Source organism: Thermostichus sp. OS-CIW-31 (assembly GCF_054060305.1).
Genome location: NZ_JBSSDA010000008.1, coordinates 57672 through 114710, shown reverse-complemented (window position 1 = coordinate 114710; position 57039 = coordinate 57672). Strand labels below are relative to the sequence as shown.

General features: G+C 58.3%; 50 protein-coding genes and 1 pseudogene (1 of these 51 cut by a window edge). 17 read left to right on the top strand and 34 right to left on the bottom strand.

Going from position 1 to position 57039, the window contains the following annotated elements:
• The 5 genes from grpE to rsgA form a co-directional block, all read left to right on the top strand.
• Positions 1–721, top strand: partial view of a nucleotide exchange factor GrpE gene (gene grpE, locus ACVWY9_RS06760; protein ID WP_457387869.1) — the 3' portion only. 32 nt of this gene lie to the left of the window's left edge; only the last 721 of its 753 coding nucleotides appear in the window; the start codon falls outside the window, past its left edge; it ends in the stop codon at positions 719–721.
• Positions 722–900: 179 nt separating this feature from the next.
• Positions 901–2709: a molecular chaperone DnaK gene (gene dnaK, locus ACVWY9_RS06755; protein WP_457387868.1), complete on the top strand. Its 1809-nt coding sequence runs from the start codon at positions 901–903 to the stop codon at positions 2707–2709.
• A 130-nt stretch (positions 2710–2839) separates the two neighbouring features.
• Positions 2840–4024: a molecular chaperone DnaJ gene (gene dnaJ / locus ACVWY9_RS06750; protein WP_414329167.1), complete on the top strand. Its 1185-nt coding sequence runs from the start codon at positions 2840–2842 to the stop codon at positions 4022–4024.
• Complete coding sequence (locus tag ACVWY9_RS06745) at positions 4021–4290, top strand: sulfurtransferase TusA family protein (protein ID WP_457387867.1); 270 nt, start codon at positions 4021–4023, stop codon at positions 4288–4290. Before dnaJ ends, ACVWY9_RS06745 begins: the two co-directional genes overlap by 4 nt.
• A complete protein-coding gene (gene rsgA, locus ACVWY9_RS06740) occupies positions 4287–5330 on the top strand; it encodes a ribosome small subunit-dependent GTPase A (protein WP_457387866.1) in 1044 nt (347 codons plus the stop codon). The genes ACVWY9_RS06745 and rsgA overlap by 4 nt, the downstream gene beginning before the upstream one ends.
• 170 nt (positions 5331–5500) lie before the next feature.
• Here the strand turns inward: rsgA and ACVWY9_RS06735 are convergent, their stop codons facing one another.
• From ACVWY9_RS06735 to rpmH, 5 genes are all read right to left on the bottom strand, one after another.
• Entirely contained in the window at positions 5501–6082 is a 582-nt protein-coding gene (locus tag ACVWY9_RS06735) for a Uma2 family endonuclease (protein ID WP_414382545.1), read from the bottom strand.
• A gap of 185 nt (positions 6083–6267) precedes the next feature.
• Positions 6268–6849 carry a Uma2 family endonuclease gene (locus tag ACVWY9_RS06730; RefSeq protein WP_011434474.1) on the bottom strand — a complete coding sequence of 194 codons (582 nt, stop codon included), beginning with the start codon at positions 6847–6849 and terminating at the stop codon, positions 6268–6270.
• A gap of 88 nt (positions 6850–6937) precedes the next feature.
• Complete coding sequence (gene smc, locus ACVWY9_RS06725; protein ID WP_457387865.1) at positions 6938–10498, bottom strand: chromosome segregation protein SMC; 3561 nt, start codon at positions 10496–10498, stop codon at positions 6938–6940.
• 82 nt (positions 10499–10580) lie between these two features.
• Positions 10581–10961 (bottom strand): ribonuclease P protein component, encoded by a 381-nt coding sequence (rnpA, locus tag ACVWY9_RS06720; protein ID WP_457387864.1) that lies wholly within the window; start codon positions 10959–10961, stop codon positions 10581–10583.
• Between the two features lie 93 nt (positions 10962–11054).
• Complete coding sequence (gene rpmH / locus ACVWY9_RS06715; RefSeq protein ID WP_011434477.1) at positions 11055–11195, bottom strand: 50S ribosomal protein L34; 141 nt, start codon at positions 11193–11195, stop codon at positions 11055–11057.
• A 226-nt stretch (positions 11196–11421) separates the two neighbouring features.
• On the opposite strand from rpmH, the gene dnaA reads away from it, so the two are divergent.
• Entirely contained in the window at positions 11422–12825 is a 1404-nt protein-coding gene (dnaA, locus tag ACVWY9_RS06710; protein WP_457387863.1) for a chromosomal replication initiator protein DnaA, read from the top strand.
• A gap of 166 nt (positions 12826–12991) precedes the next feature.
• On the top strand, positions 12992–13675 hold the full coding sequence (locus tag ACVWY9_RS06705) for a hypothetical protein (protein WP_457387862.1): 684 nt from the start codon (positions 12992–12994) through the stop codon (positions 13673–13675).
• Between the two features lie 125 nt (positions 13676–13800).
• Here the strand turns inward: ACVWY9_RS06705 and ACVWY9_RS06700 are convergent, their stop codons facing one another.
• The 3 genes from ACVWY9_RS06700 to ACVWY9_RS06690 all read right to left on the bottom strand — a co-directional run bounded on the left by ACVWY9_RS06700 (position 13801) and on the right by ACVWY9_RS06690 (position 17664).
• Entirely contained in the window at positions 13801–14622 is an 822-nt protein-coding gene (locus tag ACVWY9_RS06700) for a class I SAM-dependent methyltransferase (protein WP_457387861.1), read from the bottom strand.
• A gap of 107 nt (positions 14623–14729) precedes the next feature.
• Positions 14730–16652, bottom strand: coding sequence for an ATP-dependent zinc metalloprotease FtsH (gene ftsH / locus ACVWY9_RS06695; RefSeq protein WP_457387860.1), 1923 nt, complete (start codon positions 16650–16652; stop codon positions 14730–14732).
• A gap of 136 nt (positions 16653–16788) precedes the next feature.
• A complete protein-coding gene (locus tag ACVWY9_RS06690; protein WP_457387859.1) occupies positions 16789–17664 on the bottom strand; it encodes an SDR family NAD(P)-dependent oxidoreductase in 876 nt (291 codons plus the stop codon).
• 226 nt (positions 17665–17890) lie between these two features.
• On the opposite strand from ACVWY9_RS06690, the gene ACVWY9_RS06685 reads away from it, so the two are divergent.
• A complete protein-coding gene (locus ACVWY9_RS06685) occupies positions 17891–18478 on the top strand; it encodes a hypothetical protein (RefSeq protein WP_457387858.1) in 588 nt (195 codons plus the stop codon).
• 22 nt (positions 18479–18500) lie between these two features.
• Here the strand turns inward: ACVWY9_RS06685 and ACVWY9_RS06680 are convergent, their stop codons facing one another.
• A complete protein-coding gene (locus tag ACVWY9_RS06680) occupies positions 18501–21026 on the bottom strand; it encodes a DNA gyrase/topoisomerase IV subunit A (protein WP_457387857.1) in 2526 nt (841 codons plus the stop codon).
• 126 nt (positions 21027–21152) lie between these two features.
• Between ACVWY9_RS06680 and ACVWY9_RS06675 the strand changes: the two genes are divergently transcribed.
• Positions 21153–22175: an arsenic resistance protein gene (locus tag ACVWY9_RS06675; protein WP_457387856.1), complete on the top strand. Its 1023-nt coding sequence runs from the start codon at positions 21153–21155 to the stop codon at positions 22173–22175.
• Here ACVWY9_RS06675 and ACVWY9_RS06670 read toward each other — a convergent pair.
• From ACVWY9_RS06670 to ACVWY9_RS06660, 3 genes and pseudogenes are all read right to left on the bottom strand, one after another.
• Positions 22172–24077 (bottom strand): annotated as a pseudogene (locus ACVWY9_RS06670) (ABC-F family ATP-binding cassette domain-containing protein). The gene ACVWY9_RS06675 and the pseudogene ACVWY9_RS06670 sit on opposite strands and share 4 nt — an antisense overlap.
• A gap of 140 nt (positions 24078–24217) precedes the next feature.
• Positions 24218–25222: a phosphate/phosphite/phosphonate ABC transporter substrate-binding protein gene (phnD, locus tag ACVWY9_RS06665; RefSeq protein WP_011431683.1), complete on the bottom strand. Its 1005-nt coding sequence runs from the start codon at positions 25220–25222 to the stop codon at positions 24218–24220.
• Between the two features lie 183 nt (positions 25223–25405).
• On the bottom strand, positions 25406–26128 hold the full coding sequence (locus ACVWY9_RS06660; RefSeq protein WP_011431684.1) for a hypothetical protein: 723 nt from the start codon (positions 26126–26128) through the stop codon (positions 25406–25408).
• A 270-nt stretch (positions 26129–26398) separates the two neighbouring features.
• Here ACVWY9_RS06660 and ACVWY9_RS06655 point away from each other — a divergent pair, with 270 nt between their 5' ends.
• Complete coding sequence (locus ACVWY9_RS06655; protein WP_457387855.1) at positions 26399–27802, top strand: phosphoglucomutase/phosphomannomutase family protein; 1404 nt, start codon at positions 26399–26401, stop codon at positions 27800–27802.
• A 194-nt stretch (positions 27803–27996) separates the two neighbouring features.
• Here ACVWY9_RS06655 and ACVWY9_RS06650 read toward each other — a convergent pair whose 3' ends face one another.
• Positions 27997–29073, bottom strand: a complete 1077-nt coding sequence (locus tag ACVWY9_RS06650; protein ID WP_457387854.1) for a DUF7933 domain-containing protein — start codon at positions 29071–29073, stop codon at positions 27997–27999.
• Positions 29074–29139: 66 nt separating this feature from the next.
• Positions 29140–29805 (bottom strand): hypothetical protein, encoded by a 666-nt coding sequence (locus ACVWY9_RS06645; RefSeq protein ID WP_457387853.1) that lies wholly within the window; start codon positions 29803–29805, stop codon positions 29140–29142.
• Between the two features lie 322 nt (positions 29806–30127).
• On the opposite strand from ACVWY9_RS06645, the gene ACVWY9_RS06640 reads away from it, so the two are divergent.
• Positions 30128–31525 carry a hypothetical protein gene (locus ACVWY9_RS06640; protein WP_457387852.1) on the top strand — a complete coding sequence of 466 codons (1398 nt, stop codon included), beginning with the start codon at positions 30128–30130 and terminating at the stop codon, positions 31523–31525.
• A 59-nt stretch (positions 31526–31584) separates the two neighbouring features.
• Here ACVWY9_RS06640 and ACVWY9_RS06635 read toward each other — a convergent pair whose 3' ends face one another.
• From ACVWY9_RS06635 to ACVWY9_RS06595, 9 genes are all read right to left on the bottom strand, one after another.
• The gene (locus ACVWY9_RS06635) at positions 31585–33141 is read right to left on the bottom strand and encodes a phytoene desaturase family protein (RefSeq protein ID WP_457387851.1); all 1557 of its coding nucleotides are present in this window, start codon (positions 33139–33141) and stop codon (positions 31585–31587) included.
• Between the two features lie 32 nt (positions 33142–33173).
• Complete coding sequence (locus ACVWY9_RS06630; RefSeq protein WP_457387881.1) at positions 33174–34445, bottom strand: RNA-guided endonuclease InsQ/TnpB family protein; 1272 nt, start codon at positions 34443–34445, stop codon at positions 33174–33176.
• Positions 34333–34926, bottom strand: a complete 594-nt coding sequence (locus tag ACVWY9_RS06625; protein WP_457387850.1) for an IS607 family transposase — start codon at positions 34924–34926, stop codon at positions 34333–34335. The genes ACVWY9_RS06630 and ACVWY9_RS06625 overlap by 113 nt, the downstream gene beginning before the upstream one ends.
• A gap of 54 nt (positions 34927–34980) precedes the next feature.
• Positions 34981–37119 (bottom strand): DNA polymerase III subunit gamma/tau, encoded by a 2139-nt coding sequence (locus tag ACVWY9_RS06620; RefSeq protein ID WP_457387880.1) that lies wholly within the window; start codon positions 37117–37119, stop codon positions 34981–34983.
• Between the two features lie 122 nt (positions 37120–37241).
• Positions 37242–37748, bottom strand: coding sequence for a hypothetical protein (locus ACVWY9_RS06615; protein ID WP_457387849.1), 507 nt, complete (start codon positions 37746–37748; stop codon positions 37242–37244).
• Between the two features lie 36 nt (positions 37749–37784).
• Positions 37785–38501 (bottom strand): dephospho-CoA kinase, encoded by a 717-nt coding sequence (coaE, locus tag ACVWY9_RS06610; RefSeq protein ID WP_457387879.1) that lies wholly within the window; start codon positions 38499–38501, stop codon positions 37785–37787.
• Between the two features lie 17 nt (positions 38502–38518).
• Entirely contained in the window at positions 38519–40237 is a 1719-nt protein-coding gene (gene cimA, locus ACVWY9_RS06605) for a citramalate synthase (RefSeq protein WP_457387848.1), read from the bottom strand.
• Entirely contained in the window at positions 40227–40598 is a 372-nt protein-coding gene (gene ebsA / locus ACVWY9_RS06600; protein ID WP_457387847.1) for a type IV pilus biogenesis protein EbsA, read from the bottom strand. The genes cimA and ebsA overlap by 11 nt, the downstream gene beginning before the upstream one ends.
• A 284-nt stretch (positions 40599–40882) precedes the next feature.
• Positions 40883–41068: a hypothetical protein gene (locus ACVWY9_RS06595; RefSeq protein WP_457387846.1), complete on the bottom strand. Its 186-nt coding sequence runs from the start codon at positions 41066–41068 to the stop codon at positions 40883–40885.
• On the opposite strand from ACVWY9_RS06595, the gene larE reads away from it, so the two are divergent.
• The 3 genes from larE (at position 41067) to ACVWY9_RS06580 (ending at position 44435) form a co-directional block, all read left to right on the top strand.
• Positions 41067–41987, top strand: a complete 921-nt coding sequence (gene larE / locus ACVWY9_RS06590; protein WP_457387845.1) for an ATP-dependent sacrificial sulfur transferase LarE — start codon at positions 41067–41069, stop codon at positions 41985–41987. The genes ACVWY9_RS06595 and larE overlap by 2 nt on opposite strands.
• A gap of 52 nt (positions 41988–42039) precedes the next feature.
• Positions 42040–43872: a DUF3769 domain-containing protein gene (locus tag ACVWY9_RS06585; RefSeq protein WP_457387844.1), complete on the top strand. Its 1833-nt coding sequence runs from the start codon at positions 42040–42042 to the stop codon at positions 43870–43872.
• A 281-nt stretch (positions 43873–44153) separates the two neighbouring features.
• Positions 44154–44435, top strand: a complete 282-nt coding sequence (locus ACVWY9_RS06580; protein WP_414343190.1) for a DUF1830 domain-containing protein — start codon at positions 44154–44156, stop codon at positions 44433–44435.
• Positions 44436–44459: 24 nt separating this feature from the next.
• Here ACVWY9_RS06580 and ACVWY9_RS06575 read toward each other — a convergent pair whose 3' ends face one another.
• The 6 genes from ACVWY9_RS06575 to ACVWY9_RS06550 form a co-directional block, all read right to left on the bottom strand.
• On the bottom strand, positions 44460–44867 hold the full coding sequence (locus ACVWY9_RS06575) for a hypothetical protein (protein ID WP_457387843.1): 408 nt from the start codon (positions 44865–44867) through the stop codon (positions 44460–44462).
• A 13-nt stretch (positions 44868–44880) separates the two neighbouring features.
• Entirely contained in the window at positions 44881–45606 is a 726-nt protein-coding gene (locus ACVWY9_RS06570) for a hypothetical protein (protein WP_457387842.1), read from the bottom strand.
• 41 nt (positions 45607–45647) lie between these two features.
• Positions 45648–46193: a DUF3110 domain-containing protein gene (locus tag ACVWY9_RS06565; protein ID WP_414374936.1), complete on the bottom strand. Its 546-nt coding sequence runs from the start codon at positions 46191–46193 to the stop codon at positions 45648–45650.
• A gap of 113 nt (positions 46194–46306) precedes the next feature.
• A complete protein-coding gene (locus ACVWY9_RS06560; RefSeq protein ID WP_414330072.1) occupies positions 46307–46558 on the bottom strand; it encodes a hypothetical protein in 252 nt (83 codons plus the stop codon).
• Between the two features lie 247 nt (positions 46559–46805).
• The gene (locus tag ACVWY9_RS06555; protein ID WP_414330075.1) at positions 46806–47150 is read right to left on the bottom strand and encodes an ArsR/SmtB family transcription factor; all 345 of its coding nucleotides are present in this window, start codon (positions 47148–47150) and stop codon (positions 46806–46808) included.
• A gap of 679 nt (positions 47151–47829) precedes the next feature.
• Positions 47830–49023 carry a metallophosphoesterase family protein gene (locus ACVWY9_RS06550; RefSeq protein WP_457387878.1) on the bottom strand — a complete coding sequence of 398 codons (1194 nt, stop codon included), beginning with the start codon at positions 49021–49023 and terminating at the stop codon, positions 47830–47832.
• A 219-nt stretch (positions 49024–49242) separates the two neighbouring features.
• On the opposite strand from ACVWY9_RS06550, the gene ACVWY9_RS06545 reads away from it, so the two are divergent.
• Complete coding sequence (locus ACVWY9_RS06545) at positions 49243–49677, top strand: Fur family transcriptional regulator (RefSeq protein WP_011432942.1); 435 nt, start codon at positions 49243–49245, stop codon at positions 49675–49677.
• Positions 49678–49724: 47 nt separating this feature from the next.
• Here ACVWY9_RS06545 and ACVWY9_RS06540 read toward each other — a convergent pair whose 3' ends face one another.
• From ACVWY9_RS06540 to ACVWY9_RS06530, 3 genes are all read right to left on the bottom strand, one after another.
• Positions 49725–51830: a thioredoxin domain-containing protein gene (locus ACVWY9_RS06540; protein WP_457387841.1), complete on the bottom strand. Its 2106-nt coding sequence runs from the start codon at positions 51828–51830 to the stop codon at positions 49725–49727.
• Between the two features lie 95 nt (positions 51831–51925).
• A complete protein-coding gene (locus tag ACVWY9_RS06535) occupies positions 51926–52441 on the bottom strand; it encodes a GNAT family N-acetyltransferase (protein WP_457387840.1) in 516 nt (171 codons plus the stop codon).
• A 77-nt stretch (positions 52442–52518) separates the two neighbouring features.
• Entirely contained in the window at positions 52519–52986 is a 468-nt protein-coding gene (locus ACVWY9_RS06530) for an SRPBCC family protein (protein ID WP_414357051.1), read from the bottom strand.
• Between the two features lie 294 nt (positions 52987–53280).
• On the opposite strand from ACVWY9_RS06530, the gene ACVWY9_RS06525 reads away from it, so the two are divergent.
• On the top strand, positions 53281–54057 hold the full coding sequence (locus tag ACVWY9_RS06525; RefSeq protein WP_238376947.1) for a DUF502 domain-containing protein: 777 nt from the start codon (positions 53281–53283) through the stop codon (positions 54055–54057).
• On the opposite strand, the gene ACVWY9_RS06520 is transcribed toward ACVWY9_RS06525, so the two are convergent.
• The gene (locus ACVWY9_RS06520) at positions 54054–54404 is read right to left on the bottom strand and encodes a TIGR03792 family protein (RefSeq protein ID WP_011432948.1); all 351 of its coding nucleotides are present in this window, start codon (positions 54402–54404) and stop codon (positions 54054–54056) included. The two genes, ACVWY9_RS06525 and ACVWY9_RS06520, sit on opposite strands and share 4 nt — an antisense overlap.
• A gap of 35 nt (positions 54405–54439) precedes the next feature.
• On the bottom strand, positions 54440–55774 hold the full coding sequence (gene aroA, locus ACVWY9_RS06515) for a 3-phosphoshikimate 1-carboxyvinyltransferase (protein ID WP_457387839.1): 1335 nt from the start codon (positions 55772–55774) through the stop codon (positions 54440–54442).
• 234 nt (positions 55775–56008) lie between these two features.
• Between aroA and rsmH the strand changes: the two genes are divergently transcribed.
• Entirely contained in the window at positions 56009–56920 is a 912-nt protein-coding gene (gene rsmH / locus ACVWY9_RS06510) for a 16S rRNA (cytosine(1402)-N(4))-methyltransferase RsmH (RefSeq protein ID WP_457387838.1), read from the top strand.
• The last annotated feature ends 119 nt before the right edge of the window (positions 56921–57039 follow it).

Sequence of the window (57039 nt, the reverse complement as noted above, 5' to 3'; positions counted from 1 at the left end):
GCAACCGATGGCCCCAGAAGATACCTATCCTGAACTACAGGAAGAAGAGATCGACGTAGAGGCAGAGCTGGAGAAGCTGATTTTGGAAGATAGCGAAGCAGAAGCCGGTACCTCCTCCGGAGAAACCGCAGCTGAGCCTTCTCCAGATCCCGGTGAAGCTCTCAAGCAGCTCCAGCACGAGTTGGAAGTTGTCCGCCAGCAACTCAAAGAGAAAGAAGACGCCTACCTGCGCCTCTACGCCGATTTTGAAAACTACCGGCGGCGTACCCAGCGGGAAAAAGAAGAGTTCAGCCAAAAAGAACGGCAGAAATTTGTGCTGGAGATCTTGCCTGTTGTGGACAGCTTTGAGCGGGCTCAGCAGCAGCTGAAGCTGGAAACCGACCGCGAGCGGGAGTTGCACAACAGCTACCAGAGCGTCTACCGCCTGCTGGTGGAATGCCTGAAGAAGATGGGCGTCTCCCGCATGAAATCGGTGGGCCAGCCCTTCGACCCCAACCTGCACGAAGCCATAGCCCGTCAGCCCAGCCCAGACTATCCCGAGGATGTGGTAGCCATCGAATATCAGCCAGGTTACAAGCTGGGGGACTTGGTGATCCGTCATGCCATGGTGGCCGTCTCGGCGGGCAGCCCCAGCTCTGAACCATCCCCCCCAGCCCAAGCCACCATCGAAGCTGGTCCGGAAAACACGCCCGCCTCTCCCCAAAACCCCCAACCTTCCTAGCCGAACTTGCTCACTTGAACCTTGACAAACAGAGCCAGAGCAGTCTCAGAAACGCTACAGTAAAGCTACGGAGACGAAAGCAACGTCTGAAGGTTTCTGCGGGATTCTGGGCAGAATGCTTTTAAGATCCGTGGAATCGCGTTCTTGGGTTGAGACCTGGCGCACGGGGAGAGGGGGCTATGGGTAAAGTCATCGGGATTGACCTGGGAACCACCAACAGTTGCGTGGCGGTTTTGGAAGGTGGTCAGCCCGTTGTGATCACCAACGCCGAGGGAGGGCGCACCACCCCCAGCATCGTCGGCTTCGCCAAGAACAACACCCGCTTGGTGGGCCAACTGGCCAAGCGCCAGGCGGTTACCAATGCCGAAAACACCATCTTCAGCATCAAACGCTTCATTGGCCGCACCTTTGCCGAGACCGAAGATGAGCGGAGGCGGGTTCCCTACAAAGTCATCCCCGGTCGAGACAACATGGTGGAAGTGGCGGTGCAAGATCGCGCCTACACTCCGCAGGAGATCTCCGCCATGATCCTGCAAAAGCTGAAGGCCGATGCGGAGGCCTATCTGGGGGAGCCGGTGACCCAAGCCGTGATCACCGTTCCCGCCTATTTTACCGATGCCCAGCGGCAGGCCACCAAAGATGCGGGCACCATTGCCGGCCTGGAGGTGCTGCGCATCATCAACGAGCCGACAGCAGCCGCCCTGGCCTATGGCCTAGACAAACAAGATCAAGACCTACGCATTCTGGTTTTCGATTTGGGTGGCGGCACCTTCGATGTCTCGGTGCTGCAACTGGGCAGCGGCGTGTTTGAGGTGCAAGCGACTGCCGGCAACAACCACCTGGGGGGGGATGATTTCGACCAAAGAATTGTCGATTGGCTCATCCGTCAGTTTTTGGAGACGGAAGGGATCGACCTCTCGCGGGATCGCATGGCCCTGCAGCGGATGCGGGAGGCTGCCGAGAAGGCCAAAATTGAGCTGTCCAGCACCCAGGTTACACTCATTAACCTGCCTTTTATCACCGCCGACGATTCGGGGCCCAAGCACCTGGAAGTGGAGCTGACCCGCGGCAAGTTTGAGGAGTTGGTGCGGGATCTGGTGGAGGCCACCGTGGAGCCTACAGAACAGGCGCTGCGGGATGCCGGCCTCTCTCCCCAAGACATCGACCGCGTGCTGCTGGTGGGCGGCTCTACTCGTATTCCCGCTGTCCAGGAGAAAATTCGGCAAATCTTCAAAAAAAACCCAGATCGCTCCGTCAATCCCGACGAGGCGGTGGCCCTTGGCGCTGCCATCCAGGCAGGCGTGGTGGGTGGAGAAGTGAAAGATCTACTGCTGCTGGACGTGATCCCTCTCTCGATTGGGGTGGAAACGCTGGGGGGAGTCTTCACCCGCATCATCGAGCGCAACACCACCATTCCCACCAGTAAAACCCAGATTTTCTCCACTGCCACCGATGGCCAGAGTGTGGTGGAGATTCACGTCCTGCAGGGAGAGCGGGCCATGGCCAAAGACAACAAAACCTTGGGCCGCTTTCAGCTGACCGGGATCCCGCCGGCTCCCCGTGGGGTGCCCCAGATCGAGGTTTCTTTTGACATCGATGCCAACGGGATCTTGAAAGTCTCGGCTCGGGAAAAGGGGACAGGAATCGAGCAGAGCGTCAAGATCACCAACAACGGTGGCTTGAGCAGCAGCGAGATCGAGCGGATGCGTCGGGAAGCGGAGGCCTATGCCGAAGAAGATCAGCGCCGGCGGCAGTTGGTGGAAGCCCGCAACCAGTCAGATAGCCTGCTCTACAACTACGACAAAACCCTGCAGGAGCATGGCAATCGTCTCAGCGAAGCTCGAATCCAGCGGGGGGCTCAAGTGGCGGGCACATTGAGGGCATTGCTGGCAAATGATAACGTAGACTTAGCAACTTTACGGAACGCAATGGAAGAACTGCGGGCTGTCCTGCTGGAGATGGGTAGCGAGATCTATGGAGCTCGCTGAGGATTCTAGGCAACTGCTTGCTCTCCCCCAGCTCCGGTGCCTTGTAGGTCTGCTTCGGTTGTGCTGCCTGACAAGTTGCATCTCAAGTGTGTCTGATGTTTTGATCTTTAACCTCTTCTGAAGCGCTTCTATGGCTCGCGACTACTATGAAATCTTGGGGGTTAGCCGCGATAGCTCCAAAGAGGAGATCAAGCGCGCCTATCGACGGTTGGCTCGTAAGTACCACCCGGATGTCAACAAGGAGCCAGGCGCCGAGGAGCGCTTCAAAGAGATCAACCGTGCCTATGAGGTGCTCTCTGATAATGAGCTAAAAGCTCGCTACGATCGCTTTGGAGAAGCGGGTTTGAGTGGAGCTGCTGCGGCAGCAAGTGGATTCCAGGATTTTGCGGGGATGGGTGGCTTTGCCGACATTTTCGAGAGCTTTTTCACCAACTTTGCGGGGGCAGGAGCCAGCTATGCCCGCAGTCGCCAGGGGCCGGTACGGGGCGATGATCTGCGCTTTGACCTAAAACTGGAGTTTCTGGAAGCCATCTTCGGCGGCGAAAAGCAGATTCGCATCAGCCACTTGGAAGTCTGCAACGTCTGTGGAGGCAGCGGGGCTAAGCCCGGTACGGAGGTGAAAACTTGCCCCACCTGCGGGGGCGGTGGTCAGGTGCGGCGGGCAACCCGCACGCCGTTTGGCAACTTTACCCAGGTCTCGGTTTGTCCCACCTGTGGTGGCAGCGGTCAGGTGTTGGAAGAGCCCTGCTACAACTGCAATGGCGAGGGCTTGGCCCAAACCACGAAGAAACTGCGCATTAACATCCCAGCCGGCGTGGATAGTGGCACCCGTTTGCGGGTTTCTGGGGAAGGCGATGCCGGTCGACGCGGTGGCCCGCCCGGGGATCTCTACGTCTACCTATTCGTGGAACCGGATCCCGACTTCCAGCGAGATGGCCTGACCATTCTCTCGGAGGTGCGGGTGAGCTATTTGCAGGCCATCTTGGGGGCCAAGGTCTCTGTGCCCACCGTGGACTCGAAAGCCGGCCTGGAGGAGGAGGTGGAGCTGACCATCCCAGCCGGATCCCAGCCGGGTACAGTGCTGACCCTGGAGGGCAAGGGGGTACCTCGCATTGGCAACCCGATGTCTCGGGGCGACCACCAAATCACCTTGGTGGTGGAGATCCCCACCCGCATCAGCTCAGAAGAGCGGGAATTGCTCATGCGCCTGGCTGAGCTGCACGGAGAACGCATCAACAAGCGGGATGGTTTCTTGGGCGGGTTGTTGCGGGGGCTGGCCCAGATGCCTGGCAACCGGGAGCGTGAGGAAGAATGACTGCAGAGGCTGTTTCGTCGGAAGAGGTCAAGTTTATCCTTGACCAGCGCGGGATCCCTTGCCCACTCAACTACGTGCGGGCGAAGCTGCGCCTGGAGCGCATGGCTCCTGGAGAACTGCTGGAGCTGTGGCTGGATGCAGGAGAACCCCTGGAGCAGGTGCCCAACAGCCTAGCCATGGCCGGGCATCGGATTGAGGGACAGGCGGCTGCCCCCGAAGGCCATTACATTCTCTGGGTGCGTCGTGGCACGCCTGAGTCGGCATGAGCCCGGTGAAACCAGAAGGAAAGGGGGATCCGGGATCCAGTTGTACCGGCTGGGTGCGCGCAGCGCAGGCCAACTTTTATCGCGTGCGTATCGATCCGAGTTTGGCTGCCCTCTTTCCCGAGATCCCGGCTCGGTTTCCGGCTCAAAAGCCCACCCCGGCAGAGATTCTCTGTACCAGTCGGGCCAAGCTGAAAAAAATGGGTCAGCAGGTGATGGTGGGGGACTGGGTGGAGGTGCGCTTGCCGCCTGCTGCCGCCGACCTCTGGCCGGAGCGGGGGGTGATCGAGGCGATCCTGCCGCGGCGCACTCAGCTGCCTCGACCCGCTATTGCCAACGCGACCCAAGTTCTGGTGGTGGTGGCCCTGGCCGAGCCCGACCCTGAGCCCAACGCCCTCAGTCGTCTGCTGGTGCAAGCCGAGGCCAGCCAACTGCGGGTTCAGGTGGTGTTGAACAAATGCGACTGCGTGGATCCAGAAGTGGCGACAACTTGGGTGGAGCGTCTGCAGAGGTGGGGATATGAGCCTCTGTTGGTCAGTGCCCACACCCAAGCTGGGATCCCCCAGTTGCAACAGTGCTGTCGAGATCAGATCTCGGTGGTGACAGGCCCTTCCGGGGTGGGCAAATCCAGCTTGCTCAATCGGCTGCTGCCGGACGTTCGGCTGGCCACTCAGGCCGTCTCCAGACGTTTGGGCCATGGTCGGCACACCACCCGCCATGTGGAGCTGTTTCCTTTGCCGGAAGGCGGTTGGATCGCCGATTCGCCGGGATTCAATGCTGGCGAAGGGATCCCGCCGGTGCATCCTTTGCAGTTGATACGGTGCTTCCCCGAAGTAAGGGATCGCTTGGGCGCCTGTCAGTTTCGCGATTGCCTGCACCATCGAGAGCCGGGCTGTGGGCTCCGAGATCTGGATTGGGAACGACGGACTTTTTACTTGCAGCTTTTGCAAGAAGTCCAGCAGGTGCAAAAGGCATCGGTGGGCCTTATCCAGCCTGGCCAAGATCCCAGTCTCGCCAGAATTGCGCGAAAGACCCCAATCTGAGGACTATAGTCATTCCAAACTAGATTGAGACACTCCTCAAGCATTCCGTGCAGCTTCTGCGACCACTCCCGGCCCCTCTTCCTTTGGGAGAGGGGAGTTAGGAACCAATACACAATACAACAGAAATGTTTCATTCCTGTCTAAAATGACTATAAAACGACCGTAGAATGTCAGGTGGACCAGATCTTGCGGATGGGCAAGGTGAAGCCCGGCAGCACGTCCTCTCCGGATAGGGTTTCCGGATCTTCGACCAATTCCGGCGCTTGCCCTTGTCGGTAGATCATCACCCGCTTGGCCTTGGGATCCAGCAGCCACCCCAGCCGGCAGCCGTTGTCCATGTATTCTTGCATCTTGGCCTGAGTTTGAATCCAAGAGTCGGTGGGCGAGAGGATCTCCACCACAAAATCGGGGCACAGGGGCAAAAATCCTTGACGGACTGAGGGATCCAAAGCTTCCCACTTTTCAATCGGGATCCAGGCCAAATCAGGGGAGCGGTCGCTGCCTGAAGGCAAGGAAAATCCGGTGGAAGAATCGAAACTTTTCCCTCTGCCCGATTGCCGATTCCAAACATAAACTTCCCCGGCAATTTCAAAGTTAAGATTGCCCGTTTCCCCACCGGTTGGAGACATGATGACCAGTTCTCCTTGGGCAGTACGCTCCAGCTTCAGCTCAGGATTGGCGGCACAAAGCCGGATAAAATCTGCTCGGCTGAGGGTTATCAGGGGAGATAGATTCAGAGTCAGAGCAGCCATGGTAGTGTGACTCCGCCTGTTTTTGGCCTATCGCTCAACATTTTTACTGCAGCTGTTTCCAAGGTTGGGAGAGTTCTGCAATTGCGTGGGATCCCTGTCATGCAAGAGATCCATCAGAGTTGGCTGGGTTAAGGGTGTGGAAAAAAGCTGTATCAGGGATCGTAAATCCGTGAAAGCTACTCATATCAAGCCGACCAGATCTTGCGGATGGGCAAGGTGAAGCCCGGCAGCACGTCCTCTCCTGATAAGGTTTCCGGATCTTCGACCAATTCCGGCGCTTGCCCTTGTCGGTAGATCATCACCCGCTTGGCCTTGGGATCCAGCAGCCACCCCAGCCGACAGCCGTTATCCATGTATTCTTGCATCTTGGCCTGAGTTTGAATCCAAGAGTCGGTGGGCGAGAGGATCTCCACCACAAAATCGGGGCACAAGGGCAAAAATCCTTGACGGACTGAGGGATCCAAAGCTTCCCACTTTTCAATCGGGATCCAGGCCAAATCAGGGGAGCGGTCGCTGCCTGAAGGCAAGGAAAATCCGGTGGAAGAATCAAAGCTTTTCCCTCGGCCCGATTGCCGATTCCAAAGGGTTAAGTCTGTGGTGATTTCGGCATTCCAGTGGCCGGTTTCCCCGCCGGTTGGAGACATGATAACCAATTCTCCTTGAGCGGTACGCTCCAGCTTCAAGTCAGGATTGGCGGCACAAAGCCGAATAAAATCTGCTCGGCTCAGGGTTGTCAGGGGGGATAGATTCAGAGTCAGAGCAACCATGGCAGGCGTTTGGACACTCCTAAACCATTCTTAGAATGAGCCTAATGGGACCTCAGGATTTGCCCTCTGCTCTTAACCAAGCCACATCTTAACTGGGGTGAGGGGCGGGTTTGGTCAGGCCGATCACCTGAGTGTATGCACCGCGGGCCTGGGTTACACCAATGGTGTGCTCAGCTTTTTCGATCATGGGGCGGCGTAAACTGACCACCAAAAACTGCGCCTGACGAGATTGCTGCCAGATCATATTGGCCAATTTTTCCACATTGGCCCCGTCCAAAAACATATCTACTTCATCAAAGGCGTAAAAGCTGGAAGGGCGGAATCGCTGCAGAGCAAAAATAAAGCTGAGGGCTGTCAAGGATTTTTCTCCTCCCGACATGGCGCTGAGACGGCGCACCGGCTTACCTTTGGGGTGGGCCACCAAGGTTAGACCGCCTGCGAAGGGATCCTCTGGGTTTTCCAATTCCAAATGACCATCCCCATCGGAAAGTTGGGCAAAGATGGTTTGAAAATGGCCGTTGACGGCATGAAAGGCATCCAAGAAGGCTTGCCGACGCAGGGTGGAAAAGTTCTCGATGCGCAGCAACAACTCGGTGCGCTCTTGGTGCAGGGTTTCCAGTTTGGCGCTGAGATCCCGCAGGCGAGCTTGGGTCTGTTCGTATTCGGCAATGGCCAGCATGTTTACCGGCTCCAGGGATCGCAATTGCTCTTCGGTTTTGCGTTTTTGCCGTTGCAGCTCGTCTAAGGTCAGGGTGGCGGGCAAGTCCGGCAGCGGATCCGGCAGCTCTTGAACCACCGCTTGCAGTTGGGTTTGCAGTTGGGCCAGCAGAGCCTCTTTTTCCTGTTGTTGGGTGAGGGCGTTGTAGCGTTCCCACTCCAGGCGTTGGATTTGCTGTTGTTGGGCCCGCAATTGGAATTCTTGCCGATCCCGCTCTTGGCGCAGGTGGGAAAGTCGGGCCTCGATCTGGCTCATCTGTTGCCGTTGCTCGGCAAGGTGTTGCTGGATTTGGCCAAGGGTGGCTTGGGCTTGGACGATTTGCTCCTGCAGATAGGCTTGGCGCTGTTTGCTCTCCTGCAGGCGCTCCTGGTGGTGCTGGATTTGGGCCTGTTTCAGGTGTTGTTGGCCGGAGTTCTCCTGCTGTTGCCGCTCCAGTTGGGTCAGTTGCTGCTGCAGCTCTGCCAAGCGACTTTCTTGCTGCTGCACCGCCTGCTGCAGTTGCTGCCAATGCTGGTTCACCGGGGATCCCTCCAGTTGGCTGAGCTTGAGGGCGAGATCGGCTAGGCGCTGTTGCAAGGGATCCCAGCGCAGTTGAATCTGCTGGAGCCGCTGCTGGATCTGGTGGCTTTCGCTTTGCCTTTGCGCCAGGGATCCCTTCAGGTGTTGCAGGCGGGCCTGTTGCTTTTGGCAATCGGCTTGGTGACGCTCCAGATATTGCTGGGCTTGTAAGGCGTCCTGGCGGGCGAGCAGCAGGGCTTGGGCCAGTTGTTTTTCGCGGGCTTGGGCTGCTTGTAGGCGCAGGGTGAGGGCGGCCAGCAGTTCCTCCAGCTCGGCCAAGCGGGAGCGCAAGGCGGCCTCCTCGGAAGGTTCGCTGGCAGAAAAGTGGATCCCAGCTCGCTGGGGGGCGCTGCCGCCGGTCATGGCGCCCGAAGTTTCCAACAGCTCCCCTTCCAGAGTAACCATGCGGTGCTTGCCGATGTGGGGCTGGGCCAGCTCTAGGCTTTGGAAAACCAGGGTGGAGCCGAACACAAAGCCGAAAACATCCCGGTAGCGCTCTTCAAAACGCACCAAACGAATGGCGTAGTCGATCAGGCCGTCCAATTTCAGGGGGCTGGGGGGGCGGGTGGGCTGGAGCTTATTCAAGGGCAAAAAGGTGGCGCGTCCGGCTTTTTCCCGTTTCAAAAAGTTGACAGCGCTCACGGCCACGGTGTCATCCTCCACCACCACAAAGTGCAGCCGGTTGCCTGCTGCAACCTCCAGGGCCAGTTGATACTGGGGATCCACCTGCCCCAACTGGGCCACCAACCCCAAAACCCCCGGCAGACGGGCACTCAGGATGGCTTGGGTCGCTCGGGATCCCTGGGACTCTTGCAACACTTGGCGGCGGGTTTCCCATTTGTCCAGTTGCCGCTGCTTGGCGTGCAGCTCGGCGGCCAGGCGTTCGTGGGTGGCGCGATCCAACTCCAGGCCGGCCTGCAGTTGGGCCAGCTCTTGGGCCAAAGTTTGAACCTGAGCTTCCGACTGTCGGCAAGTGTGTTCCAGCTCGGCGGTGAGGGCCAGGTGGGATCCCAGCCACGCCTCGATCTGGGCAATCTCCGCTTGGATCTCTTGGCTTTGTCGTTCCAGTTGCCGTTGTCGCTCTTGCAGGCGAATTTGCTCCTGTTGGAGAGGCTCCTGTTCAGCGCGGAGTTCCTCAATGTGGCGGGTGAGGTAGCGCTGCTGTTTCACCCAGGCATCAGCGGATTGGGCTAGGGCGCGCAGCTGTTCGCGGCTCTGTTCCAGGCTGGTTTGGGCTTTCCGAACCTGGGCCTGCAGGGATCCCTGGGCTTGGGCCAGTTGCTCCTGTTGGCTGTGCAGGTGTTCCAGCTCCGCCTGCAGATGCTGCTGTTGGGCTTGGCACTCCTGATGTAGGCGCTGCGCTTGCTGGATCTCCTGCTGCCAGGCTGCGATCTGTCGGCTGACCTGTTGCCGCTGTGCTTCGGCGGCGGCGATTTGGGCTTGCAGGTGCAGGTATTCCTCCTCTCCAAGAGCATGGATGCGGCTTTGCAACTCGGTCAGGGCGGCTTCGGCTTGCTGCAAATGCTCGCTCAAGGTCTGCACCTGAGCGGTGGCCTGCTCCTGAGCCTCCAGAAGCTGCTGAATGGCCGCCTGGGTTTCTTCCACTTGGGCCTGCAAATGCCGCCAAAGCAACACCTGTTGCTGCTGCTCCAGCGTTTGCAACTGCAGCCGCAGTTGCTGATAGTGTTGGGCCTTTTCGCTCTCTCTGAGCAGCCGCTCTCCTTGAGCTTGCCATTCTTGTTCGATGAGCCGAAAGCGCTCAATTTGTTCCCGTACCGCCTCCAGCTTGCTGTTGGCCTGGGCGATCTTGCGGTCGAAGGTGGCCACCCCCGCCAATTCGTCGATGATCTGCCGCCGTTCCTTGGGGTGCATGGAAATGATGCTGGTGACATCCCCCTGTAAAACGACGTTGTAGCCGTTGGGGTAGATGTGCATCGCCTCCAGTTGTTCGTGCAGCTCGCTCAGGGTACAGGGCACATCGTTGATGTAGAAAGTGCTGGTGTAGGGGAGAGAATCCGTCCCGCTATCGCGAGTGGGATCCTCAGCCTTTCCGGGCTTGACCCGCAGCCGGCGACTGACTTTCCATTCCCTGGGCTGACCATCTTCTCCCGGCCCCAGCTCAAAGGTGACGGAAACATGGGTTTCCACCTGCCGATTGCCGTTGAGGCTGCCGGAATGCACCAGATCCAAAAGCCTCTCTGCCCGCATCCCCCGCGAGGACGATAAACCCAGCGCGAACAGGATCCCATCCAGGATGTTGGACTTGCCGGAGCCATTGGGGCCGGAAATGACCGTAAAGCCCGGCAGCAGGGGCAACGAGGTGGTGCTGCCAAACGACTTAAATCGGGTCAGCTCAATCCGCTTGATGTACATCACACCCCACATCTAGCGTGGCCACCAGCATATGATGGCAACAGGCTAGCATGGGTAGCAAAAACCTGTGCAGCCTAGGTCTCTAGGACAGCCTGGGGTCCGCATCTGTGCTGACGAGCAGGTCGGCCTTTTGGAGAAGACGATGCACCTCCGCCCTCAGCTCCGGCCAGCGGTAGGTCAGTAAGTTTGCCTTGGAGATAAACAGCAGCCGGTATCCGGGTTTCAGGTTTGGGCACAGAGGGCGCAAGATTTCTCGCAACTGGCGTCGCAGCCGATTCCGTTTTACGGCAGATTTGCTCACCTTTCTGCCGATCACCAGTCCCACCTGGCTGGGGATCCCTTCGCACCCCACCGGCATCGGCTGAAACAGCAGGGTTAAGCCTGCACCGGAACGACGTTGGCCTCCCTGGTAGAGCGCCTGAAAAGCTCGTCGATCCCGCAATCGATGAGGAGCAGGCAACATTGGGCACCGAGGAGAGTCTGCCCCAGAAGTCAGCGAGTTTTGGGCTGCAACGCTCCAAAAAACCAAGACAAATCAAATCTCTGACCAAAGGGCTTAGGAAACCGCCAGGCGATAACGCCCCTTGGCCCGCCGTCGCCGCAAGACCTGACGCCCAGTTGCCGTTCGCATTCTGGCCCGAAACCCAGAAACCCGAATGCGTCTGCGATTGGTGCCACGAAGGGTACGCTGAGTCATGGTGAGAAGCCAACCAATGAAGCCAAGATCATCTGCCAGAGCTGACCAGACTGCCATTCAGCCTGCTGGCAACTGATCACAGGTGGTTAATCTTAGCAGACTCAATGGAAAATTGCTAGATTGGCCACCCCGCGCCGAGCAGTTAAATTGGGAATCCCGAAGCTCCTGTCGAGGAAGCCGCCGCTGTTTCCTCTGGGCTTCTGCTGTGTCGCTCTGAGTGTGTGGTGTGGATATTTCCCTGGATCAGCTCTGGGATGAAGCCCTGTGTCATCTGCAGGTGCAGCTCAGCCGCCCAACCTTTGAGGCTTGGATCAAAACGGCGCGGGCTGAATCGTTGGTGGACAACCGCCTCACCATCTGTACCCCCAGCGAATGGGCGCGGGGCTGGCTGCAAAAGCACTACGCCTCCACCATCACCGAGGTGGTGCAGCGGGTAGCCGGGATCCCTTTGCAGGTGGAGTTTTCCGTTTCCCCCCATGCTCCGGTCGAGGAAGAACCTCCTTCAAGAACCATTTCCCCAACATCGGGCAGAGCCGGCAGCTTACCTGCCTCCACCACCCTAGGACTGGAAGTCGGCGGCAGCCTGCCCATGCGGGCGCCGGATCTCAACCCCAAGTATTCCTTCTCACGGTTTGTGGTCGGCCCCAACAACCGCATGGCCCACGCAGCGGCCTTGGCCGTAGCAGACAAGCCCGGACGCGCCTACAACCCCCTGTTTCTCTGCGGCGGGGTAGGGCTGGGCAAAACCCACCTGATGCAGGCCATTGGCCACTACCAGCTAGAGGCAAATCCACAGGCCAAAGTCTTTTACGTGTCCACCGAACGGTTTACCAACGATTTAATCGATGCCATCCGGCGAGACAGCATGCAGTCTTTCCGGGAGCACTATCGAGATGTAGATATTTTATTGGTGGACGACATTCAATTTATCGAAGGCAAAGAGTACACTCAAGAGGAGTTTTTTCACACCTTTAACACCCTGCACGAGTCCGGCAAGCAGATTGTGCTGGCCGCCGACCGTTCCCCCCATTTGATCCCTCGTCTGCAGGAACGTCTCTGTTCTCGGTTTTCGATGGGCCTGATTGCCGAAATTCAATCGCCGGATATCGAAACCCGCATGGCCATTCTGAAGAAGAAAGCCGAGTACGAGGGAATGAACTTGCCCGCAGAGGTGATCGAGTACATTGCCACCACCTACACCAGCAACATCCGCGAGCTGGAAGGTGCCCTGATCCGCGCCGTCGCCTATGTTTCCATTTCTGGCTTGCCGATGAGCGTGGAGACGATTCAGCCCATCCTCAATCCCCCCAGCGAGCCGAAAGAGATCACCGCCGACATGATTACCGATGTGGTCTGTGAAGAATTCGGCATCGACCGAGACAGTTTACTGGGATCCTCCCGCAAGCGCGACATCAGCCAAGCACGGCAAATTGCCATGTTCTTGATGCGCCACTACACCAACCTCAGCCTGCCCAAAATTGGCGACTACTTTGGGGGAAAAGATCACACCACCGTCCTCTATAGCTGTGAGAAAGTCAGTCAGCTACAGCGGCAAAGTCTGCAATTTGAACGGCAACTGCAAAAATTGGTCGAGCGCTTGCGGGTGGTTGCCAACAGCCGGAGCAGCTAGGCTTTCTGTTGTCGCTGGGCCGTCTTTGAGGTGTTGTTGCCGCTCTGTGGAGCACCTCCAGCCTTGCCCGTCTGCGTGGAGAATCCCTCGGAAAGCGGCTACAGTAGGGACGCGATGCATGGGGTTGCAGGCGGTGAGACAGTCTGGCAAAGGGCTTCCCCTGGGTATGCTGCTCCTCTGGGCTGGACTGGTGCCTGGGTGGCCAGTTTGGGCCAATTCCACGCAAGCCAGCATTCAGGATCCGGCGCCAGCCACGCTCTCAGCCGCTTTGGATTTGGGCTTGGATAGCCAACTTTTGGAAGACAGCCCCGTGTTGCGCCGCTGGCTGCAAAACCCGCCCCATCTCCTGGAAGAAATCCGCAACACGCCCGTCTTGCCCACCCGCTTGCAGGCCGGTTTCGAGTCCTCTTCTCACTGGCGAATCAGCCTGCAGGATTTGCGCCTGGGAGATCGCCTCACCCTCAGTGGTGACTATCGCCAATCTTCCGAACATCCCGAAGTGCGCCAGTACGGGTCGGAAATGCGTTACTTTCTGGCCCCCATGGGATCCCGTTTTAATCTGGCGCCACAACTGGGGTATCGGGCTTTGGAACAAAAGAACCGCAGCCTCAGTGGAGTTAGCTATGGGGCTTTTGCTGTTTTGGCCTTGGCTCCCGGAGCTGCAGATTTGACCGGTAGCTACAGTTGGGTTGCCCCCCAGGAGCCGGAAGAAGGACAGGCCACCCTGGCGGAGCTCACTGCTGCCTACGCCATTAGCCCTTCCTTTCGTCTTTCTGCTCGCTATAGCCTGCGCAACTCGACCCTGGATCGGGAGTTTAGCTTTGGCGTTGGGCTGGAGTGGATCCCATAGAGTGCGCCCTCACTCCTAGTCTCTCTCTTGGTGGAAGAGGGGAGCCAGGGATCGGCATGACTTGGATTGGGGTAATGGCTCCGACATCGACTCGATGGCCACTGCACAACTTAACCCGGCCAAGATCAGAGGCGCACCGCCCGCACAAAGGCCACCCAACCCAAGCTGAGATAACGCTCCAACTGCAGCCCCACCTGTTGAAGGTGCTCGCGCAACTGGGTTTCTGAGAAAAAATGAAGGCCGGTGGCTTCCAGCCATTGCTGCACCATCTGCCCCCATCCCTGGACCTGCTGGCTGTGCATCGAGACAAAGGCTCCTCCCGGTCTCAACACACGGGCAATTTCCCGCAAACAGGGATCCAAAGGCAATTCGTTCAAGGTGGCCCCGCTGATCACCGCCCCAAAAGTTCCAGAGGCGAGGGGAAGCTGTTCGGCTCGGGCCCGCATCAGGCTGTAGTGCTGCCAGTGGGGCTGTGCCTGTTGAGCGGCTTCCGCCAATACCCCTGCTGCATTGTCCAGGCCGATCACCGTCCGTTGTGGATCCTTGGCCAGGAGCAAGCGGCTCCAGTACCCCCCGGCAGTGCCCAAATCCAAGATGGGATCCCCCTCCCCCACCAACTCGGCCAGCAGTTGACTCTCCCGCTCGCTCCCAAAGCTCTCTCCCGTCAGCAGCGACAGGGCCCAGGGCCGCCAGAGGCGATCGTAGCCCCAGGCGAACCCAGGCAGATGGGCAATGGCTTGGGCCGGGGTGAGATGCAGGTCCGATGAGCTGCCGATAAAATCCACAGCCCCAGAAGCGGTGATGGGGTAAATTTGGCCACAACTGGGACAATAAACCCGATCTGCCACGGATCCCTGTTCCCGCCCTGGTGCTTGGGTCAGCCCTTCCCGACCGCAGCTCAGGCAGCGATAGAGGTGAACCGGCAAAGCAGAGAGCGAAGAGAGCATGCGACAGCCCAACGCAACCCAAAACTCGCGAGGAAAAGGGGGCAGCTGCCGGGATCCAGCCCCAACAACCCCCCCAGTTGTCTATCTGGCAATGGAGATGGGATCCCTTAGACCAGCTTTGGACTCCGTCCCGCTTCCGCAAGTGGACTGGGTAGGCCGACCTTCTCCGGGATGGGCACATACTCCGAGACAATCGCCCGGAATTCGTCGCCATCCAGGGTTTCCCGTTCCACCAAGGTATCGGCCAATCGATCCAGCAGAGGGCGGTGCTCCAGCAAAATCTGCTTGGCTTTCTGGTAACAGCTCTCCAGGATCTGCCGCACCTGGCGGTCGATCTTGGCGGCCACATCCTCCGAGTACTCGACGCGGTTCATCCAGCCGCCGCCCAAGAATACCTCGTTGTTGGGGGGATCCAGCATCAAGGGCCCCAGCTCAGACATGCCAAAGCGGGTCACCATCTGCCGCACCAGATTCGTGTTCTGCTGCAGGTCGTTGCTGGCTCCGGTGGTCACTTCCGAGTAGCCGAAGACGATCTCTTCGGCCGCCCGACCGCCAAAGCCCACCACCACCCGATCCAGCAGCCAAGCGCGGCTGTACATGCCGGAGTCGATCTGCTCCTCGTTGGGCAGTTGCTGGGCAAAGCCACCTGCGCCGCCGGAACGGGGGATGATGGTCACCTTGTTCAAGGGATCTGCATGGGGCAGCAGCGTCATCAACAGGGCATGGCCACACTCGTGGTAGGCGATCAGGCGCTTGCTCTTGCCGTCCAGAAGCGGCGGCTTGGTCAGGCCAATGGTGATGCGGTCAATGGCGTCCTCAATGTCTTGGTTGGTGATGGCCATGCGCTGACGGCGGGCCGCCAAAATGGCCGCTTCATTGAGCAGGTTGGCAAGATCCGCGCCGGCAAAGCCGGGGGTACGGCGGGCAATCGCCTCCAGGCTGACCTCTTCCGCCAGCTTCTTGTTGCGGGCATGCACCCGCAAGATCTCGTAGCGCCCCTTGAAACTGGGCCGATCCACCGTAACCTGGCGGTCGAAGCGGCCCGGACGCAAGAGAGCGGCATCCAACACATCAGGGCGGTTGGTGGCGGCAATCACGATAATGCCGGTGTTGCCCTCAAAGCCGTCCATCTCGGTGAGCAACTGGTTCAGGGTTTGCTCGCGTTCGTCGTTGCCCCCGCCGATGCCAGCCCCCCGCTGCCGGCCCACCGCGTCGATCTCGTCGATGAAGACGATGCAGGGCGCATTCTCCTTGGCCTTCTTGAAGAGATCCCGTACGCGAGAGGCGCCCACCCCGACAAACATTTCCACAAACTCAGAGCCGGACAGGCTAAAGAAAGGCACTCCTGCCTCGCCGGCAATGGCCTTGGCCAGAAGGGTTTTGCCCGTCCCCGGCGGCCCCACCAACAACACACCCTTGGGGATCTTGGCCCCAACAGCGGTGAAGCGCTCCGGCTTCTTCAAGAAGGTAACCACCTCTTGCAATTCTTCTTTGGCCTCTTCGATGCCGGCCACATCGTCGAACTTAACGCCGGTTTTGGCTTCCATCTGAAAGCGGGCCCGCGATTTGCCGAAGTTCATTGCCTGCCCAGGGCCGCCCGCTCCAGCACCGGCACGCCGCAGGAAAAAGAACAACCCTCCCAACAGCAACAGCGGGATCACCAGGTTGCCTAGAAGCGCCCAAAAGGCGCTGCCATTGCGGGTGGGTACCACGCCCACTTCGATCCCCTGCTCGGTGAGGCGGTCCACCAGTTGCGGTACGGTGTTGGGCAGCAGGTTCACTCGGTAGCGGGTGGAATGCTGGGTCTGGGGATCCACAGCCGTAACTTCAGCTACCAGATTGTTGTCCGTGAGGCGCACATCCGTAACCCGCCCCTCCTCGACGTAGCGCAAAAAGCGATCGTAGGTGAGGGCCGAGGCCAAAGCTGCATGGGCGGGTGCAGGCTGCAGCACCAGGCCGGATCCCTGCCAGAGACAAAAGCCCAGCAGGAGGGCGATCAGCCAGCGCTGGGGAGATAGAGGCTTGTTCATAGGGAAGAGAACGCTCGGTTATTAAAAGTCCTTTAACAAACTTAACCTGTCCCTCCTGGAAGGCACAACCCTACCCCCGCAAGGATGAGCTCCTGAGGGATCCCTGCCCCATCCGATGCCCGCCACAAGCCTGCAGTTAGGCCGAGCCGGGGGATCCCAGACCATCCAGCCCATAGACGCACCGCCACATGGAGTCAGCCAGAGCAGCGGGCATGAGCCGCATCAGCCCCAACGCCACCTTGCCCCCTGTGAAAGCGGTGTAGCGGTCGGAAGGGTGAGGATCGGTCATCGCCCTCAGGATCGGCTCCACCACCTTCTCCACCGGCCAGGCCATTTTGCTGAACGAGCTGGCCAGCTCGGCAGTCTTGTCCAAGATCGCCTTGTAGGGGCCATTGGGGTTGACAACAGCGGCAAAGGTTTCTTCCGCCACGCGGCCAAACTCGGTGGCCACCGGCCCCGGCTCGATCAAGATAACCTTGATGCCGAAGGGGGCCACTTCCACCCGCAGGGCGTCGCTGAGGGCTTCGACAGCAAACTTGGTGGCGCTGTAAACGCCGCTGAAAGGCATGGACATCTGGCCGGCCACCGAGCTGAGGTTGAGGATGCGGCCACTGCCCCGTTCCCGCATTTGGGGCAAGAGGGCACGGGTGAGGGCGTGCAAGCCAAATACATTCACCTCAAACTGGCGCCGCATGGCCGCCACATCCACCTCTTCCACCGGCCCCATCTGGCCATAGCCGGCGTTGTTCACCAGGATATCCACCCGGCCAAAATGATCCAGAGCCTTTTGGGCCAGTGCCTCCACCTGGGCCGTATCGGCCATGTCGGTGGGCACCACCAGCGCCTCCGCCCCCCGACTTTCCACCAAGTCCTTGACGTTTCGCAGCAGCCCTTCCCGGCGGGCCGCCAGCACCAAGCGAGCCCCGCGTTTGGCCGCCTCCAGAGCGACGGCTTCCCCAATTCCAGCAGAGGCGCCGGTAATCAGCACCACTTGATTGGCAAGTGAAGGCATGGTTTCTTTTATCCAAACTCTCCACCATCCTAGAAGAACGACCGGGATCCCTGGAGAGGGGCAGCCTCGCCTTCCGAACTTCTGGATTCGGCATCCGCTATCATGGCTACATTGGGTAAACCCAGAAAACAGCCGGGACAAAGCCCGATAGACAGGTCTCTGCTTGGGCTGAAGTCCTATGGTGCTTTGATTTAAAGTAGAGAGTTGTGTATAGGGTGCAGCGACTGTGAAGTACTTCTGCAGGCGAGTTGGCCGAGGTCGATCTCTCTCCCCGGAAGAGCGTTGGGTTGTTACTGAGGTTCGATTGGCTCAATTGCTCAGGGCAGCGGAAGCCAACTTGCGGGCCAATTCTGAGTTGCGCCAACAGCAGCAGGAGCAGCAAAAGCAACTGGAAGCCGAGCGCCGCCACAGCGAAGCCCTGAGAGACTCGACCGCCGATTTGCGCACCAGCGTGATGGAGCTGCGGGAAGGACAGGCCCTTTGGCAGAGCCATGTGGAAGAGCTGCGCTCTTGTCTGCGGGAGCTGCTCAAGGAACAAAGCGAACTGGTGCAGATTGTTGCCCAGCAGCAGCACATCCTGAAGGATTGTCAGGAAGTCATCCGCGCCATGCTGGAGCAAATGCGAGATGACCACCGGGACTTCCGCTCTGCCATCAGCATCTTGCTGGAGGAGCTGCACCAAACCGTGCGCTGTTTGGTTCTCAAGGCAGGTGGCACCCTACCCAAGCCCGTTCGCCATCCCGAAGTGCCGGAGACGGATCCCGGCTCCCCGCCGACCGATTCGGCCTCGCCTGGGGAAGGCTCTTCGTCCTAGGGATCTTCTGCTCCCCCAAGAGCTATCCCACATCGCCTTCCGGCAGCCACTGTGGCCAAAACAGGCGTAACTCCCTGACCCGCTCCCCTTTGACCAGGAGGGATCCGCCCCCGGAGCGGCTTTGCAGCGGGATCTCGGCAGGAGAGAAGGAGTACACCTGTTCAGACTCTGTGATCACATCCAGTTGCAGATGGGAAGGCCTCTCCAGCTCGGGGGGGAGACCCACCAAGCCCACCAGCACATCCCCTCGGTCGGAGAAGTGAAAGGCCGGCACGCCCACTTGACCCCGCTCCAGGATGGGGATCTCCTCCAGAGGCAAGCGCTTCAGGTGGCCCAACCGGCTGGCCAGAACCAGGATCCCTTGCGGGGGCAGCAGCGCCATACCAACTATTCGCTCGGCGCGCCCCAAACGCAGGGCCGGCGATCCCATAGCCGCTCGACCCATCAGGGGAATCTGTTGGACATCCAGCCGCAGCACCCGTCCCCCTGAAGTAGCCAGGACGACGCTGTAGCCTTGGTGGCCGGGATCCCAAAGGGCTGCCCAGCCCAGCTCATCTCCCTCTTTTAGCTTTAGGACAGTGGATCCCCGTTGGGTGAGGCCCATTAGCTCTGCCAGGGCCAGCCGCTTGATCCGCCCCTGCCGGCTGAGCACCACCAAACTTGCCTTGCCCGGATCCGGATCCAACGTGAAGGTGGCGACGATCGGCTCAGGGTTGGGGAGAAGGGTAACCAGAGGCACCCCCCGTGAGGACCCAGTGCTGAGGGGGATCCCTGCGATGGGCACGGTAAAAGCTTTGCCGCCGGCGGTGAGCACCAAGATTTCCTGCTCCAGCGTGACGCATTCCAGGCCGACCAGCACATCTTCCCCCAGTTCCCGTTGCGCCGGGTTGCTGCGGGAGCGACGGCTAGGCAGAGGCAGGCGGCGCACATAGCCCTTGCGGGTGAATTGCAGCAAGAAGTGGGTCTCTTCCGTCTCTTCGCCGCTGGGGATTTGGGCCACTTCCGCTTCCAGCTCCGAGGCCGAGAGGATCTGGGTGCGCCGGGGATCCCCGAAGATTTTCTTCAAGTGGCGCAGCTCTTTTTTCAAATAATTCAAGAGCTTGCGGCGGTCGCTGAGGAGCCCCTGCAGTTCTTCGATGCGGGTCTGCAACTGGGCGTGTTCCTGGTGCAGCCGTTCCCGCTCCAATCCCGTCAGGCGACGCAGAGGCATGGCCAAAATCGTCTCCGCCTGCTGGGAGGTACAGCCGAGGCGAGCTTGCAATTGGGCTTTGGCCGTGAGGCCATCGGGCGCTTGCCGCAGCAGCTCGATCACCCCCTCCAGATCCGCCAACGCCAGCAACATTCCTGCCACCTCTTCCGCCTTGCGCTGCACCTGCTGCAACTCGGCACGGAACATCCGGTTGAGGGTGGCCTCGCGAAATTGCAAGAAGTGTTGCAGGATGTCCTTGAGGCTCAGCTGCCGCGGTTCCCCGTTCACCAAAGCCAGCAGGATGGCTCCAAAGTTGCTTTGCAAAGGGGTGAGCTTATACAACTGCTGCAAAACCGCCTGCGGGTTGGCCTCTCGCTTCAGCTCCACCACCACGCGAATGCCGCTGCGATCCGACTCATCCCGCAGATCGGCGATGCCGCTGATGCGGTCTTGGTTGGCCAGCTCGGCCACTTTTTCGATCCAAGCGGCTTTGTTCACCTGATAGGGAAACTCGCTGATGACTAGAGCAGGCCGCCGGTGGCGTCCTTTGCCCGGCTGGATCTCCTCAAATCGGGCTACCCCCCGCAGGGTGATGGAACCGCGCCCGGTGAGGTAGGCTTCGCGGATCCCTTGGGTGTCCAGGATTTGGCCGCCGGTGGGAAAATCCGGCCCTGGGATCCACCGCAACAGTTCCTCAGGGCTGAGGTCGGGATGGTCGATCAAAGCCAACAGGCCATCCACCACTTCCCCCAGGTTGTGGGGTGGGATATTGGTGGCCATGCCCACAGCAATGCCGGCAGAGCCGTTGAGCAGCAAAATGGGCAAGCGGGCCGGAAGAACGGTGGGTTCCGCCTGGGATCCGTCGAAATTGGGCATGAAATCGACGATCTCTTCCGACACCTGCTCCAGAAGCGCTGTGTGGCTCAGCTCCGCCAGCCGACACTCCGTGTAGCGCATGGCCGCCGGTGGGTCATCATCCACAGAGCCGAAGTTGCCGTGCCCCGCCACCAGGGGATAGCGGCTGGAAAAGTCTTGCACCATGCGCACCAGCGCGTCATAGACCGCCTGATCCCCGTGGGGGTGATATTTCCCCAGCACATCCCCCACCACCCGTGCGCATTTGCGGTAGGGGCGATCCGGCGTCAGGCCCAGCTCGTGCATGGCGTAGAGGATGCGGCGGTGTACCGGCTTGAGGCCATCCCGCACATCCGGCAAGGCCCGCCCCACGATCACGCTCATGGCGTATTCCAGGTAGGAGCGCTGCATCTCCCCCTGCAAATCGGTCACAATCACCCGACCCAGACGGGATCCCCCATTCGATCCCAATCCCAGTCCGTCGAGAGTCAGTTGCTGAGTCATGGCACAAAGGAGCGGAACGCTTTCCAGGTTACTGTAGCCGTTTCTCTGGTTCTTGCGAGGTGGGATCCCACACTGACAGGGGCTGAGAGACTGGAAATGCTGCTCACTATCCATCGAGTTGTATCCATGCGTTTCTCTGAAAGAGCTCAACCTTTGCTCGTTGTGGTATCGATCGGCGTGGGTCTGGCCCTCACAGGATGGCCAAACTCTGTCCAAATCTTAAGAGGCTGGGTACAACCTCTGTTGGCTTTGCTGCTTTATCTCACTTTCCTGGGCATTCCACTCGCATCTGGGGGAAAGGTTTTTTTTCAGAAACTTGAGCAGGTTAATCGCGCTTCTAAAGCTGTATTGGCAGTGGCGTTGGCCAGTTTGTCGATCAACTTTCTGTGGACTCCGATTTTTGCCTGGGGATTGGGGGCTGTTTTTTTATCGGATCTGCCAGATTTGTGGGTTGGCCTGCTCATGTTGATGGTAACTCCTTGTACGGATTGGTATTTGGTTTTTACAGGGATAGCGGGTGGAAATGTGGTTTTAGCAACGGCCCTGTTGCCCGTTAATTTGGTTCTGCAAGTTTTGCTTTTGCCAGTTTATCTTTTGCTTTTGGCAGGAGATTTAGTCGAATTAAATGTTGAAATTTTATTGTCAGGCTTGTTTTGGATCCTTTTCTTGCCTTTGCTGGCAGCAGCACTCACACAATACTCCATTCGGCAAATCAAAACGGAACGTGGAGAGAGGGGATCCCTTGAAAGCTATCAAGACCGGATTAGCATCATGCAGATTGTGGCTTTGAATCTAGCGATAGTTTTTATTTTTGCCACTGAAGGAAGCATTCTCGCTGAGAATCCAGCCCTACTTTTCAAGCTTCTGCCTCCCATTCTGGTTTTTTTCGCCGTCAACTTCCTCTTGGCTTACCAGGTCAGCCGCTGGCTGGGTTTGGCTTATGAGGAGTGGGTCTGTTTGACCTGTACAACCTTGGCTCGCAATTCTCCGCTTGCTTTGGCCATTGCTGCTTCTGCTTTTCCGCAGCGTCCGTTGATCCTTCTGGCTTTGGTGATCGGCCCCCTGATCGAGCTGCCGGTTTTGACGATTGTTGCCCAGATGCTGTTGCAAATTCGACAGAAGAGATGCTGGAAGCAGGCTCGACGCTAGTTGAGGTGGCGCTCGGCCAATTCTAGCCAACGGGCGGTCCCGGAGTCGATGGCGGCGGTTAAGTCTGCCAGTTTCTGGGCTAACTTTTGCACTTCGCTGTAGCCGCTGGGAGGGTTGCGATAAAGGATCTGCTCAATTTCAGCTTTTTCTGCCTCCATCTGCGGAATTTGGCTTTCAAGCTGCTCATATTCCCGTTTTTCTTTGAAGGAGAGTTTTCTGCTTTGTGGGATCCTATCAAGCTCTTTTTCAGGCTGGGGAATGAGAGGGACAGACTCAGGGCGGGCGGATTTGATCTCACTCTCTTGGCGCTGCTTATGCTCCAGATAAACAGAATAGTTGCCAGGATATTGCCGGATTCGGCCGGATCCCTCAAAGGCGAAGATGCGATTCACGGTGCGATCCAAAAAATAGCGGTCATGAGACACCACGATCACACAACCATTGAATTCTTCCAGATAGTCTTCCAATACTGCCAAGGTTTGCACATCCAGATCATTGGTGGGCTCGTCCAAAATCAACACATTCGGCGCTTGCATCAACACCCTCAACAAAAACAAGCGGCGGCGCTCACCACCGGAAGTGGAGTGGGGCATATTGTTGATTGGGGGGAAAGAGAAAGCGCTCCAACATTTGCGATGCGGTGATCGTCTCCCCATCGGCAGTTTTCACCAGCTCTGCCACTTCTTTGAGGTACTCGATCACCTGTTGGTCGGGGTTGAGGCTGAGATCGTCAGAGTGTTGGTCGAAGTAGCCAATGTGGATGGTGGGGCCAATCTCCACTCGGCCCGCATCTGGAGCCAATTTGCCGATGATGATATTCATCAAAGTCGATTTTCCCGCCCCATTGGGGCCAATAATGCCCACCCGATCATCGGGGGCAAAGGTATAGGTAAAGTCTTGAATGAGGAGTTGGTCGCCGTAGGATTTGTGGATCCCTTCTAGCTCGATCACCTTTTTGCCGATGCGACGCCCGGCGGTCGCAATATCCACTTGTCCCAGAGCTTGCTTGAATTCTTGATTTTGTAGGTCTTCGATGCGCTGTTTGCGGGCTTTTTGCTTGGTGCTGCGGGCTTTGGCGCCTCGTTTGAGCCATTCCAATTCCCGCCGTAAGAGATTGGCATACTTGCGTTGGGATCCCTTTTCGACCGCTTCAGCAGCCGCTTTTTTCTCCAGGTAGTAAGAGTAGTTGCCGCTGTAGGCATACAGATCGCCGCGATCAATTTCCAGAATGCGCTGGGTAACCCGATCCAAAAAATAGCGGTCGTGGGTGATCAGCAGCACTGCCCCAGCAAAACGATTCAAATAATCTTGCAACCATTCCACCGATTCGGCATCCAAGTGGTTGGTGGGCTCATCCATCAGTAGAGCATCTGGCTCTGCCAAGAGGGCTGACGCAATGGCAATCCGCTTACGGTATCCCCCCGACAAATCGCCAACGCGGGCCTGAAAGTCTGCAATGCCCAAACGGCTGAGAATGGTTTTGGCCTGGGTTTCCAGATCCCAAGCGGATTCCACCTCGATACGCTCGCTAATACTGGCCAACTGCGATAACAGACTGGGATCCCCACCTTGATGGGCCAAGCGATGGGAAAGCTCCTCGTAGGCTCGGATCAGGCGCATTTTTTCTCCGGCAGCCGCAAACACCTGCTCCAGCACCGTATGCTCGGGATCCATCTCTGGCTGTTGGGGTAGGTAGATTATCCTCGCCCCAGAACTGACCCAGAGGTCGCCCCCATCGATGGGTTCTAGGCCAGCGATCATCTTGAGCAGTGTGGATTTTCCGGAACCGTTGGTGCCGATGATGCCGACTTTATCGCCTTCTTCTAGGCTGAAACTGGCATTCCTCAGGAGTTCCTTGATGCCAAAATCTTTGCGAACGGAGTTGAGGGTGAACAGGGCCATGGGGGATCAGGATGCTGGGATCTGCAGGATAGGTCTGCAACGATGATACTGTCCGGCTCGATCCTGACTGTTGCAGGACAACAAAAAGGGATCCCCGATCGAGAAGGGATCCCATAAGTGAAAGATCTGCTGGAGAGGATTTAGAGCTTGTACTCCACGCCGCTGGCTTTATCAATAGTGCGGATCACTTCCCAATACTCTTTGTAAGTGATGGTAATGAACTGCTCCCCACCACTCTTGCCAAACTCTTCCGCTAGCTTGGTGCCTTCCCACTTAAAGGTGAAGAAAGCCTCTTTCACTTTTTCCGCCACTTCTGGGTGGAGGTTGTAGACAACTCCATAGGCTGTGGTGGGGAAAGTTTGAGATTTGTAGATGGTGCGAATTTTGCTGGGATCAATCGTGCCCCGCTTGGCCATGCGGGTCATCACGGAGTTGGCAATAGCCGCCGCCTCGTAGTCACCGTTAAACACACCCAAGATAGAGTTCTCGTGGTTGCCTGAGAAGACAGTTTGGTAGTCAACCCCGGGCTCCATGCCAAATTCCCCTTTCAGCAGCGCCGAAGGAGCCTTAAAGCCAGAGTTGGAGGTTTCGCTAGTGAAAGCCAATTGCCGACCGCGCAGATCTTCGATGGATTGGATATCGCTATCGGCAGGAACGATGATCTCCATTTCGTAGCCGAAGCTGCCATCCAAGCTGGCCATCATAGCAAAAGGACGGAAGCCCACCGCATTCACCGCCAAAGGGACAGAGCCGGTGTTAAAGCCGGTCACATGCAGACGGCCCGCCCGCATCGCTTCCAACTGAGCAGCATTGGACTGCACTGGGAAGTATTCCACCTTCTTGCCGGTTAACTCTGCCAAGTGATCGAGAAACTCAGCCCAAACGTTCTTGTAAACTGAGGGATCCTCAACGGGGGTGTAGGCAAAGATCAGGGTATCCGGATTGATCCACTCGTTCGGATCTTCCGGCACATCGGCAATCAAATCGCCATCGCGGTCGCAGAAGCGCACATCCATCTCCGGCGGACGGGGGCAATCTTTGGCCTGGGCATGCACCAGTCCAGACAGGGCTACAGAAGCACCGGCCACGGTGGCAACTAGCCCCACGAGCAAAGAGCGACGGCCTGCCAAGAAAGTTTTCATCATAGTGTCCATTGACTCCTCAATGAGGGCTTAGTGTTTCTTCAAGGAACAGATAGAAAATAGCAGGCTAGAGTTAACTTTTTGTTAAGCGAAGATTCAGAAAAGGTAATCTCCACTCAAAATCCGCAGAATTTCAGAGAGGGATCCCAGTGATTGCTACTGATACGCTGGGTTTACCCGTAGAACTCACTCCCAGGCCCGAATGGCCGAAATGGCCACCAGCAAGCTACCAAAACCGACAACACCCGCCAAAAATGCCCCAAAGTGCCCTTCGGTTTCGGGTAGCTCGTGCTTCAGCACTTGAAAGATTAAAACCCCCGCTACAAAGGCAATGCTGGCGGCTAAGGCTATCTCCGGCAAAATGGCCCTTTGCCCCATCAGCCAACCGACAAAAAGGGATCCGATCAACAGCCAACGCCCTTGGTGCTGAAATAAGTGGGGATGATGCTCAAATAGATCTTTACAGACGATGCTGAGGTGGATAGCCAAAGCGATGGTCAGCAACAGGCAACTGAGCCATTCTTGCACCGTGTGTCTTAGCAAATAACCCAGAATTACGCTGTAGAGCGTAAAGAAACCAATGTGAACGGAAAATATCCTTGGATGCAGCAATGCCTCTTGCTTGGAAGATTGGGCCAGCCCCTCCAACCCATATACCGTAACAATGCCCAGCAACATGAGCAGATGAATGTGTTCAATCAAATAGCCCAACACAGGCACTTCTAGGGGCATCAAGTGTTGTTGCAGCTCCGTCACTTCCGCCAAAAAAGCCGTGAACACATAGGCCAGAGAAATCCCTCCACCCAGAGAGAGCCAGTAGCGCTGCGGAATGTTGTGCAGGAGTTGCTGTAGCCGCCGGGTGAAGAAGATCACCCCAATCAAGGTCAGCAGAAGGAGTAGGCTGAACATCTTGGCACCACAACTTGCAGAACTGTACCCACGTAAATACGCGGAGGAACTCCCTCGCAGATACCTTGGGCCGTCAGGCTGGGAGCTGGATTGATGAACCCTGCAAGAGAAACTCCTCTCTTATTACCCCCGCTCCAGCTGAGAATGCAGCCCATTTTGCCTGAGAGTGGGCTGAGAAACCGCAGATCAACCGCTTTTTCGTCCTCCTTGAAACCATTGACCTTGGCATCATGCTATGAGTTGATGCGACGGGATCCGATACATCAAGCCATGCCCACCCCCCCTATTCACTTTGGCACCGACGGCTGGCGAGCCGTGATTGCCGATGCCTTTACTTTCCAAAACTTGGCCCTTGCCGCCCAGGCCGGCGCCCAAGTGTTGGCCCGCACCTATCCCGGCGAAGGGATCCTGATTGGCTACGACAACCGCTTTCTCTCGGAGCGCTTTGCCGCCCACGCTGCCGAAGTGGTGGCCCGATTGGGGATCCCGGTCTATCTCTCCACCTGTGTGGCCCCAACGCCGGCCTTTAGCTGGGGTGCCAAGGAGCGGGGCTGCCACGGCGCTTTGGTGATCACCGCCAGCCACAACCCCCCCCACTATTCCGGCCTCAAGGTCAAGGGGGGATTTGGCGGATCCGTGCCACCGGAAGTCACTGCCGCCATCGAGCAGGATATGCGCCACCTGCAACCTCTGGGATCCCACAAGGCCCCCATTCACGCCTGGGATCCCTGGCCTGGCTACCTGGCCCAGCTCAGCCGCTTTGTGGATCTGGAAAAGCTCAAAGGATCCCCGGCCAAGATTTGGGTGGATGTCATGTTTGGCTCTGGCGCTGGCGGCCTCAAGCGCCTCTTGGGGGAGAAGGTGATTGAATTGCAGGCGCATCGGGATCCCTTGTTTGGGGGATTTCCCCCCGAGCCCTTGCCCCAAAACCTGCAGGCTTCTGCTCAGATCATCGCGGCGGATCCCGCCCCCTTGAAAATGGGTTTGGTCTTTGATGGAGATGCCGACCGCATTGCCGCCCTGGATGGGCAGGGCCATTTCCTCAGCCCGCAGATCCTGATCCCCATCTTGATCGACCACCTGGCCGGGCGACGCGGCTTGCGGGGCGAGATTGTCAAAACCATCAGCGGCTCCGAACTGTTTGTTAAAGTTGCACAGCACTATGGCCTACCGGTTACGGAAATGCCGGTGGGCTTTAAGTACATCGCCGAGCGCATGATGAGCACAGAGGTGCTCTTGGGTGGAGAGGAATCGGGCGGCATCGGCTACTTGGGCCACATTCCCGAGCGGGATGCCCTGCTTTCGGCCCTGTATCTCATCGAAGCGGTTACGGAAACCGGCCAAGATCTCAGCACCATCTACCGGGCTTTGCAGGAACGGGAAGGGTTCACCTCTGTTTACCTGCGCCGCGATCTCCACCTCGCCGATCAAAATCAACAAACTGAGTTATTCAAACGGCTACAGATGGATCCCCCGGCTGAGATTTTGGGGCAGAAGGTGATCAAACATTTCGACAAAGATGGCCACAAATTCACCCTCGCCGACGGCAGTTGGGTGATGATTCGCGGCAGCGGCACCGAGCCTTTGCTGCGGCTGTACTCGGAAGCCAAAACCCCGGAAGAAGTGAATCGCCTGCTGGATTGGGCAGCCGGCTTGAACAGCACAACAGCTTAATATCCCAGATAATCTTTTGCGCAAAGCTGGATCCCTTTGACTCTTGAGTGCAGAGACTGAGAGGCTGCCAAACTGCGGCAGCCTACAGGGTTGGCCTCTCCCCCCAAGCTCTGCTGAGCAGCATAGGAATGCTCACAGCTTGACCCATCTGCCTCACTTTTACTTGGGTCAAGGGTAAGAACTCTACTTAAAAGTTACGGTGTAAAAGTTACCATAACTGTACCAGAAGTCGCTGGCGGCGCGCCATTGCTCAAGAGAGTAACAGGTGGATTGGTGTAGGTTCCAGGCGTGGGCATCATAGCTGCTTGCTTGACCGATACAGAAACCACGCAGGAGGCGCCTGCGGCTAGGCTTCCGCCCGTGAGAGAAATCGCGGTCGTACCAGCAGTTGCTGTCAGCGTGCCACCGCAGGTGTTTGAGGTAACTGCTGGAGTCGTAATTTGTAACCCTGAAGCCGGAACGTTGGGCAAAATGTCGATGAAACTGAGGCCGGTTATGGGAACAGTTGCAGTGTTCGTAATTGTGAAGACAACAGTTACGACGTTGCCGTTTTGAGTCGAGTTAGGAACAAACTGCTTATTGAACGTTGGAGCAGGAACCGAGATCACTGACAGATTAACAGGTGTGCTTTGAACAGCAGGAGCCTGGTTACTGGTCAGAGTTACGGCAGGGTTAGTATAGGTACCTGTGCCTGCAGCAACAACCTGAACAGTAACTGTACAAGTTGCATTGGCAGCCAGTGTTCCACCGCTTAGAGTGATTAGGGCCGCGCCTGAAGTCGGAGCAAATGATCCACCACAGGCATTGGTGGAGTTGGGCGGATTGGCAACAAACAACCCTGTAGGCAGGTTGTCTGCAAAGTTGAGGCCAGTCAGTTGGATGCCAGAGTTGTTGGTGATTGTGAAGCTTAGGGTTACGGGAGCGTTTGGTGAGGTTGTGGAAGGACTGAAGCTCTTGGTAAACGTCGCCAGGGGGCCTGGAGGCAGGCCAACGATGCTGGGAGAGGGGTTCGGGCTGGGCAGGGGCGGGATCGTCGGCGCCGACACAGGAGGGGGCACAAGAGGGCTGGGCTGGGTGGTGGGAACAGATCCAATCGGAGGAGTGGATGGCAGCCCTACCCCCGTTCCTCCGGGTTCTGTATTCGGGTTTTGCACAGGGATGATTGGCCCTGGCAGCGAGCTGATTGGATTCCCCTCTTTAGTTTGTTGACAAGCTGTTAACAAGCCCAAACACAGGCAAGCCAAAACCCCAGCTACTTTTCCCGTTTTCATTCCCTCATCCTCCTGCCATTCAACTCTCTCGTGGCACAAACCCAAACAGCCTTACTCAGCTCCAGCTTAGGGGGCTTGGGCGCGCGCTTCCAGCCTCAGAGCTTGACCAAATGAATCTCGAATGACCACGATTACCAAAACCCTTTCTCCCGCAGCAACGTTGGTGTTGTAGGCGGCTAGAGCCGCCGGGAAGGTGAAGCCGTTGGTAAGCGTGATCCCGTTGATTCGGTCGTCGTAGCTATTGCCTCTGCCTATCAGCGTATTTCTAAACTGCTCAATTGCCGTCGGCAAAAAGATGCTGGTAATATCCGTGCCGCGACTGATGTTAAAAAACTGAACCTCTACGCTCCTGATCACTCCTGGAGCAAGCAAGCCGCGCAAGGTGATAGTTACAAAGGCGGATCCCACTGGCGGAATGCCAGAAAGCAGCAAAAGATTAAACTCCCCAGCTGGAGCTGGCCGCAAGCTAGGCGGATCCGGTAGGTCGGGCTGGATGGGCGGCGGGGTGATGGGGGCGAAATCCGGACCAGGGCGGAAGGTGATAGGCGTGAGATTGGGGGCAATCGTGGGGGCAACGGCCACAGGAGGAGGCGTGGCACCGCTAGAAGCCAGTAGAGGCGGCACCCCGCTGGTGGTCTCGCTACTGCAGCCGGTAATTAGCGCAACCGAAGCACAGGTTGCCCAAAGAGAGAGGCCGCCACGGCCAAGGGCTGAGCCAAAACGTCGTCTCATCGAAAAATCTCCACTCACTCACACCACAGCAAACGTCTTAGGCAGCGTCCAGCGGGGATCCACCGAGCTTGCTCAAGTCTTATGCATCTGCACAATTTCAAGGGGGATGCCTGCTGTTAGTTCTACTGCATCCTAGAGCGTTGTCAAGCAAGCGGCAGAGCAAATGCAAGAAATTGTTCTGGAAATGGCCCATCCCCTAGATATGGGGTATCATAGCCTCGAGCAGGGGCGGCCAGCTTACCTGTAGCGTTAGGGGTTGGGTGCCTTCTCCCCATTTTGTGTGTGGATTTGCCCAGATTTAAGGTGTGTGAGGAAGTGCCGTATGAACTTCAAAGGTCGCTCGTTGGCGGTTTTGTGTGGAGTCTTGCTGCTAGGCGGCTGCGGAGAAGTTAATGAGTCTCCGACCTTGCCTGGGCCCGTCCAGGTGGATCCGGCTGCCTTTGTCTCGGCCCAGGAGTATCGCTTTACCCCCGGCTCGGTGCTGGAGACCACCAGCCTGCGGCTGGACTATGTCAATCCGAGGTTTGATCGGGGTATCCCTGTGCGCACCAACCCCCTCCAAGGCAGCGGTGAAGCTCGCATCGCCAATGTTGAAGCCCGCATCTTGCCTGTGAACGAGATCCCAGCCACTGAGCTGACGATTGACTCAACTCTTCGCTCCAGCACCCTGGCCATCCAAATTGGGCGAACCACACCGCTGGTGAATCTCATTGCCTTTGGCCCTAATGACGGCAGGCTATCTACGCAATTTAGTATCGCCGGGCTGGTTGCAATTTCGACAAACCCCAATGATCAGCGCATTCGAGTGAACACAACCTTTAGAGCTGCCAGGGAAGGTACTGTCTTGACTCTCACCGTGCGCCGAATCTTGGTGAATAGGAATGGCAACCAAGTTGTCCTAGAGGGAGATTCTTCTCTCATTGTCCGCACCACGGGGGTACTCTATGAAGATCCTGGCCCAGGTGGCAACCCGCCAGCAGGAAGCTTCGTGAACCCAACAGAAGGAGTATCTGCCATTCTCCAGACAGGTAGTTTCTCCGCGAGCTTTGTGGTGCGGCAGCGGGGGGTTGCGGGCGATGGCACTCCTGAGGATGCCTTGGCTCTCTTTGCCCGCCTGAACTTCCGGCCCAACCAGGCGGAGATTGTCTATCGTCTTGCCCAGGTGGGTACGCAGTCGGTGCTGTTTGCTCCGGATCCGACTCGACCGAACATCTTGCCCAACCAGTTGGTGCGCATCCGACGCCTGTTGAACGGTCGTGTTCAAGCGGAGTTTGATCCGGCCAACACCAGCACAGTTCTCAACTTTGTGCAGGTCAGCCCTCCACCGCGACCTTTCCCCACCCCAATTCCTCAGTTACCTGTCCCTACTCCTGGACCGGGTGCTCCAACAGCCTTTGACTACTTTTTCTCATTACGAACTGAAAGGGAAGAAGGCGGGGGTACTCCAGTTGTTTTGCAGGGCATCGTGCCTGCAACGGGGGATTTCGTCTTCCGCACCTTGGCCGGAGCACAGTTATCAGGGCCGTTTAACCGGCTTGACGTAGGGGGTAGCGTTCAAAAGGGAAACCTGAACCTTATCTTTGACTCAACCACTTCTGCGGAACGCATCTCCGGCCAGTGGTTCATAGAACAGGAGTTCCCTACTAACAACCTTGCAGATAGAGAAGGGGCCATTTTGATCATCCGTGGGTTTTTTGAGGGAACTGAGGTGCGGCTGTAACCCAGGCAACCCGTTTGATCCCAGAGCAGGGATCCGCTTTGGCTTGGCCTTTTCCTCGGTCAGAGTTTCGGCAGATCGGCAAGCACCACCTGCGCGCAGTTGTGGCCAGGGATCCCGGTCACTCCGCCTCCTGGGTGCGCCCCTGAGCCGCAGAGGTAAAGGCCGGGAATGGGGGATCGATAGTCGGCCAGGCCGGAGATGGGCCGCAGGTTGTAGCTTTGATCCGGCGTCATTTCCCCGTGAAAAATGCTGCCCCCCACAAGGCCAAAGCGGGCCTCCAGATCCACGGGCGACAACATCTGCCGTGCGATCACGGCGTTTTTAATGTTGGGGGCAAATTGGGCAATTTTGTCGATTACCCGATCGGCAAATTCCTCCCGTAGGCCATCGTTCCAGTCCCGCCCTTTGGGTTGGTAAGGCACAAACTGGCAGAAACAGGAGAGGATGTGCTTGCCTGGGGGAGCCATTGTCGGGTCGGTGGGGGATTGGCTGTAGATCTCGATAAACGGATCCCGGGAAGGGATCCCGTATTTGCAATCATCCCAAGCCCGCTCCAGATAGGCCACCGAGGGAGCAATGTCTACCGTGGCGGAACTGACCACTTCTGGGGGCACTTCAGCAGGGGCCGCCGTGTAGCGGGGCAGTTCCTCCAGGGCCAAGTTGAGCTTGTACACCGGGCCTGAGGTGCGGTAGTGCCGTTCTAGCCGGTCACGCAAGTCTGGGGGCAAAGAGGAGCAGAGTCGCAAAAAGGTGATTTGGGGATGGGCATTGGAGAGAACCGCCCGCGCCCGCACGGTTTCCCCCGATTCGAGGACGACTCCAGTGGCCTGCCCACTCTCCATCAAGATCTCCGCCACTGGAGCAGACGTGCGGATCTCCACCCCCAAGTCCAGAGCTGCCTTGGCCATCGCTTGGGTAATGGATCCCATCCCACCGCGCACATAGCCCCAGACCCCACGCGAGCCAATGGCCCGACCTACCGCATGGACTAGCCAAATGTAGGGCGTACCCGGAGTCATCGGCCCGGCTGAGGTGCCGATCAAAGATTGGGGAGCCATCGCCGCCTTGACCTGCTCCGACTCGAAGAACTCATCCAGGAGATCAGTGGTCGAGAGGAGCATAATGCGGCGGAAATCGTCCTCATACCCGACGGCTGCAAAGCGATCCGCCAGTTGGCCCAGTGAAATCGGCGGCTGCATTAAGGTTGGCTCCACCACCTCGTTCACCCGATCCCAAAACTCCTCCCAGCGGTCGTAGGCTTCCGCATCTTTGCGAGAAAACTTGGCAATTTCCGCCTTGCTCTTGGCACGGTTATCGGCATACAGAAAGAGGTGCTGCCCATCCGGGAAAGGCATGAAGTAGGAAGGTTGCTTGGCGTAGACCTCAAAGCCATAGTCCGGCAGGCGCAAATCGCGAATGATCTCCGGGCGCAGCAAACTACAGGAATAGGAAGCCACCGACACGCGAAAGCCCGGGTGAATTTCTTCCGTAATGGCAGCACCACCAACGGTGTGATAGCGCTCCAGCACCAGCACTTTTTGCCCCGCTTTGGCCAAATAGCAAGCGCTCACCAGCCCGTTGTGGCCGGCCCCAATCACCACCGCGTCGTAGCTCATCAACAATCCTTCTGCAAACGCTTCTGATACATTTACGCTGAACACTGCTGAGCATTACTGCTCAGCGGTGAAGCGATAGCATTCTGTCCGTCTCCGTTGTCGCTACGCGACGCTAACGCGACCGCGTCAGCGGGACGGAGTCCATTCGCGTCAGCGGGCCGGAGGCCGAACAGAAAGGCGGTATCCCGCAAAGCTCTGAGCATAACACCCAGAGCGCCTTGCCAATCTCGTGGTAGCCTATGGTTGCACTTTGGGCATCTAAACACCTTTGCGCCACCCAACTTGGTGTGGATGTGCCCGCACTTGGTACAGGTTTTGCTGGTGTACGCTTCCGATACTTCCACGACAACCACGTTTTTCTTCTTGGCTTGAAACTTCAGGGACTGCTTGAACCGGTAGTGCGCCCAGGTGAGCATCGCCCTTGCTGTCTTGCTACCAAACTTCCTCCCTGCCTTGGCAACCATCTTGGCTGACTCGAAAGTGGGGAGGAATATCAATCGGTAGTTATCCGTTAGGAACACCGCTACCTTGCGATGGCACTCGTCCACCAAGTTCCTGATTCTCTCCCGCAGACGAAACGCCGCTTGCCGCATTCGCCTACGCTTGGGTCTCGGTGCTTTACTCAGCCTAGACTGCAGATCGTCTAGGTGGTAGCACAGCCGAACGATCCTGCCAAAGTCCCCCTTGGCGATATCTACAAAGCCCGCCCCATCAAACCCTGTAAGGAAGCTTCTTACTCCAGGATCAAGTGCAACAACCCCCTTTGCTAACGAACACTGCTCGTTCACGGGCTCAGGAAAGATGGCATACCATCTGTCTTTCACCCGCATTAGCTCAGTTCCACGTGCCCATTCTCTGGGCATCTCCTCGGATGCACGGAACGCCAAACCTCGGGTGAGTTTCGGATACCACGTCCCATTGCGAAAGTTGCCGGCGTTGAATTGCAGCGTATGCGACCTGTCCCGCACACTGCGAAACCTCGCGTCTTTGCTTCGGCGAAACGCCAACCACGCCTCGACGACCGCGTTCTGCTTGATGTGACAGGGGGTGTCTTTCACCCACTCAGGCAGGTCGGAGCGCAGGATGATGTCCCGCAGCTTTCTGGCCGTTTTTGGGGCACCATGCTGACGCTGATAGGCAATCGCTTGGTTGTAGCAGTACCGGCACGCCGCTTGCCACCGCTTCCAGACTTTAGCCAGCGCCAGCTCTGGATAAATCCGTATCTTTCTCGATTGCAGCCCGATATTTTCTGAGTCCGTAGAGCCGACTGCTGAAGCAGTGCAGGATGGTGAGGATATCCTCAACCAGTTCCTGTTGGGGAGAAAGGTGATCGTCATCGAGAACCAAGATTTCGCACCCGTATTGACGGCAGTACCATTCAACGAACTCAAATCCAAACCGGCAGAGTCGATCCCGATGAGCGACCACAATTGTTCCGACATCTCCTGTACGAACTCGCTCCAATAAGGCAAGGAACTTTGGTCTTTTGAAGTCGAGACCGCCGCCAATCTCTCCGACCACTTCGGCTCCAGGATAGAGGCTAACCAGTTTTGCAATCTGTCTCTCCAAGTCTGGCTTCTGCCCTCGGCTGCTGACTCGGGCGTACAAAACGACTCGTTTGGCTTTCTTTGGCGTTCTGATGTAGCTGTCGAGGTCATACCTTCTTGCCCTACCAGATGGAGTACGTATTGCTTTGATCCAGCCTTTCTGTTCCCATCGCCTCAAAGTGTGGAGACACACCCCGAAATAGTCCGCCGCTTCTCTCGGTTTTACATACCTAGCCATACCAAGCAGCCATACTGAACATACTGTACATTATTTTCAGTATAGTCCAGCTTATCATTGACTAGAGTCATGCTCTATTGAGGAGAGCTCTTCCGTGGATCCCGTCACGTCAGACCCCAACACCCCTTCCAAATCCACCAAGCTGCCGTTGAAGTGGTCGGCAAAACGGCGGGCAATCTCCGCCAGCTCCTGGGTTAGCTCGAAGGACTGCCCACCGTGCAGGGTGTCGCGGCGCTCTGCACGACTTGGAGAATCGGTCGCGACAGCGGTGCGGAGCACTTTGTTCGCACCGGCAGGAAAAAGTCCTTGGGTTGCCAAGCCGGCCACCTTGGGGCCACCCATAGGATTGTCCCGCTCAGGCTCTGGCGAAGGTGGGCTGGAGTCAGAAGGGGAATGTTGCTGTCGCTGGGCAAGGCCGTGGCTCTGCGGTTCTGCTCTGGGCTCCCTTGAGGAAGCACGACTGTTGGTGCTATCGCTCTGCAACCCCGGCGTGGTGACAGGATCTGGGGGGGCGGGGGGCAGGTCTGTTTCTCGGCTGAGCAGTGCCGAGGACTCCGCACCGCTGACGCGAATGGAAACATGCGGCCCGCTGGAGCGCTGCACAATCAAGTTGAGCTGCACAGGGCGCTGCAGCAGGTTGTGGAGCACCGACCGCAGTTCGGCTTCTTTGCTGCGCACTTTTTCCACCAGACCCTTGCTGGGAAAGGCGAGGGTAATTGCTTCAGGAGTCTCTTGGTGCAGGTGGCCGGATCCCATCAGAGCCTTGGTGAGGGGAGAGAGGCGCTTGAGGAACTCGTCCCAGTGGGGGCGCAGCAGCTTGACTGTGGCGGCGTCCCTTGCCGGTTCTCTGGGCTGCTCCGAGGACTCCGTCCGAGTAGCGCGATCTGCCTTCTGGCTCGACGCAACAGCAGGGGAGGCTGAAGGCCCAACAGTTAATTCATCTATCTCACCAACAGTTGATGGGCTTGATGGGCTGATGGTCGCAGCAGGGGCCGGAGGGGCTGTCCCGTCCGGGGGAGTTCTCTGGGGTGCAGGAGATAGGTCAAGGGCTGGGAAAGGACTCCGTTCCGCTGAATCCTCAGCCACCATGCTTGGGCGCAGCTGGCCCAGCAGATCCACTAGGGCAATTTCCAACCACAGTTGGGGCTGTCCGCTTTGACGAATTTGCGGCTCACACTGGCGCAGATGGCTCTGGGCTGCCAGCAGTATCTCCACCGAGTAGCGAGGGGCCCGTTGCTGCAGGGCTGCCCAGGTGGAGTCCGTTACAGCCACCAACTCCCGTTGCTGGGGGGCTGTCTTGACCAGCAGCAGATCCCGGTAAAGGGCCACCAAGTTCTGCAACAGGGCTAAGGGCTCTTTGCCCCGCTCCAACAATTGCCGAGTTTGGCTGAGCACCGCCTGCACATCCTGAGCCAGCAGCGCATCCATCAGAGCCAAAAGCTGCTGTTCCGGGATCCCGCCCACCAAGTCCCAAACCGCCTCCGGGGTGATGGATCCTTCCAAGAGGCTGAGCTGGTCCAGCAGGCGTTCGGCGTCCCTCAGGCCCCCTTGGGAAAGTTGGGCCACCAGTTGCAGCGCCTCCGGCGTGATAGGGATCCCTTCTTGGGCGGCGATCTTGCCCAGGTGGGCCACCATGTCGTCGAGGGGGATGCGGCGGAAGTCAAACCGCTGACAGCGGGAAACAATGGTGGGCAAAACCCGCTGCGGGTCAGTGGTGGCCAGGACAAATACCACGCGGGGGGGCGGCTCTTCAAGAGTTTTCAGCAAGGCGTTGAAGGCCGCATTGCTGAGCATGTGGCACTCGTCGATGACATAGACTTTGTAGCGGCTGTTCACCGGGGCAAACTGGGCCCGCTCGATCAGCTCGCGGATGTTGTCTACGCCGGTGTTGCTGGCCGCGTCAATCTCGAGAACATCCAGGGAGGCTCCCGCAGTGATGGCGCGGCATTGGCTGCACGCCTGGCAGGGATCCGGCGTCGGCCCCTGTTCACAATTCAAGGACTTGGCCAAGATGCGGGCGCTGGAGGTTTTTCCCGTGCCCCGCGGCCCGCAGAACAAATAGGCAGGTGCCACCCGCCCCAGCCGGATGGCATTGGCCAGCGTTTGCACCACCGCTCCTTGGCCGACCACATCGGCAAAGCGCTGCGGGCGGTATTTTAAATGCAGGGGTTCATAGTTGCCAGCGGTGGCCATTTCCGGGATCTCCAAGCAAGCAGCGCCCCAACCGGAACCGCGCAAGAGCTCTGCTCTGCTGACGCGATCCCACCGGGGCTCCCCTATTCTGGCTTCTCGATGGCGGGATCCCTCCCTGCCCATCAAGAGCAGGGCTGGACACCAGGGGGGGAGACCGGCAGAGCTTTTGTGCTCCGCTCCGCTGAGGACTTGGGATCCCGGCGACGCAGAGAGGGAAGCTGGATCCAGCCGGGCGAGTCGAGCTGATCCATGTGCTGCACGCGGTAGCTGAGCTGGTACAACTCCTTCCTAAGCTGGCGATTCTCGGCCTGGATGGCGGCGATGCGCTCGCGAATGGGCTGAAGGCGGGCCTGCAGCTTGCGCCGGTAGAGCTCTGGCAACTCTTGAATCATCTGCTCCAGCAACTGCTTCTCTTGGTAAAGCTGCTCGATCTCCGCCTCATAGCTGCGAATTTGCCGGTGTTGCTTTTCTTGGCGCAGCTCCAGAAGGTCTATCTGGCCCTGCAAGATGCGATTGCGCTCTCGCAAAAGCTGGATTTCCCGCTCCCGCGCGGCCAGAGCTTGAGCAAACTCCGTCTCGCCAACGCAGCCTGCTTCCTGCATCGTTTCTCCCTCAACCCACCCGTACATGGCTACCCTCCGTCCCACCGGGGCGTAGGGGATCCCCTATCCGTCACTGTATCCGGCCCGCGGGGGTGAGGCAAATGGCCTCTGGCCCGCCGACGCCAAAGCTTGCTTCACCTGGGCTTCCAGCTCAGCCAGGGATCCGGAGTTGTCCAGCACCACATCGGCACGGCGCACTTTTTCCGCCAAAGGCCACTGGCTGGCGATGCGAGCTTCGATTTCTGCCGGTGTAAGAAGATCCCGGCGAGCAAGGCGTTGCCGCTGCTGCTCTGGAGTGCAAGTCACCACCCAAATTTCATTCACCCACCCCTGCAGGTGGGCTTCAAACAGCAACGGGATCATCAGACAAACGGTTTGGGATCCCTGGGCAGAGGAAAACCCTGGCCCGCTGTTCTTTTGGGAACCAGGCCCTTCCTCAAGCAACACGCCATGCGCCTCAGAGCTCTGCTCCGCCAACGCGGACAGAAAATCTTGCAGTTGAGCTTTAACAAAAGGGTGGATCTGGGCCTCTAGCCAAGCCCGCTCGGCAGCATCGGCAAACACGATCTGGCCCAACTGCCGGCGATCCAGATCTCCAGAGGGCGTTTGGATGGCCTTTCCATAGCGTTCCAGCACCCTGTCTCGAATAGAGGATCCCAATGCCAAAGCCTGGCGGGCCATTTGATCGGCATCGGCCACCGGGATCCCGTGCTGCTCCAGGATGCGGGCCACCGTGGATTTGCCCGTGCCCACTCCGCCCGTCAGGCCGATGATCCTCATCGAGCTGTAGGCCATAGTCAAGAAGAGGCCTCTGGTGCGGCCATTGCCGTTTGCGCTACTCGGACGGAGTCGTTAGAACGGTGCTCTGCAGAAGCGGGCAAGGGGGAGCTGGGCGGCAGCAGGCTGTACTCCAAGCCCTCCACCAAGGCCCGACAGGAGGCCTCGATGATGTTGGTGGAAACCCCCACCGTTGTCCAACGGCGGTGACCGTCGCTAAACTCCACCAGCACGCGCGTTTTGGCCGAGGTGCCGGCTCGCCCATCCAAAATGCGCACCTTGTAGTCGGACAGGTGAATCGCCTCCAGTTGGGGATAGAACTCCAGCAGCGCCTTGCGCAACGCCCCATCCAGAGCGGCCACCGGCCCATTGCCTTCCGCCGCCGTCACCCGAGTCTGCCCCTGCACCGCTATCTTCACCGCCGCCAACGATTGCACATCCGTTGCTTCGCCACTGGGATCCCGGTCTTTGCTGTTCCAATCGGAGCGGGTGGTGGTCGTCACGTTGAAGCTGAGCACTTCAAACGGATGCGAGCGCTGACCCAACAACCCCCTCACCAACAGCTCAAAGCTGGCCTCAGCCGCCTCAAACTGGTAGCCCTGCAGCTCCAGGGTTTTCAGCCGCTCCAAAATCAAGCGCACCTGCGGATCCGACTTCTCCAGCCGGATCCCGAATCCGGCCATTTTGTGGAGGATGTTGCTCAGCCCCGCCTGTTCCGAGACCACGATGCGGCGACAGTTGCCCACTTGCTCCGGGGCGATGTGCTCGTAGGTGAGAGGGTTTTTCTGAACGGCGCTGACGTGGATCCCACCCTTGTGGGCAAAGGCCGATAGGCCCACAAACGGAGCATGGTCATCCGGGGCCAAATTGACCACCTCGCTGATGGAGCGGGAGATCTCCGTCAGGTGTTGCAGCTTCTCTTGCGGCAGACAGCGATAGCCCAGCTTCAATTGCAAGTTGGGAATGACGCTGCACAGGTCGGCATTGCCGCAGCGTTCCCCATAGCCGTTGATGGTGCCCTGCACCATGCGCGCCCCTGCCTGCACCGCCGCCAGGGCATTGGCCACAGCAGTGCCGGAGTCGTTGTGGGTGTGAATGCCCAGAGGCAAATGCCGCAGGTGATGGGATTCTGCCAAGACGGCTGCGGTAATCTGGGCGATCTCATGGGGCAGGGATCCGCCATTGGTATCGCAGAGAACCAGCCACTCTGCCCCTGCCTCGGCAGCCGCCACCAGGGTTTGCAGGGCATAGTCGGGGTTGTGGCGATAGGCGTCGAACCAGTGCTCGGCATCGTAGATGACCCGCCGCCCCTGGGATCGCAGATAGGCAATGGTGTCGCGGATCATGGCCAGGTTTTCCTGCAGCGTGGTGCCCAGGCCCTCGGTGACGTGGAGATCCCAAGACTTGCCGAAGACGGTTGTATAGCGGGTGCCCGCCGCCAAAATGGCCTGCAGCATGGGATCGTCTGCCGCCCGCCGCCCCGGCTTGCGGGTAGAACAAAAAGCCACCAGCTCGGCTTGCTCTAGGGGCTCTTCCCGCATCTGCCAGAAAAACTGCACATCCTTGGGATTGGCTCCTGGCCAGCCCCCTTCAATAAACGGGATCCCCAGCCGATCCAGCAGCTTGGCAATCTGTAACTTGTCTTGCACCGACAGCGATAGACCCTCTCGCTGGGCCCCATCCCGCAGTGTGGTGTCGTAGAGAGTGATGGTGGCTGAGCAACCCAGATCAATCTTCATATCGCATCAGTTTCTTGTAAAAGGCGGTGGAGAAATCCGGCGGTTGTCCGCGCTGCACCAAAGAGACGACATCAATCAGATAATCCACAAACTCGTAGTTGGCAATGGAGAGCTGATAGGTGAGATCTGCATCCTGAGCAAAGATCACCTGAACCACCGTCAGATCCGAAGGCAACGGGGACATGTGCCAACTGGCCAAGAAGCGGACAGGCTCTTCCCCCTCGATGGCCCTCTGCCCTTCCAGGCTGGCTTTTTTGTGGAGGCCCACCGCGAGGGCTAGGTACTGTCGGCGGGCAACGGCGTAATAGGGCTGATAAACGGCCACTTCTGGCGGGCTGGCGGGTTCAAGTTGCAAAGCCATGGTGCGCTAGGAGAGGGGTACCGCTTTTTCTAAGTTTCATGAAGTTCTGCAAGATAGGTGGGATCCCTATAACCAAGTAGATATCTCTGCATTGGCTGTAGCAAGTGTCGCCGGAAAAAGCTGTGAGGTCAATTGCGGCAGAGAACCCAGAAAAAATTATAAGGGGCCACTGCAACCCATTTCATTCAGCGTATCGCGAAGCGGTGCAGTTCCCGGTAGGGTGCCGGAGGCATAGCACCATCGCGACAGCAGGTCAGCGGACTACGGATAGATTGCCCAATTGTCTACTTTTCCTTGAGGGATCCCGTATCCCAAGCTGGAGGGAAGCGTTGGAAAATCGGGGATCTCTGGGAAAGAATAGAAAGAGGGGGGATCCCTGCCCCTGCTCGCAACCGGCTCTTCTCCTGCCGGCGGTGGCGAGACGGTGCCCTTGCTTGGTTATCCAAACGCTTGGCATCTTCTGTCTTCATGAGCACAGCCCAAGGCCCAACCGCCTCTCGTCTCGACCCTCTCCCCCCCGGAGAGGGAGGAATAGCGGCCAACCTCCTGCTGGAGTGGGATCCCGTCCTGCAGCGCAAGTTCCAGCAGCTTGTCCAGATCTTCGCCGAGATGGAGCAGGTCTTGGTGGCCTACTCTGGGGGGGTTGATAGCAGCCTGGTGGCCAAGTTGGCCTGGGATCAGTTGGGGGAGCGGGCCCTGGCCGTCACCGCTGCTTCTCCTTCGCTGCTGCCGGAAGATTTGGAAGAAGCAATTCAGCAGGCTCGGCAAATCGGGATCCGCCATCAGATCGTCGAAACCCACGAGCTGGAGGATCCGAGCTACGCTGCCAACCCTGTTAACCGGTGTTACTTCTGCAAAAGTCACTTGCACGATACCTTGCGCCTGTTGGCCCAAGCCCAGGGATATAACCATGTGGTGGATGGTCTCAATGCCGACGATCTGGCCGATTACCGACCGGGGACACAGGCAGCTCGGGAGCGCGGCGTGCGTTCCCCTTTGGCGGAGGTGGGGATGAGCAAGCTGGAGGTGCGGCAATTGTCTCGCCACCTGGGGCTGTCTTGGTGGGATAAACCGGCCCAACCCTGCCTCAGCTCTCGCTTTCCCTACGGGGAGGCAATCACCCCTGAGAAGCTGCGTCGGGTGGGAGCGGCGGAGCGCTACTTGCGCAGCTTGGGTTGGCGGCAGGTCAGGGTGCGCTCGGAGAAGGACACCGCCCGCATCGAACTTCCTCCGGATCAGATCGTGGAGTTTGTGCAGAAAACCAATCTGGAAGCGCTGGTCAAGGCCCTGCAATCCTTCGGCTATCTCTATGTCAGTCTCGATTTGGAGGGCTACCGCAGCGGCAAGCTCAACCGAGTCCTCAACCTTTCCCAGTTGGCCACAAGCTAGCGGGCTGGGGAAGCCGTAGGGGATCTGTGTTGAAGTTTTGCGCCGGGTGATTATGAGAGGGTTGCGGTTGCTCTGGCTCTGCTTGGGGGTGCTGGGGTTGGCAGTTGCCGGCCCTACTGCGGCTCAGGTGGAGTCCCAGAAGAAGGGGGGCGCTCAGCCCATGGATACGACTGACCTCAGCGCCGTTGCCGACCGAACGTTACGGCTGCGTTCTGACCGGCAAACCTTCGATCAACGGGCGGAAGTCTTCCAAGCAGAAGGCAATGTGGAGATGCGGCTGGGCCGCTCTGTGTTGCGGGCGGATCGCCTGCGCATTGAACTGCGACAGCGGCGGGCTGTGGCCGAGGGCAATGTTTCTATTCAACTGGATCGGCAGCGCATTCAGGGATCCCGGCTGGAGTACGACTTTGAGCAAGAGCGGGGATTTTTGGAAGAGGCCTTCGGGCAGGTGGATATTGGCCAGTTGCAGGCCAGTGGATCCCCGGCAGCCGCTTTGGCGCCAGAGCGGTTGGTGCGCTTTCGTGCCGTTCGCATTCGCTTCGATGCCAACACCTGGGAAGGAGAACAGGTGCGGCTGACCAACGACCCGCTGGATCCGCCGGAGTTGGAGATTCGCAGCCCACGGGTGACCTCCACCCTGCAAGCCGATGGCTCCAGCCTTTTGATTGCCGAGGCGGGGCAATTGGTTTTCGACCAGGTCTTGTTTCTGCCCCTGCCCATTCGGCTGCGCTTCGACTCGTTGAACCGTCAGCCTCCGGTCAGCATCTTCTACGACGATTTCGACCGAGAAGAATTGCGACGGGGCCTGATCCTGCAACCCAACTTCGAGCTGCTGCGGGATCCCAATGTGAGCTTGGTGCTCTCCCCGCAACTGTATCCGCAGCGCCTTTGGGGCAGTGAGCAGGGCCTTTTGGATGGGATCGGGCTGCGGGCCGATTTTCGTTGGCGGCAACCGGAAGCCAACGCTCAAACCTCGCTGTTTGCCGAGCTGCGGGGGATCGTCTTCCAGGAGTTTGCTCAGCGCTTGCGAGCCCAGGTCGAACACCGCATCACCACCGGCGATGGCGGAGAAGTCGCCTACACCTACGCCTATCGGGAACGCTTCTTCAGCGGTCGCCTGGGGTTTCAAATTGTGGAAAACCGCCTCGGTGCCAGCTACCGCTCCCCCACCCTCCGCCTGGGCAATACCGGCTTGGATCTCAGCTACCGCATAGCCGCCGACTACATCGATGCCTTGGGGCAGCCGGATGAAATCGACACGGATCCGGAGTTGGCCTTAGCCAACACCACCGACCGCATTCAGCTCTCCCGCCTGCAACTGGGGGCAACCTTGAATCGCTCCTTTCCCCTCTGGAGCCCTCCCAAGACGGCGGCGGATCCCCCACCCCGCTTTTCCGCTCTGCCCATCGAGCAAGGGATCTGGCTCAGCACCGGTGTGAGCAGCAGCCAGTCTTTTTACTCCAATGGCCGAGCCCAGAGCTATACTGCCGGCAGTATTGGCATTGATGCGGTGATTGGGGCTTTTGTGGCCGATACCTTCGACTACACCAACCTGAGGGTGACCTACTCCAACGGTTTTTTGGCCGGAGCCTCGCCATTTTTGTTCGACCGCATCACCACGCGGGAACAGCTCGTCCTGGGCTTTTTGCAACAACTGTACGGCCCGCTGCGGGTAGGGGCAGAGACAACGGTAGATTTGCAGTCGGGCCAGCAGGTGGATGTCGTCTATCGCCTGGGCTACGACCGCCGCACCTATGGCTTTAGCCTGCAGTACAATCCGGTGCGCCAGTCGGGGGCTCTGGAGCTGCGGGTGGAGGGCCTGAACTGGGATCCCGGCCAATCCTCGCCGCAGCCGACGACGGGATCGAGGATCCAAGAGCCCTGATCCCCAAACTCCAAGGGAACGGAAAAATGTAATCCTGACTACTACTCTGTGGAGATTTTCTATGAGAAATTGTCCCATATTGGGGAAAAATCCTAATTCAAATCTTCCTCGAATTGCAGAACCCTCTTGGAAATCGAAACAGTAAGGTAAAATACAGAAGTTATTTTTTCCAGGATTGATTTCTGCCAGTTGGGATCGCCGTATCGCAGACTACCGCAGTGATCCCCAGGCGGTGTTAGGGTAGATGATAGGCTGAGCAAAGTGGGCTGGTGATCTGAACAATGCAAACACTCGATGCAATCCCCGATAAAAAACGAGCAGAGCGAATAACCTGTAGCTACATCAATGCGACCAGCTCCATTCAGGTGGTTCGCATCACGAATATCGAAAACTGGTACTTTGAGCGGGTGGTCTTTCCAGGCCAGCGGCTGCTGTTTGAGGCGGTGCCCGGAGCCAAACTGGAGATTCACACGGGTATGATGGCCAGCTCTATTCTGGCGGATACCATCCCCTGTGAAAAGCTGCGCGTTCGAGAAACGGAGCCGGCGACCGTAGGCGCCTAAATCCCCAGAGGCCAGCGGTGCGGACTAGGTTTCCCGGCCTTGTTGCCTTCTCTCCTCACTCTCTGGGCTGGGGGAAGGCTGAGGCGAGGGGCTGGCGGAGCGGCGCGGCTTCGGGGGTAGGGGGATCTCCAGGAAATGGGCGCTCAATCTCACCAGGCTGGTCTCTTGGGGCGGCCAAGGGATCCCCAACCAACGGGCTGTGAGCTCCAGCAAGCTGGGGGGTGGTGTCGGGGTAGGAGTTGGTGTTGGTGATGGGGTGGGATAGAGATCCAGGCGCGGTGGCCGTGGGGTGCTAACCCGAAAAGCATCGGGGGGCGGTTGGGTCAGAGGTACATTCGGATCCCCGCATCCCAGCAAGCCCAGTCCGCCGGCAAGCAACAGGCCGTACAATTTTCGAGTGCCTCTACTGCCCATGAGTACGCTGCTGGACACCTCCAACAGGGTATCATCGGGATCCCAAGGCTCTGAGCTGGGCTTGCAAATCTTCCTCCAGCACAGATAGCTGGCGAGCCAAGGTCACGTAGCGGTTGGCGGTCAGGTTTTTGGCGGTAAACTGCTCCAGCAGTTGCTGATCCCGGGCAACCATTTGGTTGAGATACTGAGCCACAGAGGCTTGTGGATCCTCGACTAAAGCTCGGCACACCTGTAGGGCCATCACCAGTTGGGCCCGCACCTGCAAAAACAGCGACTGGATGTACTTTTGCTCAGCCTCACTGAGTTGCCGAAAATCCCGCCAATGCTGCCCCCCCTGCAGCGATTGCCGAAGCTCGTTGACCCAGTGGTTGTAGTCTTTTACTTTGCGGGCCAGATCGGTGGCAAACTTCATCACCTCGGGGGTGCTGTTGAGCAGATGGGCTTCCTGCCAACGCTGCCGGATGCGATGCAGGCTTTTTCCCAAGCGCAGGCTGACTCTCAGGATCCCCAACAGGAGCAGCAGTAGGATCCCGGCAGCCGCGGTATAGGACACCCAAGAGCCGGGATCCCGCATCCCCAAGAAGATGACCAAGGCTATTGCTATCAAACCAAAGGCCAGCATGCCCCAGGAGCGTAGCCGCTGTTGCTGCAGACGCAGGTACTCCGCCCGCAAATCAAAGGCCTCGCAGCAAGCGTCCAGATCGGCGGCCATGAGCTGGCGAAACTCGTCCACAGAGATCGGTTCCACACTAATCATCGAGGGCACCCTTAACGCAAGTGGATCGAGGCCAAACGGCATCAAGACCTGCCCTGCCAATCACGGGCAGCTTCCGTGCTTTCTTGTAGGGGCTCCAGCGTTTCGCTGGCCGGAACCACCATCAACCCATACCCTCCGCTGCGGCAAAAATCGACGATCTCCTGCGTGTCAAAGCGTTCTGCCACGGGCTTGGGCAGCCCCTGTTGAGCCAACCGCTGCGCATATTTTCTTGCCGCAAACGAGCTCTCGAAAGCAATGACGATATCTTGACCCCCAACCTGGCGCGTGCAGATTCCCTCCTGCCCATTGGCTTGGTAAAGCAGCACAATCACCTGGGGGGGCAAGTCCTCTGGGCTGACCCAAGACAAACCCTTCTCAGCCTGGGATCCCCCGCTGAGCAATACATCCCGCGCCTCATTCAGCCGCGCCAGTTGCGCCTCTAGCAAGGGTCTTTGTCGCTCGTCCTCCAGTTCTGCGAGGGCAGTACTGAGGGTTTGGTATTCCTGAAACAGTCGCCCCCGGATCTGCCGCTCGGTTGCGTCCGGCGGAAGGTTGAGAATCTGAAGGGCTTCGGCGGTGTTCATCATGGGCTCTGATTTATTCAAAATCATTGCCTAGACTAGCTGCTTTGAGAGTCTCTGGAGAGAAATTCTCCTATGATCGTGGCTGCCCGCTTTCTCGGCCAGAAGAGAGGGTGGACTCACCGTTCGCGCCAGCGGGCCGGAGGCCTTGTGCGGCGATGATGACTTCCATCTTGGGGCTGCTCAGCAGGGGAATTGACCTGGGGTTGGTCAGATAAAGAGGGAAGGGGGAAGCCCAACTCAAAAGCCTCTCGTGCCAGCAAAGCCAGCAGAGATGGATTCAACTGGGCGCGTTTCACCCGCTCCTTGAGGCGATTCCACAGGTGTGCTCGGTGGATGCGTTCCAACTCTTCTCGCTGTTCACGTATCATGTTGTTCCCACCTCTCTTGTATCAATCCTAACTAAGCAACGGGGGAGCTGGTGTCAGGGAACTTTGATGGATTTTAGGAGATGGGATCCTCATTTTCTCCGAGTTGACCCGCCGGGATCCCTGGGGTTGCCAGCAGGGAACACCATTCACATCTGTAATTTCTTGTGTTGCAGCAAGCCCGTCTTCGGAACGTACAAGGGCGGGATCCGACAGTTTTTCTAGGGACATTTTGGGATCCCTGCTCGCCTTAGAGGTCTTCCACACAGGGAACTGCGGCCTTGACAGGGCCAGCTTGCCCCAATCTATCCAAAAAATGCTGCAGGAGCTGAAAACCGGGTGGGTTGAGGCTGTAGTAAATCCAGCGCCCCTGCTGGCGAGCATTGACCAATTTCGCATCCCGCAGGGTTTTGAGGTGAAACGAGAGCTTGGATTGGCTCACCTTCAGCTCCTCGCAGAGATCACAAACACACAACTCACGCCCCTGCAGCAGTTGCAGCACGCGCAGGCGAATCGGGTCAGAGAGGGCGTGGAATCCCTCCCGCACCTGCTCATCTGTCAAATTCCCCTCTACCTCAACCAGGAACGAAACCATCATTCAACCAGGGTAGCAGGAGTTTTGCGCTCCAGTTGTCGATCAGTTGGACGGCAGGGAAAAGGCGCAACAGTCAACCGGCTCAGCGACGGTAGGTCAACCGCGCTTGAAGATAACACTGCCAACATTCCGTTGCCAACTTTGTGTTCTCTTTAACGTTTCTTGTTGCTGCCTTCACAAGCTCTCTACAGTTTCGCTGAAATCAATCACCGGCATCCGTTATGCGAGAGACACAGTTGCACCGGCTATGGCTGGTGTTGCTGGAAAAAGCTGCTTTGAATCATCTGTTGAAAAGCCTGGGCTGCTCGCGAAGTGTGCAGAACCCTCGCGAGAGCATGACTCTAGTCAATAATAAGCTCAACTATACTGAAAATAATGTATAATATGTTCAGTACGGATTACTACCAGTTGATCTTTCTGTTTACTTTCGAGTTTGCCAACATGGTAGCCAAAGCAAAGCAGAAAATTGGTAGTAAGACGACACGGAAACTGCGCTTTGGGTATTCTACTCAAAGCTTTGCGGGATACCGCCATTCTGTTTGGACTCCGTCCCGCTAACGCGAATGGAAACAAACAGAATGCTATCGCTGCATAGTTGAACAGTGATGTTCAGCAGTGTTCAGCGTAAATGTATCAGCATCTACAAACGGCTCATCAATCTTTTGCCAAGACGGAGACGTTAATCCCGACACAGGGATCCAATACGAGCTTGGCAGGTGGCGATTTCTTCAGGGGTGAGGTTGTCCCAATTGACGTCGCGGCGCAGCACCAAGCCATTGTGCCCAGTGATGAAACGGGGCAGCTCTGCTTGGTCGATCACGCTCAGATCCCGCATGTGATAGGTAGTGTAATAGGTAACATCTGGGCTCTCGAAATCCACGTCGATAAGGGTGAGGGTCTTGCGGGGGGGCAGAGGGCTGCCCAAGAGGGGACGAGGGCCAGAGCCGAGAATGCCGCAGTGAAGCAGTTGCAGTTGCCCTTTGTGGCCAGGGTAGTAGCCGTGGTCGTGGCCGCTGATGTAGGTGTGGACGCGGTACTTCTCCAGCAGAGCCCGTTTGGCATCCGCCTCCAGCAGCACTTCTCCCGGATCGTCGCGCCCGACAGTGATGGCGTAGAGGGGCAGATGGCCGATGACAATGCGCAACTTGGCCTTCTGAGCCCGTTCGCTGGCCAGAGCCGCTTCCGCCCAGGCCATTTGTTCGGGCGGGATGTAATTGCAGGTGGCATCCCAGACTAGGTAAAACACATCGTCTTTTTCAAAGGTGTAGTAGAAGGGAAAGTCCCCCCGATCCACAAAGTTCAAACCTGGGTCGTGGGCCGGATCGTTCCAAAACTCGCGGGCCAGACCCCGTTCTTTTTGAAAGAGAAAGCCGCCCCGCGTGGTGCGGGCACAGGAAGCATCGTGATTGCCCAAGGTAAAGCCGTAGGGAAGTTTGGCCGCACGGATTGGGCCAGCTACATGCCGGTCGAAGGCTGCCCACATGGCGCGAATGCGCTCCTCCGACAGGCGGGGATCCTGACCGGCCACCATATCTCCTCCTCCCAAAACAATATCCGGCTGAAGATAGGGGATGAGGCCGATGCCCCGATCCACCTCTGGGTCGTATTCCACCGAGCCGTAGATGCCGTTCATGTCACTGATGACCAAGAGGCGCAGATCTCGGCGGGGGGGGATGTAGAGGCCATGGGGGGCATCTGGATGGGGGACGACGGTGGGGGTGGGCTGGGGGTTAGGAGAGGGGAGAGCGGCTCTAGGGGATCCCATCCCTGGGGCTAGATGAGAGGGCTGCTGCCGACTGGCCCAATAGGCTCCTGCCAATCCACTGCTGCTGGCCAACCCCAACAAACCCAGAATTACCTTGCGCCGCTGCATGATCTTTGCCCCCAACACTCCAGCGGTATTGTAGAAAATCAAAAGGCTGATGTTGGGCTCTTCCATCTGCGCACGGCCTGGACTCGGCTCGAAGATGGCTATGCGCGGCAGCTCTTGTAGAGTTCGGGGTGTTTTTTGAACAACTGTTGACGCACAAATGCTACCTTGGTAGAGATGAGCAACTACCTATCTCAGACTCGGTATGACTTGAGGTTTTCCATGCCTCGCCCCTTGGATTCTTTGGAAGCTGCTTTGGAACGGTGCCGGGAGTGCAATCTGCGTTTGAGCCGACAGCGCCGTTATATCCTGGAGCTGCTGTGGCAGTGTGGCGAGCACCTCTCCGCCCGCGAGATTTACGATCGCTTAAATCAGCAGGGCAAACCGATTGGCCACACGTCCGTTTATCAAAACCTGGAAGCTTTGGCCAGCCACAACATTGTCGAGTGCTTGGATCGTGCCGATGGGCGCCGCTACGGCAACCGCACCCATCCCCACAGCCACGTGAACTGTCTGGATAGCAACCGCATCTTGGATGTGGACGTGGAGCTGCCGCCTGAACTGCTGGCCCAAGTGGAGCAACAAACGGGCACCCGCATCCAAAGTTACCGCATTGAGTTTTTTGGGGTGGAAAAGCCTGCGGAGCCCCAGCGGTAACCTTGGCAAAGGGATCCCTGCTGCCCTGAGCAAAAGTTGGGCAAAGGTCAGTAAGCTCGATTTTGGCCTTTGCCGATTTGCGACTGGATTTGCTCGAGAGAACTGGCAGGGGCCAGGCATTTGTTGCCCCAGCACACCAGCCCTAGAGCTCCTTCCGGCAGAGGTTCGGCTTCGGTGGGGAGAGCAAAGACGGTGGTGGGCCAAGATCGTTGCTGAAAGGCGGGAATGGAATCGGCCTCCAGGGTGACTTTCACCCAATTGCTATACCAATCCAGTCCGGCAAAAAGGCTGGGGCAGGTGCGCGGCTGGGTGCTCATGATGTGGGCAAAGGTTTTCAAGGCCTGCTCTGCCCGCTCCAGGTAGTCCAGATCTCCAGTGAGGGCGGCAAGGCGCACCAGGTTGGCAATGGCCACCCCATTGGCTGCAGGGGTAGCGTTGTCCTGGAACTCCTTCTCTCGCACCAACAGCTCAGGGGCACTCTGGGCATCGCTGACAAAGTATCCCCCCCTGGCCGGATCCCACAGTTGCGCATCCATCTCCTGCTGGAGCTGGAGGGCAGCCTGCAACCAGTCTTGAGGGGTGGGATCCCCCACCAGGGGCAGGCAGGCTTGCTGCAAGTCCAACAGGGCCTTGATCAGCAGGGCGTAATCTTCCGATTTGGCGGGCACCTGCGCTGTGCCATCGTAGTTCAAGCGCAACAGGGATCCGGTCTCAGGGTGGCGCTGCTGGCTGAGGATGAATTGGGCTGCCCGCAGAGCCAATTGCAGATAGTCTGCGTTGCCGAACACTTGATAGGCCCGCGCCAGGCCGGAGATCATCAAGGCGTTCCAAGAGACGATCATCTTGGTGTCGGTGACAGGTGGGATTCGCCCTGGCCAGGATTGCAGACGGGCCGATTGGGCATCCACTGCCGGAGGGAAGGGAACTCGTCGATCCGCAGAGCCATAGCGTGCCTGAAACAGATGGGTGGTCAAGGCGGCTTCAACTTCTGGCGGCAACGCTCCTCCCTGTTGGCGCTGCAAGACGATGCAGCCGGGCCGATCGGGGAAGTTGCCCCCCGGCGATAGGTCAAACGCCTGCTGCAAGGCGCGGAAGGTTTCTTCCCCCAAGAGCTCCTGCAGCTCCTGCCAGCGCCAGACGTAGAACTCTCCCTCCTCTGGCTCTCGATCTTCTGCCCGGGCAAAGCTGTCGGCATCTTGAGCGGCGTAGAAATACCCGGCAGGGGCGGTCATCTCTCGCGCCACCCACTCCACTGTCAGCCGCACCGCCCGCTCGATGGCCGGATCTTGGATACCGTGCGCCCACAGATCGGAGAGAAACTCTAGGATCTGCCCGTTGTCGTAGAGCATCTTTTCAAAGTGGGGCACCGTCCAGGTGGGATCCACGGTGTAGCGGTGAAATCCTCCGGCCACATGGTCGAAGATCCCTCCCAGCACCAAGGCCATGCCTCGCTCTTTGGCCCGTTCCAGAGCGCTCATGGAGCCGGGGATCCCTTCTGGTGGGTCGAAGCGGGCCGAACGCAATACCAACTGAGCGTAGGGCATCATGGGAAATTGCTGCACCGCCCCGGCATTGGAGAGCAAAGGCTGGATCTTGGGGATCCCAGAGCGCAGCAGGTCGGCGGGAATGTGGTCTTCCGGCACTAAGTCGCTGAGGGTGGTCAGAGCCGTCAAAATCTGGCCTTTCATCTCCTCTATTTTTTCCTTTTCCTGCCGGTAAAACTGCAGGATGCGCTGCAGCAAGGCCAGAAACCCCGGGCGGCCAAAGCGGGGCTCTACGGGAAAATAGGTGCCGGCGTAAAAGGGCACCAGGTCATCGGGCGTGAGGAAAACATTGAGGGGCCACCCCCCCTGCCCGCTCATGAGCTGCAACGCCTGCATGTAGATGCTGTCGAGATCCGGCCGCTCCTCGCGATCCACCTTGATGGGCAAAAAATGGGCATTCAAAAAGGCGGCAATTTCAGGGTTGGAAAAAGCCTCGCCCTCCATGACCGTACACCAGTGGCAACTGGAATAGCCGATGGACAGAAAAATCGGCCTATCCTCGGCCCGCGCTTTCTCCAGAGCTTCTGGGATCCAAGGCCACCAGTCCACCGGGTTCTCGGCGTGCTTGCGCAAATAAAGGCTGGAACTTGTGGCGAGGCGATTGGCCATGAGTACACCCTCTCACCCTTTTTGCTTTTCAGGCTAGCGCGTCCTCCTCCCAAGGCAGAGCCAACCCACTGTTGTTCAAGATACACTCACCTGCCTCATTTCCCTGGGATCCCCTGCTCCTGCTCGGCAGCTGGGATCAAAAACTCCAGAGGGCGCCCGTGCAAGACCAAGGTGGTGCTGGGGTTTTCCACAAAGCCGATCCGCTCGTAAAAGCCGCGCTGATGGGTTGTGAACAGGTAGATGCGCTCCACCGACTGCAGGTGGGGATGGCTGATCAGGGTTTCCACCAACTTGCGGCCAATGCCCTGACGTCGGTAATCGTGATCAACCACGATATCCCAGAGGACGGCTCGGTAAACCCCATCGGAAGTGGCGCGGCCAAAGCCAATCAGGCGCTCCCCATCCCAGGCGCTGACCACCGGATGGCTGTGGGCAACGGCCCGCTCCATCTCCTGCCGCTGGCGATTCTGCGCCCAAAAGGCATTGCGGTTCAACAGCAGGAGAAGTTGATCCAGATCCAGCTCGCCCCGCTCCAGAGAGAAGCGAATGTTGCGGTTGTCCACCGGCTGACGAGAGAGGGCAATGACAGGCTCAGGAGAGGGATCGGGCATGAAGAAGACCTTTGCAGCAGTGAGGGTTGGCAAGGAAGGGGGAGTTCAGCAAAACACTTGGGCCTGACAAACTGAGGCTAGCTGGCCGAGGCACTTTCGGCGGTTGGCCCCGCATGCTCTAGGGCATAGGCTTTGAAGCGCTCCAGATCCGCCTGGATGGTGCTCTCCACCACTTTGCCCACAAACAGGCCATCCAAGATTTTGCCGAGGATCCCCGGGATCTTGTAGGCCACCGACAGCTTCACGATGGTACTGCCTTTGCGGTCGTAAAAGCGCAGCGCGCCCCGATTGGGCAGCCCCTCCACCGAACTCCAGCCGATGTGTTGGTGTTTCACCACCGTGTGGGTGCGGGAGATCCAACTGAAGGTGAGGCCGCGGGTATCCAGTGTCCACCGGGACAGCTCCTGATCCAGCAATTCCACCGAGCGGATCCACTTCATCCAACGGGGCATGAGGGTGAGGTTGGCCCACAAATCCCATACCTGCTCAATGGGAACAGGCACCTCCACCTGACAGGTATGCTCTAGCCAATCTGACTCTGACATAGGGCCTCCCACGCTACACCCAGCAGAAACACAAACCATCCAGGGGCTTGGCCACAACGCCTCGGGACGGGATCCCTGCCTTTACAAAATTTTATATCGACCTAAGATAGCATTATCGGCCTGATGAAAGTTTGGGGCTCTGCGCTTTTTGGCAGCCCGGTTTCTTTTTCGAGCAAGTTGCGGCTGCCCCCCATGAGGGCAATGCAGAAGGCAGGTATCATGATTGCCATCTGCAAGCTCCACTTGCAAAGGTTCGGTGCATCCACTCGGTTGACTTGACGGAACGACCTCACCATGGTTTCACAATGGAAACAGCATCTTAAGAACTACTTCGTGGCGGGGTTGCTGGTGGTGATCCCTCTGGCAACTACCATTTGGCTGACGGTGGAGGTGGCCACCTGGAGCATTGGCTTTCTGACCAGCATTCCGAAGCAGTTCAATCCCATCCAGGGTTTGCACCCGATCTTGATCAACCTCATCGATCTGGCGGTGGGCCTGTTGACGCCGATTGTGCTCATCCTGTTGATTGGCTTCATGGCCCGCAACATTGTCGGCCAGTGGCTGCTCAATCTCAGCGAACAGTTGCTCCATGCGATTCCGGTGGCGGGGCTGGTGTACAAGACCTTGAAGCAATTGGTCAGTGTTTTGTTTGCCCCCAACAATCAGCGCTTTCGGCGGGTGGTGCTGGTGGAATATCCCCGACCAGGAGCTTGGGCGCTGGCCTTTGTGACGGGCACCATTCAAACTCCCATTCGGCCCGATGGGCCGCAGCGCTCCCTTGGCCTGTTTGTGCCCACCACCCCCAATCCAACGACGGGCTGGTACGCCATTGTGCCGGAAGACCAGGTGGTGGAAGTGTTCATGCCGGTGGAAGACGCTTTTAAGATGCTCATTTCCGGCGGCATTGTCACCCCTGAGAGTTTTGAAGCGGGGCTGCAGCGGCGAGAAGGAGCTTTGGCCGTGACCATGCCCAGTTTGCGGGAGCTGGTGGAGCAGGAGCGGGTGGCAGGATCCCCCAGGGCTGACTCGGTGGGCTCTGAGGTAGGTTTTGAGACTGAAGGGATCCCTTAATCCTGCTTTCCTGTCCCTGCAGAAGGGCCGGGCTGCCAGAGCTGGTATTCTTTGGCCTGTTCCAAGCGCACATAAAAAGGCCGCATTTGCCGATCCAATGCCTCCACTTGCTCGGAGGGAAAGGCCTTCCAGTCAGCACGGCTGGCCCAGCGGAGGATGAGGTGGACAAGTTCGGGATCCTCTTGATCCAGCCAAACTTCTTTGCCCAGAAAACCCGGATGCCGGCGCAGGGCGGATCCCCAAACCCGCTCGTCTTGCTCAAGAAAGGCTGCTTGCCCACCGGGAGGAACCCGGAAGCAGAGATGTTCGATGGCGATAGGGCCGGGCGGGCTGGGGCAGGTCGACATAGGAGCAGAGGCGGCAAAGTTAAAGATGGGCCCTCTCAAGACTCCAGGGGGGAAGCAGTCAATCGTTGCAGGGTGGGAATGAAGTCGGGGTAGGAGATGCGGGCACAGTCGGCTCCCCTGAGGAGGGTGGATCCCTGCGCTCCTAGAGCTGCCACCATCAGGCTCATGGCGATGCGGTGATCCTCGTGGCTGTCGACCTCGGCCCCGTGAAGAGGGATCCCTCCCTTGATTTCCAGGCCATCAGGATATTCAGTGACCTGGGCTCCCATGCGGCTCAGCTCTTGGGCTATGGCAGCCAGACGGTCGCTTTCTTTGACCCGCAGCTCTGCGGCATCGCGAATCACGGTGATCCCCTCGGCAAAGGCCGCCGCCACCGCCAAAACCGGGATCTCGTCGATCAGGGTGGGGATGAGATCGCCGGCGATGGTGCAGCCGCGCAAGCGGGCCGAACGCACCCGCAGATCTCCCAGGGGCTCGCCGGCCATTTCCCGGCAGTTTTCAATTTGAATATCGGCCCCCATCTCCTGCAACACCTGCAGCGCACCGGTACGGGTGGGGTTGAGGCCCACATCCCTTAGCAGCAATTCGCTCTCGGGCACAATGGAGGCGGCCACCAGCCAAAAGGCTGCCGAGCTGATATCCCCCGGCACCTGAACTCTCTGGCCCACCAGGCGGGATCCCCCCACCACGGCCACGGTTTTTGTTTCCGGATCCACCTGAATGTTGGCCCCGAAGGCCCGCAACATCCGTTCCGAGTGGTCCCGAGAGAGAGCCGGCTCGGTGACTTGGGTGGTGCCTTCCGCCAGCAGACCCGCCAGCAAGAGGCAGGATTTCACCTGCGCCGAAGCCACCGGGGAGCGATGGTGAATGCCCTTGAGGGATCCCCCTTGTACGGCCAAAGGTGCCAACGTCCCACCGGCCCGTCCCCAAATGCTGGCCCCCATCTGCCGCAGCGGTTCTACCACCCGTCCCATGGGCCGCGAGCGCAGGGAGCGATCGCCGGTGACGGCAAAAAAGCGCCCGGCCTGGCCAGCCAGGATCCCCAGCATCAGGCGCAAGGTGGTGCCGGAGTTACCTGCATCCAACACGTCTGCCGGTTCTTGCAGCCGGCCCAGGCCAACCCCCCGAATGCGAACACACTCGCTGTTAAGCTCCGAAATATCTGCCCCCAGCGCCCGAAAACAGGCTGCCGTACTGCGGGGATCCTCTCCCAGCAACAGCCCTTGGATGGTGGTTTCTCCTTCGGCCAGGGATCCCAGCATCAGGGCGCGGTGGGAAATGGACTTGTCGCCGGGGATGCTCACTTGGCCGCGCAGGCCCTTGGCCGGCGAGAGGGTCAAGATATCAGTAGCAGAAGAGTGAGTCAACACAGCAACCCTGACGGCAGACTTGGCAAAAGCAGGAGCAGTCTCATCATACTCAGAGCGGGACTCGCGCCCCAGAGATTTTGCCGGGGATCCCAAGACAGCCTGTCTTTTGACGGCAACCCCTCTTTTCCCAGAGGATCACCTTAACAACATGGATTCCTCGGTCGGGGCCTGGCCTCGGCCTTTTTTTTGCAGATACTGAACTTTGTAGCAGCAGAAATAGAACCCCCGCAAACCGTGCTTGGCGAGGTGTATCAACACGACTCTGTTTTGACCGAGGAGGTGATGGCCTACCTGCAACCCCAGGGGGGCGGCACTTTTCTGGATGTGACGTTGGGAGGGGGTGGGCACAGCTTGGCGCTGCTGCGGGGGGGAGCTGCCCGAGTGGTGGGGTTGGATCGGGATCCGGCGGCTCTGCAGGCGGCGCAAGCGCGTTTTGCAGCAGAAGGGATCCCCAGTAGTCGCATCCAACTGTGGCACCTCAATTTTGCCGATTTCGATCTGCAGCAGCACGGCTTTCGGGATGAGCAGGGGCAGGGGATCCCCTTCGATGGCATCGTGGCCGACTTGGGGGTGAGTTCGCCGCAACTGGACTGCCCTGAGCGGGGATTTAGCTTTCGCGGAGAGGGGCCGCTGGATATGCGCATGGATCCCAGTGCCGCTCAGGAAACCGCTGCCGATTGGGTTAATCATCGCCCGGTCGAAGAGTTGATCGAGATTTTCACCCGTTACGGCGAAGAGCGATTTGCCCGCCGCATTGCCCATCACATCGAGCAGGCTCGTCCCCTCGCCACAACTACCCAGTTGGCCCAGGTGGTTTGGCAGGCGGTACCTCCGGCAGCTCGGCGAGGCCGCATCCACCCGGCCACCCGCGTCTTTCAGGCGTTGCGCATTGCCGTGAACCGAGAACTGGAGGCTTTAGAAACCTTGCTGGCCCAAGCCCCCACTTGGTTGAAACCCGGCGGCAGGTTGGCCGTAATCAGCTTCCATAGCCTTGAAGATCGCCTGGTGAAATGGGCCTTTCGCAGGGATCCCCGTTGGCAGGTGCTCACCCCCAAGCCCTTGTCCCCTTCCGAACTGGAACGGCAACGCAATCCACGGGCCCGCTCTGCCAAACTGCGAGTGGCTGCCCGCAGCAGTCAGATGTAGGTTTAGGTTGGTTCTCCCGCTCTCAAGAGATCGGCTACCGTGAAGCGGACAGCTGTCCTGCTGAGGCCGGGAATCGGGAGAAGGGGGTTGCTGTTGGGGGGCGCGGGGAACTAGGGTGA

Coding starts and splice junctions, on each gene's coding strand:
- dnaK (WP_457387868.1), top strand. CDS start 901: ATGGGTAAAGTCATCGGGATTGACCTGGGAACCACCAACAGTTGCGTG.
- dnaJ (WP_414329167.1), top strand. CDS start 2,840: ATGGCTCGCGACTACTATGAAATCTTGGGGGTTAGCCGCGATAGCTCC.
- ACVWY9_RS06745 (WP_457387867.1), top strand. CDS start 4,021: ATGACTGCAGAGGCTGTTTCGTCGGAAGAGGTCAAGTTTATCCTTGAC.
- rsgA (WP_457387866.1), top strand. CDS start 4,287: ATGAGCCCGGTGAAACCAGAAGGAAAGGGGGATCCGGGATCCAGTTGT.
- ACVWY9_RS06735 (WP_414382545.1), bottom strand. CDS start 6,082: ATGGCTGCTCTGACTCTGAATCTATCTCCCCTGATAACCCTCAGCCGA.
- ACVWY9_RS06730 (WP_011434474.1), bottom strand. CDS start 6,849: ATGGTTGCTCTGACTCTGAATCTATCCCCCCTGACAACCCTGAGCCGA.
- smc (WP_457387865.1), bottom strand. CDS start 10,498: ATGTACATCAAGCGGATTGAGCTGACCCGATTTAAGTCGTTTGGCAGC.
- rnpA (WP_457387864.1), bottom strand. CDS start 10,961: ATGTTGCCTGCTCCTCATCGATTGCGGGATCGACGAGCTTTTCAGGCG.
- rpmH (WP_011434477.1), bottom strand. CDS start 11,195: ATGACTCAGCGTACCCTTCGTGGCACCAATCGCAGACGCATTCGGGTT.
- ACVWY9_RS06705 (WP_457387862.1), top strand. CDS start 12,992: ATGCTGCTCCTCTGGGCTGGACTGGTGCCTGGGTGGCCAGTTTGGGCC.
- ACVWY9_RS06700 (WP_457387861.1), bottom strand. CDS start 14,622: ATGCTCTCTTCGCTCTCTGCTTTGCCGGTTCACCTCTATCGCTGCCTG.
- ftsH (WP_457387860.1), bottom strand. CDS start 16,652: ATGAACAAGCCTCTATCTCCCCAGCGCTGGCTGATCGCCCTCCTGCTG.
- ACVWY9_RS06690 (WP_457387859.1), bottom strand. CDS start 17,664: ATGCCTTCACTTGCCAATCAAGTGGTGCTGATTACCGGCGCCTCTGCT.
- ACVWY9_RS06680 (WP_457387857.1), bottom strand. CDS start 21,026: ATGACTCAGCAACTGACTCTCGACGGACTGGGATTGGGATCGAATGGG.
- ACVWY9_RS06675 (WP_457387856.1), top strand. CDS start 21,153: ATGCGTTTCTCTGAAAGAGCTCAACCTTTGCTCGTTGTGGTATCGATC.
- phnD (WP_011431683.1), bottom strand. CDS start 25,222: ATGATGAAAACTTTCTTGGCAGGCCGTCGCTCTTTGCTCGTGGGGCTA.
- ACVWY9_RS06660 (WP_011431684.1), bottom strand. CDS start 26,128: ATGTTCAGCCTACTCCTTCTGCTGACCTTGATTGGGGTGATCTTCTTC.
- ACVWY9_RS06655 (WP_457387855.1), top strand. CDS start 26,399: ATGCCCACCCCCCCTATTCACTTTGGCACCGACGGCTGGCGAGCCGTG.
- ACVWY9_RS06650 (WP_457387854.1), bottom strand. CDS start 29,073: ATGAAAACGGGAAAAGTAGCTGGGGTTTTGGCTTGCCTGTGTTTGGGC.
- ACVWY9_RS06645 (WP_457387853.1), bottom strand. CDS start 29,805: ATGAGACGACGTTTTGGCTCAGCCCTTGGCCGTGGCGGCCTCTCTCTT.
- ACVWY9_RS06640 (WP_457387852.1), top strand. CDS start 30,128: ATGAACTTCAAAGGTCGCTCGTTGGCGGTTTTGTGTGGAGTCTTGCTG.
- ACVWY9_RS06635 (WP_457387851.1), bottom strand. CDS start 33,141: ATGAGCTACGACGCGGTGGTGATTGGGGCCGGCCACAACGGGCTGGTG.
- ACVWY9_RS06625 (WP_457387850.1), bottom strand. CDS start 34,926: ATGGCTAGGTATGTAAAACCGAGAGAAGCGGCGGACTATTTCGGGGTG.
- ACVWY9_RS06620 (WP_457387880.1), bottom strand. CDS start 37,119: ATGGCCACCGCTGGCAACTATGAACCCCTGCATTTAAAATACCGCCCG.
- ACVWY9_RS06615 (WP_457387849.1), bottom strand. CDS start 37,748: ATGTACGGGTGGGTTGAGGGAGAAACGATGCAGGAAGCAGGCTGCGTT.
- coaE (WP_457387879.1), bottom strand. CDS start 38,501: ATGAGGATCATCGGCCTGACGGGCGGAGTGGGCACGGGCAAATCCACG.
- cimA (WP_457387848.1), bottom strand. CDS start 40,237: ATGAAGATTGATCTGGGTTGCTCAGCCACCATCACTCTCTACGACACC.
- ebsA (WP_457387847.1), bottom strand. CDS start 40,598: ATGGCTTTGCAACTTGAACCCGCCAGCCCGCCAGAAGTGGCCGTTTAT.
- larE (WP_457387845.1), top strand. CDS start 41,067: ATGAGCACAGCCCAAGGCCCAACCGCCTCTCGTCTCGACCCTCTCCCC.
- ACVWY9_RS06595 (WP_457387846.1), bottom strand. CDS start 41,068: ATGAAGACAGAAGATGCCAAGCGTTTGGATAACCAAGCAAGGGCACCG.
- ACVWY9_RS06585 (WP_457387844.1), top strand. CDS start 42,040: ATGAGAGGGTTGCGGTTGCTCTGGCTCTGCTTGGGGGTGCTGGGGTTG.
- ACVWY9_RS06580 (WP_414343190.1), top strand. CDS start 44,154: ATGCAAACACTCGATGCAATCCCCGATAAAAAACGAGCAGAGCGAATA.
- ACVWY9_RS06570 (WP_457387842.1), bottom strand. CDS start 45,606: ATGATTAGTGTGGAACCGATCTCTGTGGACGAGTTTCGCCAGCTCATG.
- ACVWY9_RS06565 (WP_414374936.1), bottom strand. CDS start 46,193: ATGATGAACACCGCCGAAGCCCTTCAGATTCTCAACCTTCCGCCGGAC.
- ACVWY9_RS06560 (WP_414330072.1), bottom strand. CDS start 46,558: ATGATACGTGAACAGCGAGAAGAGTTGGAACGCATCCACCGAGCACAC.
- ACVWY9_RS06555 (WP_414330075.1), bottom strand. CDS start 47,150: ATGGTTTCGTTCCTGGTTGAGGTAGAGGGGAATTTGACAGATGAGCAG.
- ACVWY9_RS06550 (WP_457387878.1), bottom strand. CDS start 49,023: ATGCAGCGGCGCAAGGTAATTCTGGGTTTGTTGGGGTTGGCCAGCAGC.
- ACVWY9_RS06545 (WP_011432942.1), top strand. CDS start 49,243: ATGCCTCGCCCCTTGGATTCTTTGGAAGCTGCTTTGGAACGGTGCCGG.
- ACVWY9_RS06540 (WP_457387841.1), bottom strand. CDS start 51,830: ATGGCCAATCGCCTCGCCACAAGTTCCAGCCTTTATTTGCGCAAGCAC.
- ACVWY9_RS06535 (WP_457387840.1), bottom strand. CDS start 52,441: ATGCCCGATCCCTCTCCTGAGCCTGTCATTGCCCTCTCTCGTCAGCCG.
- ACVWY9_RS06530 (WP_414357051.1), bottom strand. CDS start 52,986: ATGTCAGAGTCAGATTGGCTAGAGCATACCTGTCAGGTGGAGGTGCCT.
- ACVWY9_RS06525 (WP_238376947.1), top strand. CDS start 53,281: ATGGTTTCACAATGGAAACAGCATCTTAAGAACTACTTCGTGGCGGGG.
- ACVWY9_RS06520 (WP_011432948.1), bottom strand. CDS start 54,404: ATGTCGACCTGCCCCAGCCCGCCCGGCCCTATCGCCATCGAACATCTC.